Below are 57,671 nucleotides of genomic sequence, written 5' to 3'. Positions count from 1 at the left end.
GCATAAACGCTGCCCATATTTGCATAAACTTCGGCAAATTCTGGCTGAATTTCTAGGGCAGTTTTATAGGAGTTCATCGCTTCCTCCAGACAGTCTGTGAGCTGTAGCAGATTGCCTAATGTTTTGTGAGCGACGGCAAAGTTTGACTGAATCTCAAGTGCTTTTTGACAAGCTAAAAATGCTTGTTCTAAATTTTTTTCCGCTAAATAATCTTCAGCTTGTCGGTGAAAATTGAGAGCTGCTTTTTCTAGGGTGATGGGGGTAGAACGATCGCGCTTTTCCTGCGTCTGGGAGTCCACCTCTGCGATCGCCTCCTCCTTTTCTCCGACTTCATCAACCTCTGACAGCGCAAAGCGAGACGTTGCTTTAGCTTGAAATTTAATAAACCCCAGTCTACGGGCCAAAGCGCGAGCTTCTTCGACTTGGTGTTGATTGTGTTCAAAGACTAAATATTGCCACTCTGCTTGGCCACCGGCGCCAATAAAGGCCTCGACGGATTCCATAATCCGGTTCCAGTTTGTATTGCGACGGTAGAGGTGGTTGGTATCCGCTAATCCATCGATGGCAAAAATAACGCGATCGTCTGGTTGATTCAAAATTTTGGCCAGTTGTCGCCACCAATCAGGGCTGCGTCCGCTACCATTGGTGTACATCCAAAGGTAATTGACTCCCATTTTGTGAAAATACTTTAGCGCCGGGAGAGTGGTATTACTCACCATCGCATCCCCAAAGTTGCCGCACAGGTAAATCCAAGACAACTGAGAGCAGAATTCTTTAGGGAAGATTCTCTTAATATCTGCTATTGTCAATTCTGTCATTGGCAAAATAGGGTTCCCCGTGCGCGGACACTGAGGACAACCGGCATTACATCGGGAGGTAATGTCTAATTGCACTATTTCGATATCTTCGTATCTTAAGAACATTGTCTGCCTCCCCTGATGTTAATAAAGTAAAGTTAGTATAGCAATCCTAAATGATTCAGATAAATTTGTAGGGGTAGTGCTACCCCTACTCCCCGTGCCTACCCCCTATCTATCGGGCAACCACGGGGAGTAGGGGTCGGATTGCCCCTACAATAATTATGAGAATGATTTAGGATTGCTATAGTTCTATTGTGACACAGAGTTGGTCGTGGCTATCAGGATGTAAGATGGAGCTGGGATCTGGAACTCTGGCGATCGCAGTTAGCCTTTGTTTTTGTTAACGAAGAATAGGGTAATGATAATCCTGGCGATCACAGTCGCATACTTTCTTGTAGTATCCGGGGGTGTTGCAGGTGGCTATAGGTTTCGCCTTTTATTGTTATTAAGAGCGATCGCCACGCAATCATTGAATTGATTGATGAGTGTTGTGGCTGTTATTAGCACCTATCGCGCTATTATAATTAGTGAGCTTATTGCTGGATAATTGCCCATGACTAATTCTGTTTCAGTCCCCGCCCAACCTCTAATTGTAGGAGTTACCGGTGCATCGGGACTGATTTATGCGGTGCGAACATTGAAATATTTGTTGGAAGCCGATCGCGCGATCGAACTGGTAGCATCGAAATCTACTTACATGGTTTGGCAAAGCGAACAGAACACTCGAATGCCCGCAGAACCGACGCTACAAGAGGAATTCTGGCGGGAACAAGCAGGAGTCGCCACAATGGGTAAACTTCGGTGTCATCCCTGGCAAGATGTCGGTGCTAATATTGCTAGTGGCTCCTTTCGCACCCAAGGGATGATGATTATTCCCTGTAGCATGAGTACACTAGGCAAGTTGGCGGCTGGCTTGAGCTCGGATTTGCTCGAAAGAGCGGCCGACGTTCAGCTCAAGGAAGGGCGAAAATTGGTACTCGTGCCTCGCGAAACGCCTTTTAGCTTGATTCACCTGCGGAATTTGACTACCTTGGCGGAAGCTGGAGCTAGAATTGTACCAGCGATTCCTGCTTGGTATCACAATCCGCAAACTATTGAAGATTTGGTAGACTTTGTGGTGGCTCGCGCTTTAGACCAGTTGGGGATTGATTGCGTTCCTCTCAAACGCTGGAAGGAAGAAGAAGGGAGTTAGTTGACAGTTGACAGTTGACAGTTGACAGTTGACAGTTGACAGTTGGCAGTTGACAGTTGACAGTTGACAGTTTGTTATTTGTTATTGATGATTTGTTAGCTAAACAGACGGGAATCCCCACACTATACCGCTTCGGTTAGTGTGGGATGAAAGACGCGGTGAGGTGAGGATTCGACCCGCTAAGCAATCTCACAGGCGCAAGCATTGAGAAGTGAGCGGGTGGATGACGAGACAAACAAATTCTTCGACGTGTCAATACTTGGTGGTAAATACTAGCAATTAAGGCTAGAAACCTCTCTTATTTTATGGATAAAACATTCACTCATGCACTTGACATCAAGTAACGTATTCGGGTACATTAACACTAATTGATGCGTAGCGACTGCAATCAAACATTTACTACTCAATGAGAACTTCTTACCAGTATCGATTACGTCCAACAAAGTTGCAAGCCACTGAGATTGACAGATGGCTGTCTCTGCTGTGCGCTCAGTACAACTATTTGTTGGCAGATCGATTTAATTGGTACGAACAAAATCGTTCTCCCATCAATGCGTGTCCGCTAGTTTGCCACTTACCCGAACTGCGGGAAAATCCCGACTATTACAGCCAGAAAAAGACGTTACCTCAACTCAAGAAAACTCATCCTTGGTATGCCGGAGTTTACTCTCAAGTTCTTCAAGATGTAGTTAAGCGAGTTAAGGTAACTTTTGATCGTTTCCTGAAAGGTGATAGCAACGGGAAACGCAGCGGTAGACCTAGATTCAAGCCGCGTAGTCGTTACCGCACGTTCACTTACCCTCAAGTTAAAGACGGCTGCTTGCAAAATAACTTAATTAACTTGCCGATGTTCGGAAAAGTCAAAGTTATTTTGCACCGTTCAATACCTGATGGATTTAAAATCAAAACCGTCTCTGTCACCAAAAAAGCTGATGGTTACTATGCAACTCTCAGCTTGGAAGACTCGACAGTCCCGGAAATTAAACCAGATTTTAATCCTCAAAAAATTGCTGGCATTGATATGGGGTTGAAGGATTTTTTGACAACATCAGAAGGGGAGACGGTGGCGATTCCTCAGCATTACCGCAAAGCTCAAAAACGCCTGCGGACTATTCAGAAGCGAGTCTCGCGCCGTAAAAAAGGTAGCAGCCGGAGACACAAAGCAGTTAAGCAACTGGGGAAGTGTCACAAGAAAGTAGCCGACAAACGTAAAGACTTTCATTTCAAAACTGCTAACAATCTCTTGAAAAAATATGAGGTTGTTGCAGTTGAAGACTTGAATGTCAAGGGACTTGCTCGTACAAGATTGGCTAAATCTGTGTTGGATGCTGGGTGGTCAAGCTTTCTGTCGATTCTAATAAACAAAGCTGTAAATGCTGGTTTGTTGGTGATGACCGTATGTGCTTATAACTCTTCACAAGATTGCTCTAATTGCGGTGAAAAAGTACCTAAAAAGTTGCATGAAAGATGGCACGACTGCCCAAATTGTGGATGTAGTCTTGACCGCGATCACAATGCAGCTATCGTAATCAAAAATAGGGCGGTGGGTCATCCCGTCTTTAAAGCTCAGTTAATGTCCGAAGCAATAGCTGGAGTCGCTGAGAAGCCTACATTATAGCTGTACTCAGCTTAATGTAGGAGTATGTCACTTTTAATTAGCAATTAGCAATTACCTATTACCAATTACCAATATTTTTAATATGCGACCTGTATTTTTGCTAGTAATTGTGGTAGGGCTAACTATTTTTGCCCTGCAAAATGTGGAGCCGGCATTATCGCTGGTGTTTTTGGGAGTTCGATCGCCTGCTTTGCCTTTATCTATCTGGATTTTGCTGAGCATCGTGGTGGGAGCTATCACGTCTTTATTGATTTCTGGTTTGCTCGCTTTTTCAAATTACCTATCTCCAACGGGAGACCGCAGCGGCCGATCCAGTCGCAGCGGTCCCGATACTTTCCCAGAGGACAGGAGAACACCTTACACGCCACCTCCCCCTCCTAGAAAACAGGGAATTGACCCGGATCTGAATAGGGAAAATAGCCAAACTCAAGCTCCTGGTTCCTACCGAACTGAGTACGGCACATCGGCGGGTTACAGAGCCGGGACTTTCCTGCAAGAAACTCCGAACCCGGATGGGGCGAAGAATTACGCTCAACCGGGGACTTATGCAGCGGCAGACGATGAGGATGATTGGGTCTCAGATGGCTCAAAATCCGGCTCTCAAGGGGGTGATGACGATTGGGGGGACGATCGCGATTTTCCCGATCAACCGCAGGTAAATGATGTTCCAGCGGCAAATCCACGGGCTTACGAAGCTCAGCAGGAACCGAAAAGCAAGTCTTGGGCTGGCTCAGTATACTCTTACGGCTATCGAGATCCAAACCAGTCTGGGGTGGGACAAACAGAGTCTGTATACGATGCAGAGTATCGGGTGATCGTTCCCCCCCAAGAGGCGATACCTAAACCCGCTGATGAAACACCAATAAATCCTATGGCAGAAGCAGAGGATGATTGGGGATTGGATGAGGGTGATGAGTTTGATGACGATGATGGCCTCAGTGGCGGATCGATTAACCTGAAAAAATAGAAAAATATCGGAGGATTTGGCAGTGGATGGGTTGAGGGGAGTAAATATCTATCTTGTCGGGATGATGGGTGCGGGGAAAACAACGGTGGGGCGGATTTTGGCAAAAAAATTAAAATACCGTTTTTTTGATACTGATGAACTAATTGTTCGAGTTGCTAATCAGTCAATTGCTGAGATTTTTGAGCGAGAAGGGGAAGAGGCTTTTCGGGAACTAGAAACTAAAGTGCTCGGTGAGTTGTCTGCGTATCAAAATTCGGTCGTGGCTACGGGCGGCGGCATTGTGACGCGATCGATGAATTGGGGTTACTTGCACTACGGTGTAGTGGTTTGGTTGGATGTGCCTGTAGATCAATTGTACGATCGACTGCGTTCGGACACCGCTCGACCCCTACTGCAGGAGGGCGAGATCAAATCTAAGCTGCAAAGCCTTTTGAAAGAGCGAGAGCGTTTCTACACTCAAGCAGATGTCCGAGTCTATGCTGGTGTGGGCGAAAGGCCTGAAGCAGTGGCGACTAGGGCGATCGAGGAAATCCAAAAAGTTATCAAACCAGAAACCGGGCCTGAGCTCAATTGATACATTCAGAAAGCGATTTTCTAAGAAAATAACAGGTTTGTGGGGACTTTTGATACCAGTTCAAAAAAATAATGCAACTATACGCAAGCTCCAAACCACCACATTTATCAGTCATTCCCAAAATCTCAAATCTCAAATCTCAAATCTCAAATCGTAGGACTTCGGTGAAAATACTGGTTTTTGTCTGAGTGTCTCCGTTTAACCACCCAATATTTTGCAATCCACCGGGTTTGACTGGATGCGATGCGTAACTTTTATAAGTATGAGGATGTGGTGATGCGGAGATTTTATACAAGAACTAATGGCAGACTCATCTGATGCGTTAAAGCCGGCTATTGAGTTCTCCCTAAAAATAAAATGGCCCCACCGCTGAAGGGCTGTAGGGCGCAAGGACAGTTAAACGCTAACTTGATTGTCGGGAAATTTAGCATCAATGCTATCCTCCTATGTGACGATTTTACGATCGTCCATTCCCTCATCAACTCTCTCGTATCAAAAAATGTAACCCAGCACCGATCGAATTTAATCTGTCCTATTCTAAAAAAAATACCTCATGCATTCTGACTAGCAGCTCCCTAAAGCTGCTTTTTTATTGGGATGAGTTTTTGGCTGCGGGACTTGCGGGATTTGGGCAATAACATTTTGAGCAACAGTCGCTACAGTTCAATACTGCCCTAGGGGTTTTCAGTTCCACTCCCGGTGTGTCGGTAATTAGTAATTGGGAATTAGTAACGCGCAACGGGGAATCGGAAATTGAGAAGCTTTACCTCACGAGGCTTGAAAACTGCTATGATTACGGCGCGGAACGGGGAATTAATCCGGGGGTGGGGGATTGAAAAAAAATAAGCTGTATTTATTGATGGGCGAGCTGATAGTTTTGGGCTACATATCCGTTGCGAGTTATAGAATTTGGTTGGATGAATTTCCCGTTCCTCATTAAGAGAATACGAGCTTGCCTGTCCTTGACCAAAACTCGATCGCTCCGCCCAACCCCACACCTGTTAAAGAAATGGTAGCTAATACCGCAAAAGCCCGCCAATTCTTCCAACCAGACATTTGAATATCGAGTCTTGCCAAAGCTCCGGCTGAAATCAAGAGTAAACAAGTAGCAAAAAGGTGCAGCCAAGCAAAAACTACCACTGCCACAAAAGCTCCTACAATAATAGAAAGAAAAGCACCGATATCACTCGAAAACCACCGCAAAATTAAGGCTTTTATGTCTCTCAGTGGGAACGACAATGCGACCGCAAACACTAAAATTGAAGCTATGGCTAGAAACCAAGTCAGGTGCGGTGGAACATCAAACTCAGATAATTTCCAGCCAAAAGTGAAATAAGTAACAAAAAGTAGAGTTAGGGAAACCCAAGAGTTTTTTTTCATCCAATGGCACAATTAGGAGAACCAGGCAAAAAAAAGATGATGAGCCCCAGGAGTGTTTACAGGGCCTATAGGTTAGTAGAAATAGCTTGCACCGGACAGGTAGGGATGCACTGCTCGCAAACGATACACCGCGATCGAGCAAAACTAAGTTTAAAGCTTTCTGGGTCAAGGGTCAAGGCTTCTGTCGGACAAACCCCCGTACACAAACCGCAATCAACGCAGATATCTTCGTCTATGAGTATTTCCCGACTGGCTAGGGAAACGCCGATATTTTGCGATCGCATCCAGTCGATCGCCGCTTCTAGCTGGTCGATGTCCCCTGATAACTCTAGCACCAGTTTGCCCACTTGGTTCGGAGCCACCTGAGCGCGGATAATGTTGGCTGCAACATTAAAATCCTTTGCCAGTCGATAGGTGACAGGCATTTGGATCGATCGTTGGGGAAACGTCAGTGTTACCCGTTTTTTCACCCTGCAAGTCCTCGGTAATTTACAAACAATCTTTGTTATCTTCTGTTTTAGCGCACTTGGCCTAATTCTGGCCTCTTCAAAAATTTTTATGAGATTGGTCTGATTATCTCAAAATGTGCTATAATCTGAATCTATTATTTAAAATAAAAACATAGAAATCCAAGCGCAATTTATTTTATGACCCAGAATTCGCCCAACTCAACTGTCGCCCCCGCCGCCAAAAATCCCGAAACAAAAGTCGCCACGCGCCTCAGAAACTTATTGATCGTGTTAGCAGCGATCGTCCTTTCAATATCCATCTTCTTCGGGCTGCAAACCCAAACGCCGTCAAGCAGTCTCACCGACATGGCAAAAGCTTCAACGCCATTAGAAACAGCTTTGGTAAATGGCAAACCGACACTCATGGAATTTTATGCTAATTGGTGCGGTAGCTGTCAGGCAATGGCTAAAGATCTGAGCGAAATCAAACAGAAATACGCCGAACCGATGAATTTTGTGATGCTGAATGTAGACAATGACAAATGGCTGCCAGAAATCACAAAATATCGAGTAGATGGCATTCCGCACTTTGTCTATTTGAACGATAAAGGCAGCGCCGTTGCTGAAACAATGGGCGAAATGCCACGCACTATTATGGAAGCTAACTTAGATGCTTTAATTGCAGGAAAACCTCTGCCACACGTCCAAGCGGCAGGTCAAGTTTCTAATTTTACTCCACCCACAGGGCCTGTGAAAACAAGTAGCTCCGACCCCCGTGCCCACGGATCTCAAGTACAGTAAATGAAGGAAGTTCGGCAACGGATTCTGTAACGGATGTAACGGATGTCAGGAAGAGGGAAGAAGGAATAAAGAAGAGGGAAAAGGGAAGAAGACTTTAGGAACAGGCAAGATGCCTGTTCCACAAGAAAGTTTATTTGTTGTGGAACAGGCATCTTGCCTGTTCCTGATGGCGATAACTTAGAGAGATTCAAAAGCCCCTGGCAATTTCTGCCAATCTGCGTTTTGGGCGATCGACTACCTCTAAAGGAATATTCAAAAAAACATTTTTGACAATTTATTAAAATTTATTATACTACTTGTCAGGTGCGGAGCGTAAATATTCTCTCACTCCCGATACACAATAAAGCCTGACCGAAAACAATTTAGTCGCCAGCCCCGCGATTCATTCCTTTGCAGGCTGACTGACGGGGTAAACTTTTCAATTCTTTAATCTAAAATCTAAAATCTAAAATCGAATGACTCCCGACAAAACCGGATTCAGTATTAGCGCGACAGCCATTCGCCGCCACATCGGCACCCTCATGCTGACACTTGCCATTATAGTCGTGGGCATTTTCTACATAACCCAACTGCCCGTTGACTTGCTGCCCTCCATCACCTATCCCCGCATCAGCGTGCGCTTAGACGCCCCCGGAGTCTCCCCAGAAGTGGCAGTTGACGAAATTACCCGCCCCCTCGAACAAGGACTTTCAGCAACAGAAGGAGTCACGCAAGTTTTCTCCCGCACGCGGGAAGGACAAGTCAGCGTCGATTTATTCTTTAGACCCGGCGGCAATATCGACCAAGCCCTCAACGACGCTACAGCCTCCGTCAACCGCATTCGCAACCGACTTCCTGATACAGTTGAATCGCCAAATCTATTTAAATTTGACCCTTCTCAACAGCCGGTTTACGAATTTGCCCTGACTTCAGACTCACGCCAAGGGGTAGATTTGCGGGTATTTGCCGATGAAGAATTAGCCAGGGAAATAAACGTGATTCCCGGAGTCGCTTCCGTTGACATTTCCGGCGGCGTTCAAGAAGAAATTCAAGTTAATATTGACCTGAATCGGCTGCAAAGTTTAGGAGTTAATCTCAACGACGTTTTTAATGCTTTGCGTTCGCGCAATTTAGACACTTCCGGCGGCCGGCTGCGGCAAGAATCAAACGAACCGCTGACGCGCACAATTGGTCGCTTTAAAACAGCCTCGGAAATCGCCAATCTTTCCTTTCAAGTATCCGGTTCCAACCCGCCAAAACGAGTCTACCTGCGCGATTTTGCCCAAGTCAATGACGGTACAGAAGAACAGCGAGTCAAAGTTTTTCTCAATCAAAAACCAGCCGTTAAAATTAGCATCTTGAAACAGCCGGACGCCAACACGATTACTGTTGTAGACGGAGTGAAAAATCGCATCAAAGAAATGCAGGATTCCGGGTTAATTTCGGCGGACATGACCGTAGTTACTACCTTAGACGAATCCAGATTTATCCGCAATTCCTTAGCCGATGTGGCGAATGCGGGGGTTTCAGGGGCAGTGCTGGCTGCGATCGCAGTTTTGTTCTTTTTAGGTTCCCTGAGACAAACCCTGATTATCTCTCTGACTATTCCCCTGTGTACTCTAGCAGCCATTATTTTAATGCGGCTGTTCGGCTTGTCGCTGAACTTGTTTAGTTTAGGGGGTTTAGCGTTAGGAATTGGTCAGGCGATCGATACCAGCGTAGTTATTTTAGAAAATATTGTAGTCGGTCTAGACAGCAACCCTCATCTGAAAAAAGGCAGAATCAAAGATCGGAAAGAACGCACGATAGAAGAGTCTGTATTGCGGAGTGAAGAAGTAGAATCAGCAATGATTGCCTCCACTGCCGCTAACTTAGTATCAGTGCTGCCATTCCTGCTGATCGGTGGCTTCTTTTCGCTGCTATTTAACGAATTGATTTTGACAATTAGCTTTGCAGTAGCAGCGTCTCTGCTAGTAGCTTTAACTGTAGTGCCGATGCTGACTTCTCGCTTGATGGGAATGTCTTATTCCAGCGGTATCAGTCAGTTCGGGCCGATAAAACATTTCAACCGCGGTTTTGAAAACGGCACGCGGGCCTACGGTTCAATGCTGTCAAAAGTGCTGGGTTTGCGGTTAATTATCATTGCCCTCGCTTTTGTGATTTTAGGCGGCGGCACTTGGGTGATGGCAGGTCAAATCCCCCAAGAAATTTTGCCGAGAGTTAATACAAGTCAAGCCCGATTATTTGCTTTGTTTCCTCCGGGTACTAACTTGGAAACAAATCAAAAAGTGGTTGCCGCCGCCGATAAACTTCTGCTCGCACAGCCAGAAACAGCGTACACTTTAACGACAGCGGGAGGGCTGCTTTTCGGCAACAATACAGTTGAAAATTTGCTCAGGGGAAGCAGCACAATCACGCTAAAACCAGGTACGAATACCATCGCTTTTACGGAAAGAATGACTGAGGAATTCAAGAAACTTGACGTTCCTAAAGGAACTCGTCTGCGGCTAGTTCCAGAATCGATTAGGGGTTTAGTTTTAACTAATTCCCCAGTGCGGGGCGGCGAAATTGATGTGGTGGTTCAGGGGCCAACTGAAGAAGTATTGCAGCAAGCAGGTCGTCAGATATTAAAAGAATTAGATGAGAAGGTAAAATTAGCCCGGTTTCGCCCGGACGGAGACGCGCCGCAGTCAGAAGTGCAAATTCGTCCAGACTGGGAAAAGGCCGCTGTGTACGGGCTGACGGCCCAAGACATTGGGGAGACCATTCAGACAGCAATTGAAGGTGCTGTTCCGACTCAATTGCAGCGGGGAAACCGCTTGGTAGATGTGCGGGTGCAGTTCGATCGCACTTCTGTAAAATCTATTGCTCAACTCGGACAAATTCCCTTATCTGGCGGCAATAATAGCATCGTCCGTTTAAGCGATGTGGCAAATATTACGATCGGCAAAGCACCAGGAGAAATTCAGCGTCTCAACCAGCGACAAGTTTTCTTAGTTGTAGGAAACTTGAATCGGGGCGCAAGTCTCGGCGATGCTGTCCAGCAAGTCGATGCAGTTTTATCAGAAATGAAGTTGCCGCGAGGAGTAAGCATTGTGCCGAGTTCTGCTGCTGAAACTAATCAGCAATTGCAAACTTCTCTAAAACTTTTGGGCGGATTGGCGACTTTTTTAGTGTTTGTAGCGATGGCGGTGCAGTACAATTCCCTGGTTGACCCGCTGGTGATTTTGCTGACAGTGCCACTGGCGTTGGCGGCGGGAGTATTCGGGCTTTATGTGACCAAAACTGCGATCGGTGCGACGGTGATGATCGGTGCAATTTTGCTAGTGGGAATTGTGGTGAATAACGGCATCATTATGATCGAGTTGGCGAACCAAATCCTGGAAGATGAAGGAGTCGATCGCACAACAGCAATTCTCAGGGCGGCACCTCAGCGCTTGCGGCCGATTTTGATGACAACTATTACTACAGTTTTGGGTTTGTTTCCCCTAGCTTTGGGAATTGGAGAAGGTTCGGAGTTTCTGCAACCTTTGGGTGTGGTGGTGTTTTCGGGTTTGTCGCTGGCGACGCTGCTGACGCTGTTTATTATTCCCTGTTTCTATATTTTGCTGCACGATTTCTTCGGGATGTTTGCAGGGAATAAGAAACCGCACGGGGTTGTTATTCCCCTGCAGAAGGCGGGGAGAAAGACTCCGAATTTGTGAAACATAGCGTCAGAAAATACCATAGAACCCCATTCTTACACATACTGTAGGGGCGGGTTCACCCAGAGTTTTAAAGGATACCAAAAGACTCAAAAACCCGCCCCCACCCCGCGCGAAACTCCTGAAGATTGATATTGGTGCAAGATTTGAGTGGGTGGGGGCGGGTTTATTTAACCTGTTTGCAGCCCGCTCGGCTATTGGTGAACCCGCCCCTTGTATCTTAAAAGAGTGAGTCAGGCGATTGCCACGTCATTGATTCGATCATACCGATAATCAGGCGATCGTACCGACAAATGGGCGATCGAGCCGACAAGTGGGCGAGCGAGCCGACCATCAGTCGATCGTACCTTCTTCTTGGTAAATCTAAAGAAACAAGAAAAGTTTCTGACTAAGATGCAAGTTTCAGCAGAAAGTGTTCTTCAAGGACATCAGAAATCGGTGAAGTTGGCCCGCCCCTTAGACTTTCGCAAGTCTGTTGCGTAGATAAGCTCCCATTACTGATGACAGGCGCACACTAAACTGGACAGTATCTTAGGATCTCGGCATGATCGGGAAAGCCTGCATTGACAAGGTTAGTATTCAATTGCCTGTCGGTTCTTTCATAAATTGGAGTATATCTGGAGCCAAAAATGACATCAACAGTCTTAGGTATAGACATCAGTAAAAGAGACTTTCACGTCTCATTACTGAAAGAAGGTCGTGCAACTAAACCCAAAAAATTCACTAACAATATTCAAGGGTTTGAGAGTTTACATAACTGGCTTCAACAACAAAGTGTAGTCGAACTCCATGCTTGCATGGAAGCTACTAGCATTTATGGAGAAGCCTTAGCTGAATTCCTCTATGGGGCTAGCTTTTTTGTTAGTATAGTCAATCCAGCTCGTATTAAAGGATTTGCCAAAAGCGAACTTTTGAGAACTAAAACCGACTCCGTAGATGCAGCACTCATTGCTCGTTTTTGTGCGGCAATGAAACCGTCTTTGTGGACACCTACCGCGCCGGAAGTTAAAGAATTACAAGCCCTGTTGAGACGGCTCGAATCAGTCACAGAAATGGCTACTCAAGAGCAGAACCGTTTGGAAACAGCTACGCCAACTGTTGCCGACCTTACACTGGCACATTTGGAGTACCTAAAAGAACAACAAAAACTAATCAAAAAACTGATTAGTGACCATTTTGACCAGCACCCACATTTAAAACAACAGCGTGACCTCTTGACTTCAATTCCAGGAATTGGTGAACAGACAGCATCCGTATTGTTAGCTGAAATTCGTGATGTTTCCGATTACAATAATGCCCGTCAATTAGCGGCTTATGCGGGTTTAACACCCTGTGAACGGAGTTCTGGGACTTCGGTTAAAGGCAAAACTCGTTTGTCTTGTACCGGAAATGTCCGACTACGAAAGGCGTTGTATTTGCCTGCGGTAGTGGCGATGCGTCACAATCCGTTACTCAAAGCTATGAGTGACCGATTATTGGGTCGTGGGAAGGTCAAAATGCAGGTGATTGGTGCTTTGATGCGGAAATTGGTGCATTTGGCTTTTGGTATTTTAAAGTCCCAAAAGCCTTTCGACCCCAATTATTTACTTGCTACCCCTTGACAGGTCAAGACAGTATCTACAGGTTAATAGAAAATGGTGCAAAATTTTAGTTAAAATAGAGTCTATCAACGCAGTAAACTTAAATATCTTTATGCTGATTTTACCAAAATATGAAAAACAAATTGACTGGTCGTTCTCATATATAAATCAACGCACTGATTCCGAGTGGACGATTGCGACAAGTTGCGATAGCAAAAAAGTCACTTTAGTCGATCGCAACTTGTCGCCAAAATACGAATACCAGCTTCCCGACGAAATTAGCTGTTTAGCCATTAGTCCCAAAGGCGATTTGCTGGCAGCAATTATGGCAAATGGCAATCATTTAGCAATTATGACAGCAGAAAACCAGCTAGTTTTTGAAGAACAGCTACCTAACCCTCCTGTTAAGTTTTCGTATAACAAAAATGGATTTCAGGACTGCTGGTTTGATGCAGACGGCGTGCGTTTTTGGTGCATGAAATTAATTGAAGGCGGGGAAGTCGAGATTCAAATTCGCGATACCAATTCGTGGCAAATTCAACGACAACTTTTGCTCGAAGACCCTTTTTGCTGGAGTTCCTTCTCGTTTCACCCGCACCCCGAAAATCAAATTTTAGCTCTTTGGGCTGCCGCAGGTCAGGACGGACAGCAAATCTACTGGCTTTATGACGATGGTACGGAAATTCACGCCGTGGAGGTTCCATGTCCCGATGACACAGGGCCTCCAGAATTTCATCCTGCTGGTGGCGAATTTGTGGTTGTACACGATTGCGATCGACAAATCAGCAGATTCAGTTTTCCTGAGTGCAATCTACTTGGAATATGCGAATGCCCTTGTCCTGATTCGGATGACAGGTTTAGCTACTCTACCTACCTATCAGACGATCGCCTTCTAATTAACACTGGTAATGGGAGAATGTATCTAATCGATATTGAAAAAATGGAAATGTTAGATGAACTGATTTTAAGCGGTCATGAACCGCGTCCTTCTCAAGAACTTTATCCTAATCTCAAGGATGTTGAAGAAGGACTTTGCAGCGACTTGGACCGCTTTTATCGATTTGATTCAGATAGTATTCTTTCCGTTCACTCACAACTGCCGAGTCAAGAAGCTGACTCTACACAGAAGACATTAGTTATCTTTGGGGGAAAAGAGCTGTTTGGTTCCTTGACGGAGGTACAACAATCCGCACCCTACAGTCAATTATTCATTCAATCTTTAGGCATTTCTTAAGGATTTTCAATACAAAACGCTTTTTGTGCCGTGTTAGCTTTTGACTCGCTTTCCCGCAGTCCGACAGGGGTTGAAACCCCTGCCTCATAGCGAAAGTCGGTTAAAACCGACTGTAGATTTTGACGGGAAGTGCGAGGGATTTTAGTCCTCTTTGAGAGGACTTTAGCTATGAGACAGGGAATTCATTCCCTGTCGGACTGTCGGTTAAAACTGAGATATTGCACCATTCTCAATTAGACGTAGGGGCGGGTTCGCCAACAGCCTTAAAGCTTGCAAATAGGTTCTATAAACCCGCCCGACCCCACGAAAAATCCTCTTATTGATATTGCTGCAAGATGTCGGTTAAAACCGACTGTAGATTTTGACGGGAAGTGCGATCGATTTTAGTCCTCTTTGAGAGGACTTTTGCTATGAGACAGGGAATTCATTCCCTGTCGGAATGTCGGACTTACCAACAATACCGCTACTGCATCTGATGTGAAGTTGACGCGGCAATAATTAGTGGGTAAGGTGCGTCAGTAAAAATTCTATGACTCCCAAAAGAAATTCCCGACTGACGCACCCTACGAGAATTAGTGTGTTTGACATCCGAAAGTCTTTGTGTTACACTTGTACTACATAACAAACTTGCAAAACCAACTTAAACAAAAATGCCCTACGAAAAATTAGACATATCAGCCCCAAAACCAGTATTATCTTGGGCAAATCACGCCCTGGGCGAAAAAGAAACCAAGATGACCGCAAACGTAGCATCTTTGCCCTTTGTATTCAAACACGTCGCACTAATGCCCGACGTACATTTAGGAAAAGGTGCTTTAGTCGGTTCAGTAATTGCCACAAAAGAAGCGATTATTCCGGCGGCTGTGGGCGTCGATGTGGGTTGCGGTATGTCTGCGATAAAAATGCCATTCAAAGCTCACAAATTAGAAGGCAAACTCAAACAAATTCGCCTCGATATCGAAGCCGCAATCCCTGTGGGATTTTCGGAAAACAAAGAAGTAGAAACAACTGTCACCAACTGGCAAGGATGGGGCGAGTTTAAGGAACTTCATCAAGGTGTGCAGCACCAAAACAATAAAGCCTTAAAACAAATGGGTTCCCTCGGCGGCGGTAATCATTTTATTGAGGTTTGCGTTGATACTGAAAACTTTGTTTGGCTGATGCTGCATTCCGGTTCTCGCGGCATTGGAAATTTGCTCGCACAGCAGCATATAGAGACGGCTAAAGATTTAGCTAAACTGGCAGAAATTAATCTGGCTGACAAAGATTTGGCTTATTTTGTAGCGGGTACGCGGGAGTTTGCCGCTTACTGGCACGATTTGCAGTGGGCGCAAGATTATGCTCGTTTTAATCGCGATGTAATGATGAATCGGTTTAAGCGAATTGTGGAAAAGCACGTCGCGGGTGGCAAATCTGTTAAGCCGTTATTAGAGGTGAATTGCCACCACAATTACGCGGAAAAAGAGGTGCATTTTGGCGAAGATGTGTATGTTACTCGCAAGGGTGCCGTGCGCGCGGATGTTGAGGATTACGGGATTATTCCGGGTTCGATGGGGGCGAAGTCTTTCATTGTTAAAGGGAAGGGAAATGCTGAAAGTTACTGTAGTTGCAGTCACGGTGCGGGGCGCTTGATGTCTCGCACTCAAGCGAAGAATGTATTCACTCTCGATGATTTGGTGCGGCAGACTGAGGGGGTTGAGTGCCGGAAAGATGAGCAATTTTTAGATGAAATTCCGGGGGCTTATAAGCCGATTGATGAGGTGATGAGTCAGCAGTCGGATTTGGTGGAAGTTGTGGCGACTTTGAAGCAGGTGGTTTGTGTCAAGGGGTGACAGAAACTGGTTTATTCTTTTATATGTTGCACCATTCTCAATTAGCCTTTTATGAACAGGCAAGATGCCTGTTCCACAAAGAGTAGATTTTCTTGTGGGGAGTAGGGGTTGCGCTTCTAGCCCACCCAAAAAAGGATTATTGAGAATGGTGCAATATCTCAGTTTATTTGTACTTCACTTAGCTAAAAATTGCTGTATAGGAAGAAGGGGGAAATTGAGCTTAACTCGATTTCCCCCTCTTGACAAACGCTTTGTTTTCTGAAGCTTTTTCTCTAACACACCATGTGTCTCGACTCAATTTCTAGCAAGCGCAGCAGTGTTTCATCGCCCTTGGCTTTGGCTGCTTCCTTTCTACGATCGAGAATATTGCAAAGATTCGCCCGGTGCACTTGCGCCACTTCCATAACTGTTGGGTAAGATTTAACCGCCCCTGGGGCGTTAGCTGCTGCGACATTCCCATCGCCAGCTTGAGCATCTCGCTTTTTGGTATAGTGTGGGCCGCCGTATTTTTTGGGGTTGGGAATGTGTCTCGGATACCGATAGTTCCAGTTTTGCCCCCGGTATTTGCCCGCGACTTCGCCTTCGACCATATCAACTGTCGGAATGTCGTACTCGTAGTTTGAACCGCGATAAGTGAGTTTCATATTTTTTGATCCTTATATTTATGGAGATAAAAAGGGCAGTCAGGTCAGGGTTGGTTTTCTTGGCTAAAACTTTTTTAGTTTCTGTATTCAATTATACGGTTTTTTGAGATGAATCGGTTGTGTTTACAAAAATTAATATTTGGAGGGGGGAGACGGCAAGAAAAAACCCGCCGCAGCGGGTTTAATCGAGTTTTTGACTAATTCGAGCAGCACCCGGAGCGAAACTGCTTCGCTTGGGCAGAACTAGCCAACTGTCACCTGATCGGTTTGCACGCCTGCGGCACCTTCTTCAGCAGAGGCGATCGCCACCAACTTGTCGAGAATTTCCTGACTGGGAACTTGACCTTTGAGAACAACCGTGCCACTGAGCTGAGCCACATAAACAGTCTCGATATCAGCAACTTCTGGATCGCTGTCAAAAGCTAAAGCCACCCGCTTCGCCAGGCCGCTTTCGTCAAAATTTCCGTCTGGGCCGACTTTAGCAGGAGCGATGGATTGCGCTTGTGCTGCTTGCTGTACTACTTGTGCCATCGGTTCAGCCTGGGGTGCAGGCTTTTCGAGTCCGAACAGTCTTTTAAACCAACCCATAGTATTTGAGTCTCCTGAAAATACACTTTTTCCAAGATAGCTCTAGAATTCCAAAAGACTCGTAATTGTTGCAAAACTCAGCGAAATTTATCAAAATGTTTTCCGGTAGACTTTCACAATCTCAAATCTCCCATGATATGCAGATGTTGATTTTGCTATTTTATGTATAGGACGATCGCTACGCCTTGGATTGCAGGCCAGTAGTCGAAATAGTTCCCACTTTTACCTTGAACAAACTGCACAGCGCGCCGGAATACATTCCCGGTTTGTTTAACTACCCAGGACATCTTGTGCTGGTCATCGAAGTGCGATCGCTGATACAGGCACTTTGCCCTGCGCTTAATTGAGGGTAGTCCTGCATATACGCTGTAAATCTAATTCTTAACTTTTTATATCATTTCTGGTTACACTCATACATGATGTTGACGGTTGACAGTGAAAAGTCAACAGTCAACAGTGAACAGTCAACAGTGAACTCGAATTGACTATTCCGATGCTAACGGATTTGATATTAGATAATATTGTTCTGCTTCCGACCAATTCAGTTTAAGCAACGAATCATCTCCCCATGTCAGCTTGAGACTCGGCTTAATTGCTTCCACGCCCAAAGCGCTAATAATCTGCGCTGCGACAGCTTTCGCCAATAGTGGCGGTACAGAATTTCCGACTTGGCGAAAACCGTGCCATTTTGTGACGTGAAATCTAAACCAGTCAGGATAGGAATGCAGTCGCGCAGCTTCTCTGACTGTAATGCACCGAGGGGCGATCGGGTGAATCGGTCTCGGAGAAGTATAAGCCCCCCTGGCCCTGTCGGTTCCGGCCCTGAGAGTGTTGCAAACTCCGTCGGGGTGAAGCTTGTAAAAACGGCTGATCGGCTCTTTTTCGCCGCGTTTGGCCGCCTGAAACCTTTCTATACATTCCTGAGAATGTTTAGTTCGTAAACTAGAAGAGAGGATTTGTCTATCGTACTCGCGATCGTAGGAATAATCATCATCCAAACCATCGATTCCGCGCATTATACTCGCATAAGCGCTGCTCTTTCCGTACTCCGCGATTACCCAATCTCGGTGCAGCAAATCGCTGTACTTTTCCACATCCGGCAAATCTCCAATCGCATCCCAAACTGTCGGGACAGCAGGTAAATTAATTTTTTTATAGCGTTTAGGAATTTTAACTTTCGGCAGTATAGTAGTTTGCTGAGGGTATTTGGGTAGCTCATAACCTTCTTTGCACCCAATCAAAAACAATCGTTTGCGAGCTTGCGGCACTCCATAGTGAACAGCGTTGAGAACTTGATAATTTTCTTCTACTTTATAGCCACGTTTCAGAAAAGAGCTAATTAAAACATTCAGGAGTTCTTTGTGTTCTCCTGATGCAATTCCCGGCACATTTTCCATTACAAAAAACTTGGGTTTTAGCTCCAAAACTAAGCGCTGAAAGTGAAAAATTAGAGAATTTCGCGGGTCGTCTACCTCGCGCTTGCCCATCATGGAGAATCCTTGACAGGGCGAACCGCTGATTACTACGTCTATTTCGCGCCGCCCGATCGCCGATTTTTTCCTAATTTCTGATCCCGTAAGCTGTGTGACATCTTTGCACAGAATAGAACACAGCGGGAAATTAAACTCGTGTGTGGCGCAGTGAATAGGGTCAATTTCGACTGATGCAAGTACATCAAAACCTGCTTGTTCAAAGCCCAGGGTCATGCCGCCCGCGCCTGCAAATAAATCAACAGCGATCGGTCGCTTTTTCCGATTGCTTGGCATAACATTTCAATAACAAAGTTGCTTTAATTTGCTGTATTTAATTTAACATTTTTCATTATTTCCGCAGCGGCCCGATCGCACACACCCACATCTCCGAGACTTTCGCGCATTTCCCGATAACCTGCCAAAGTTTGCTGGCGTCGATCGGCATTTTGCAGCAATTCCAGTGCGTGATTCACTATATTTTCCGCAGTCGCCTCGTCTTGCAGCAACTCCGGGACGATCGGCTTCATTTGCACCAAATTGGGCGGAGACATAAAAGGAATCGAAAATTTCAGCACGTGGCGAGCAATAACCGCCGTAATCGGACTGACGCGGTAGGCAACAACTTGCGGAACGTCGAGCAAAGCTAGCTCCAGATTAACAGTACCAGATTTAGCGATCGCCAGATCGGCAGCAGCCAAGATTTCCAGAGTTTGATTTTCTAACAAAGTAGCCCGCAAACCGTAATTCTCGATCGCCTGTTCAATTTTGCTGCGAAAAGCTTTGTTAGCCAGCGGAATCCAAAAATGAACTTCCGGCAATTTAGCTTGAATAATTTGAGCTGCCTCAAATATAACCGGCATCAGGTACTTGAGTTCTTGGTGTCTGGAAGCGGGAATTAGGGCGATCGACACCTGTTCCGGCCCAATTCCCAAAGTTTTGCGGGCAACTTCCCGGCTGGGCGCAGATTGCATTCTATCCACCAAAGGATGACCAACCCAACTCACTTCGGCTCCTTTTTTTTGATAATAACAAGCTTCTTCGGGGAAAATTGCCAAAAGTTGGTCGCAAATATTGACAATCAGCTCAGTATTGCGAGGAGAAATCGACCAAACCCATTCTTGAGGTGCGATGTACCAAACCACCGGCAAATCAGGCAAATAGCGGCGGATGTAGCTGCCAATACCGAGATTTGGAGTCAAATAATCAATCAATACAACAGCATCGGGGCGAAAGTTTTTGAGATATTGTTTAGCTTTTTGCTGAACTTTAATCGTGGGCCAAATATACGGCACGGATTCTATAAGGCCCATAGAACCAATGCCCACAGTATCGCCTAAAATAGTAGCACCCGCTTCCGCCATACGAGGGCCACCCAATGCGGTTATTTCTAGATCAAAACCAGCCGCGACAGCGTGACGTTTTAAGGCTGCAACTAACAAAGCTCCTTGCAAATCGCCCGAAACCTCACCAGTGCTGATAAAAATTTTCATATTCTGACTTTATACAGGTGAGATGTTGGCTAATAACTCGGTAACAGCATCATATTGATCGGGCATATTAGCACAGCGTAGCAGTAATTCTAAGTCTAGATCGGGAAGGAATGTACTCCTGGCAATCTGCTCATAATTTTCACCTGTTAAGTAATAGAGAGATAACTGACTATTTTCCCAAAACCAGACTTCCCGAACGCCCAATCTTTTGTAGAGTTCTAGAGTATTTATCCCGCCACTGGTAATTACCACTTCAATAGCAATATCTGGGACTATTTTTTGGGTTCCTATATCATAGGAATCATCCGGCTCTTTTCTACCGCCTAATTCTCTGTTACCTAGAGTCGGGCCGCCCTTGCCGTAAAATCGAATCCCGTTTGCTCTCATATATGCCTCTAGGAGCATACAGAGAGTTTTCTTGATTATTTCGTGTTCGGGCGAGACAGTCATAATTTGCAGTATTTTATCGAGATAGAAAAATTTCACACCTCTGACATCTTTAAAAGCTGCTTCTATCGCTTCAAATTGCTCCCAACTAACATCTGAGAACCTGATGCAGCCATCTTGTTCTGTTTCAGGGGATGTAGATTTGACTGAAGTATATACATTCATAGGGCAACAGTCGCTTAGTTCATAGGTTTATTCTACCTCATTCACTTTTTGCCAGGAATCAAACCGCGCCGCCCTTTGGTTATAGACTGCTGCACAAATCTCCGCAGGTGCTGCAAGTGGGCGTTTTCTGGCAACAAATCCAACTGTTCCAAAGCTTGATTGAGAGTGTAGCCAGAATGATATAGAATACGAAAAGTTTTCTTCAAAACTAGCAAATCTTCTGCAGTAAAACCAGCGCGATCGAGGCCTATTTTGTTGATGGCTCGCACTCTCGAAGGATTCCCCTCGACTAGCATATAAGGAGGTACGTCTCGATCGATCCTGCTCAAGCCGCCCACCATAGACAAGCGGCCGATGTGGACAAACTGGTGAACGCCCAAAACACCGCTCAATCGGGCTTGAGACTCGATTTTAACGTGTCCGGCTAAGGCTACAGCATTGGCGATAATTACTCGATCGGCGATCGCGCAATTGTGTCCCACATGAACATAAGCCATCAATAGATTATGATTGCCAATAGTCGTGCTTTCCCCGGCTCCAGTAGCGCGGTTGATTGTCACATATTCCCGAATTTGATTGCTGTCGCCAATTTTCACCCTAGTCGGAGAACCCTCGTATTTCAAATCTTGAGGTTCCAAACCTATCGCCGCACCGGGGAAAATTTGATTGCGAGCACCTATTTCTGTTAGCCCGTCGATAATTGCATGGGCGCCAATCTTAGTCTCCGGCCCGATTTTCACTCTTTCCCCAATTACAGCATAAGCTCCCACTTCTACAGTCGGGTGAAGTTCAGCACCGGGATGAATCACAGCAGTTGGGTGAATCAAAGTAAGCATTTTTCAGTTGTCAGTTGTCAGTTGGCTGTTGTCTGTTGTCTGTTGTCTGTTAGCTGTTGTCTGTGATTAGCTACTGATTAGTCCTTACCAATGCTTTTCGGCCCTGAGCAGGGCATCGGCCTGCGCTGGCCAATGCTCAATTTAATCTACCATCGAAAACGTCAATTCTCCTTCACAAACTTTTTGTCCGTCTACTTCAGCCAGAGCCTGCATTTTTGCGAAGCGACGGCGTTTTACCCACAGCAATTCTACAGTCATCAGCAACTGATCGCCCGGTACAACCTGACGACGGAACTTGACTTCATCAATTCCGGTAAACATCCACAATCCTTGCTTGATGTCTGGCAACTGAGCCAGAACAATACCGCCAACTTGAGCCATAGCTTCGACAATTAATACTCCAGGCATAATTGGTCGTCCGGGAAAATGCCCTTGAAAATGCGGTTCGTTGAAAGTCACATTTTTAATTCCTACAGCCTTCTCGGACGGCACGTAATCAACAATCTTGTCAACCAGTGCAAAAGGATAGCGATGAGGCAATAATTTATGAATTTCTTCGAGAGTAAAAGTAGATTTAACCGCTGGAGAATCATCACCGTTCTCGGTGGGAAGGGATTCAGAATTAGCAGTATTGAGGGTGTTAACTTCAGTCAGCGTAGACATTACTTGAAGACTTTTGAGTGTGGTATTGCAGAAGGCAGAAGGAAGAATAAAGATGCAATCTTAACAGATCACCTGTTTTTTCCTAACTTTTATCTAGGGTAGCTAGAGCTTCCGATTTCAGGGCTTGGGCGAGTTGGACGTGCAGGTTGTGACTGGCTTTGTAAGCCAAGTAGTGAGCTTTTGGCCAAGTTCCTAGCAGACTGAGGTCGCCTACTAAGTCTAAGATTTTATGGCGCACCGGTTCGTTGACAAATCTCAAGGGCGGGTTGAGCCAGCCGGATCGATCGCAAACTAGGGCGTTCTCTAGGGTACCACCTTTGATCAAACCTGCTTGTCGCAATTGGTCAACTTGGCGAGCAAGTCCAAAAGTGCGGGCTGGGGCGATCGCCGTCGCAAAACTTTCTGCCTCTGGCGACCAACTGTACCATTGATTGCCGATCGCCTGTTCCTCAAAATCAATTCCGTAACTAAATCGAGTTTCGGCTGAGGGTAAAGCCGCTGCAAAAGCATCCCCGTGGCGCACCCAAATTGGCTGTTCTAGGACGAAGGAGGAAGTGGGGGCTTGCTTCGATTCTTGAGGAACTAAGCCGGTATGGGCGATCGCCTCTACCCAAACCAGAGCCGAACCGTCCAGCAGCGGCACTTCCGGCCCCTCAACCTCTATTCGAGCATTATCCGCTCCCATCCCCGCCAAAGCCGCTAATAGATGCTCTACAGTGCGAATTTGAGCATCGATACCTGCCAGTTCCGTTGAAAGTGCAGTCTGACAAACCGCCTCAATTTTTGCAGGAATTATCGGAGTACCAGGCAAGTCAACTCTGACAAAATAGCGGCCTTTCCCAACCTCCGCAGGCAAAACTCGGACGCGAGTTTGTTCGCCGCTGTGCAAACCGATTCCCGACAGTTCAAATTCAGATTTTAGGGTGTGAATAGTCATTTGGAATAAGGAAAAAGGAAGAAGGAAGTTAACCGTAGTTAACTCCTTAACCACATCCTAAGATGTGCTTAATGCCCTCGACTACAGCCACCACCGCTGCGATATCTAAAATTGCCTGGAAGGGCAATATTATCGACTCGAAGCTAGCTCCAATTGCAAGACCTGCTAGAACCTTTGCTGCTACGATTGAAATAGCTGGCAAGTTAGCTGTAGCAGCAAAGGCTAAAAGTCCCCCATTAGAGCAATAATTGCGATTAACTCCGGCTGTCCGACAGTACGACAAGAGCTAGTTTCTGCTATTTGAGTAAATTGCAATAACAGCATCGGAAAAAATGGAGTCATATTGGGCTGGTGGTAAGGTTCTCTACGATTGTAACAGCCGCAACAGCGTCACAGTAGTTAACCCGTAGGGTGCGCCGGGCCGCGCACCTTAGATATGATTCGTAGGGTGGACCCAGACGCAGCTTAGCAATTACCAATTAGCAATTACCAATTAGCAATTACCCATTAGTAATTACCTCTTACTCCTAACTAATGACTAATGACTGCTGACTAATGACTCTTCGTTAATTAGAATCGCTCACCAATCCCAAAGTGAATTTGATTGTCGCCAGTGTCGTTGATACCGTAATCGATCCGGATCGGCCCTAAAGGAGATTGAACCCGCACGCCGAACCCGTAACCGTAACCGCTACCGGGCTTTTCGCGGATACCGGCCGGGTCCCCCGGGACATCTTTGCCCGTGCCCAAGTCAGTGCCAGCATCCAAGAATAGTGCTCCGCCGATAAACGAAATAATCGGGAAACGGTACTCAACGCTGGCTTCTAGGAAGCTGCGCCCGGCTCCCATGTCGCCTTCGTCGTATCCGCGCACCGAGTTGGCGCCGCCCAAGGCAAAGGCTTCGTATGGAGGCAAATCTCCGAATACGGTGCCGCCCCTAAAACTGAATGCCAGGGTTTGAGGGCCGGCGGTAAAGTTAGTGTACTTGACTGGTAGGTACAAGCTGTAGCTGGCCCGCAGGCGGTTTAAGAGGATGCTGCCGGAACCTACAGGAATCGATTGTTCCATCCCAAATCTGAGCAGGGAACCGCTAGTGGGGCGGAGGGGGTCGTTGCGCCGATCGCGCACTGCACCTGCTTGGAATGTTGTCAAGTCGTCTGAGCCAGAATTGCTAAAACTCAACTGGTTGCCGAGTTCGTCCTCGGATTCGCGCCTGCCTTTGCGATCGGTAATTGAGACTCGCTGGTACTGCAAGCCGACTGAAGCAGTCCACTCCGAATCGGCAAAAGGATTGGCCGACAGGGGACGGGTGAAATTGATGCCGGCCCCGGTGCGATTGATGCGGGGTCGATCCTCGTTGGGCAATCTGACTTCCCGTTCGCCGCCGTCAAAAATCACGCTGATCGATCGTCTTCTAAACGCATTAATCGTATAAGAAGTCCGGTAAGGATCGCCCGCAATCCAGGGATCTGTAAAACTCAGGTCAAACAGATTTTGGCGTTCCCCGATTTGCACCTCAGCGCCCAACTTTTGGTTCCTACCTCTGAAGTTTTGCTGCTGGTAACTCACCGTACCGAACAAACCCGTCGCGGAACTCAAACCCGCACCCGCGGCTAGAGAACCGGTATTTTTCTCAATGACGTTGACAATTACCCTTGCCTTGCGGGGGTCAGTCGTTCCCGGTTCCAAGGCAAGTCGCACGTCTTCAAAAATTCCCAAACCAAACACCCGTCTCAAATCCCTTTCCGCCTTGGTGCGGTTAAAGATGTCTCCGGGCTTGAGTTCTACTTCGCGGGTGATGACAAACTGACGGGTGTTGCCTCCGATCGGCTGACCCGTGGCATCTGTTGCCTCTCCCTCCTTGTTCAGGAAGCGGACATCAACGGATTCGATCTGGCCTTCTGCCACTACCAGGGTGACAGTGCCGTCGTCTGCTACTTGCGGGGCATCAGTGATTTGCCCCAAAACATAGCCGTTCTCTTGATACCACGCATTAATTTTTTTCACTCCCTCTTCAAAGCGGCGGAGGTTGAGAATTTTGCCGTATTGATCGCGGAAGCTTTCGTCAATTACGCTTTGGGGCAGCACTTGCTGACCGGTGATTGTCACTCCCCGCAATACCGGATTTGGCTGCACAATAAAAGTCACCCGGACGCCCAACGGGGTGTCTTCCGGTACTGCCCGCACGTTTCTAAAAAAGCCCGTGGCAAAAATGGCGTTGATGTCTTGTTGCAGTTGGCTGCGGTTGGTCGTGCGTCCCGGTTGGGTGCTGATGACTCGGTAAATTTCGCTTTCCAGGTCTTCCGTCGCCCCGGTGACTGTAACTTCTGCAACTAGCACTTGCGGTTCTGCCGCCCCAGCGGGTGCGGGCGTTTGTCTGGGCTGCGGTGCTGGGCCAGGGGGCAATGGGGGAACGGTGTCGGTGGGCGGTCTGGTCGGGGCCGGTCTGGTCGGGGCCGGTCTGGGGGTAACTTGGGCGTTTTGAGCGATCGCCCCTGATTCCTCTGGTTTCCCTAGCTCTGCTGCGATCCAGGCGGGCGTTACAGCCGCTTCCTTGGGGGGGAGCGGGGTGCCGAGTTGCGCGTCTGGCAGGGCGTTTTGGCTGCTAGAGGCGGGGGAGGGGTTGGATGCTAGCTGGGGTTGGAGTTGAAGGAGCGGAGGTGAAACCGGGGAGGGCGGGTCTGTGACTAGGTTTGGGGGCTCCTCGCCTTGTCCTCTGTCAGGGGCCGTAGCTATTGTTAGGGCTTCCCCTTTGCCGGTTTTAGCGGCTTTGCGGTTTTGAGGAGGGTTTTGGGTTAATTCTGGAATGGGGCGATCGGGTAATTCGATCGACGGGGCGGGCCGGGCGGCAGCCAAAGCTTCCTCTGCAGATTCAGAGTAGGATGTTTGGCCGTTTGCAGAATTTGATAACCCGAATGTTGCTGAGGCAGTAAAAACTGCCACCAATACAGCAGATAAACGCATTTTTGTTCACTTTTTTGGGCAATTCACACACCACATTAGTCATTATTCATTAGTCATTAGTCATTAGTTATATAAGTCGGTGGAATTTCGCGCTGACCGCTAATTGATGACTGTTGACCGCTGAGCTGACATCAAAGGCACAAGGGTGACAAACTGTGCAATTGTAGCGCATTGTTAAAGCCTCTAGACTTTCTGAGCTAGAACCCGTTGGAGAACTTGCTGGTAAGCGGTTTCCACCGATCCCAAGTCCCGGCGGAATCGGTCTTTGTCCATAACACGGGCGTCGGGGTCGGTTTCTGCGTTGTCCCAGAGGCGGCAGGTGTCGGGACTGATTTCGTCGGCGAGGAGCAGATTTTGATGTTGGTCGATACCGAATTCTAGTTTGAAGTCTACTAGGGTGATGCCGCACTCGGTGAAAAATTCTTTGAGTATTTCGTTAATTTCGCGGGCGGCTATTTCTAGTTGGTCTACTTGTTCGGGGGTGGCTAGCTGCATTAACTGGAGCCGGTCGCGGGTCAGCAGCGGGTCTCCCAAATCGTCGTTTTTGTAATAAAACTCCACCAGCGGGGGATTGACTATTGTGCCGAGGGCGAGCCCGGTCTGCTTGCAAAGACTGCCGGCGGCAATGTTTCTGACTACGACTTCCAATGGCAAGATTTGGACGCGACAGACTCGCATTTGGTTGGGGGCCGGCGTGTCGATGAAGTGGGTGGGAATGCCTTTGGCTTCTAGCATCCGAAACAGGTGGGCGGATACGGCGCAGTTGATTTCGCCTTTGCCGACGATGCTGCCCCGTTTCTGGGCGTTAAAGGCTGTGGCGTCGTCTTTGAAGTGGGTCAGCAAAATTTCGCTGTCTTCGGTGGAGTAGAGGATTTTGGCTTTGCCTTCGTAGAGTTTGCGATCGGCTGACATGGCGATTAATAATAAGGTAGATGAGTTTTAGATTTTACCGTAGCTCGATCGGGCGTTATTGGCGAGTTTTTGGATCTCGGCTGCGCCCCTGAGAGCATGAGGGGCGAGTACACCTGCCGGTAGATACCGTCATCGGCCCCGGAATAAATGATTCTTGACCAAAAAAATGGGATACAAGCCTCCCCCTTCTAGGGGGACTTTCGGCTCGGAATCTCTCAGCGAGGTTTTTGCATTAAACAGCACTGCATTTATTCAGGTCGGCTCTACAATGGCTGTATGTTAAATCTAACCTACGAGTACAAGCTCATTCCTACCGATACGCAACGCCAGACTTTCGACCAGTGGCTCAATATTTGCCGCAAGGTCTACAACTTTGCATTGCGAGAACGAAAAGATTGGGTTAATTCTCGTAAGTGTGATATCAACTCGTGCAGCATGAAGCAGGAATACATGATCCCTGCTGATGCACCGCGTCCAACCTTTGCGGGCCAATGCAAATCATTAGCCCAAGCAAAGAAGTTAATTCCTGAGTTGAAATTGCCTCACACCCATGTCTTGCAGCAGGCGTTGCGCCAACTAGAAGCAGCGTTTGTGGCAATGTGGGAACGAGGACACGGTTTTCCTAGATTCAAAAAGCGGATGCGCTCCGTAGTGTTCCCTCAATTGAATCTAGAATCCGTTAAACAGTTTGATGGTGCCGATTGGGTCAACCTACCCAAGATTGGGTTAGTTAAAATGCACCTGGATCGTCCAATCCCTCAAGGGTTTGAGGTTAAGCAAATTCGCGTTGTTAAGAGGGCTTCTGGCTCCTCGGCCATGCTCAGTTTGCAATGTGATATCAAAGTACCTCAAGCCTCACCTTCAGGACATGGATTAGGGATTGATTTAGGGTTAAAACATTTTTTGGCAACTTCTGATGGTGAATTGATTGATAGACCTAGATTCTTTGTGGATGGACAACGCAAGCTGAAATTGCTGCAACGTCAACAATCGCGCAAGAAAAAAGGCTCTAGAAAGTTTCGTCAAATTCATCACCAAATAGCGAAGCACCACGAATACATCTCGAACAGTCGCTCATACTTTCATTTCAAGACTGCACATCATTTATGCAACGCAGCCCAAACAGTATTTGCTGAGGATTTGAACCTCAAAGCAATGTCAGCCGGAATGTGTGCCAAGCACACGCTTGATGCAGGGTTTGGTCAGTTCTTGAATATCTTGAGCCATGTTTGCTTTAAGCGAGGTGCGTACTTCGCGTCTGTAAACCCGAACGGAACAAGTCAAACTTGTCCAAGATGTCAAACCCATACAGGCAAAAAAGAACTATCCGAACGGGTACATAAATGTCAAACCTGTGGCTATGAAACGAATCGAGATGTTGCAGCCGCGCAAGTGGTGTTGCAGCGTGGATATACAGCGGTTGGGCAAAACGAGCGTGAATTTTGGGGAGGGGAAGCTACATGAGTAGTCCCAATGAACCAAGAATCCTCGTGCCTTCAGGCCGAGGAGTTGTCAAAAAGGACAATAGAGATTAAACCTGCTGGGTTCGCGATCCGTGCTGGCTAAACCTCCCCAACGAGACTGGCGCTTAAAAAACATCTATAAAATGGCTGATTTATGCAAGACAAAAAAATTCATATTCTCTTGGTAGAAGATGATGAGGTTGATGTGATGAACGTCCGGCGAGCTTTCAAAAAAAATAACATCGTCAACCCCCTCTACATTGCTGCCAATGGATTAGAAGCTCTGGCAATATTACGTGGAGAAGGAAAAATAGACCCTCCAATGCCTCAAGCGCGCCGGTTGATTTTGCTGGACTTGAATATGCCGAGAATGAGCGGGATCGAGTTTTTGCAAGAATTGCGACTGGATGAATGTTTGAGGTCAATTCCGGTAATCGTCCTCACAACTTCTAATGAAGATAGAGATAAAGTAAAAGCTTATAATTTGAATGTAGCGGGCTATATTCTTAAACCTGTGACTTTTTCTAACTTCGTGGAAGTGATGGCTACCCTCAACAGATACTGGATGCTGAGCGAAATTCCCTAAACCAGGGAAAATTTAATAAAAAAATTTTCAAGGGGGGTTTGTGATTTTTCAGCGATGCAGTTGTTTTAATTCCGTTTTCTCGACAGCAGCTTTTTCGGAGTAATCCACAATTCGGTTTTTATGGACAAAATTCTCACAATTCTGATAGTTGATGACGATGCAGTTGATCGAATGGCGATCAAAAGATCGCTCAAGTCCGCTGGTGTTTCGGCAGAAGTTACTGAAGCAGAAGACTGCGCGGATGCCCTGGCCCAACTCTCGGTCAGCAAAAATTCTACTCAGGCTACCGCGAAACTCTCCAAACAAAATAAATCTCAACCTTTAAGCGAGGTTGAGGAGACAGAAAATGGGCTGCTATTAAATCAAATATTTGAGTGCAAATTTGACTGCGTATTGCTCGACTACGGATTGCCCGACGGAGACGGGCTGAGTTTGGTAAAAAATCTACGAGAAGCAGGGCTGAAAGTTCCCTTAATTGTGCTCACAGGTCAAGGCGACGAACAAATTGCTGTGGAATTGATGAAGGCTGGAGCTTCTGATTATATTGCTAAAAATAAGCTTTCTCCCGATAGTTTGTCTCGCAGCGTGTACAATGCCATGCGCGTTTACCGCGCCGAATCAAAGGCGTTTGATGCCAGTCAAAAACTTAAGGAAAGTGAGGAACGGTACAGGTTAGTTTTAGAGGGAGTGAACGACGGAATTTGGGATTGGGATTTAAGTAAAAATGAGGTTTATTGGAACGATCGCCTTTTGGAAATTATCGGTTTGTCGCGAAAGCAATTTGGCAGGACTATGGAAGCTCTATACAACCGCTTGCACCCCGATGACAAGGAGGGAATCGTCGCGGCGATCGCCGCTCACTTGGAACAAGAAATAGACTATAATGTAGAATTCCGGCTGCTACACTCGAACGGTGTTTACCGCTACTGCACTTCTCAGGGAAAAGCTCAGCGGAATTCCCAAGGAAAACCGCTGCGGATGGCCGGTATGATTAGCGACATTACTCAGCGCAAACAGGCGGAAGATGCTCTGGAAAGGGAACGGCTGCAACTGAGACAAATTATTAATTGCGTGCCTGTAGCAATGGCGATGTTCGATACACAAATGCGCTATATGGCTAATTCTAAAAAATGGGTTAGTCAATTTGATTTGGAGTTGCCGTCCCTGAATAATCTCAGCCATTACGAATTGTTTCCAGATACCCCCAATCGCTGGAAAGTAATGTATCAAGAAGTGCTCAAAGGCAAGGTAGTTTCTGTGAGCGAAGATGCCTGGGAACGATCGGACGGCTCTGTTCTGTACCTGCGGTGGGCTGCTCACCCTTGGTACGATCCAGACGAGAAAGTCGGGGGAATTGTGATGGTTGCCGACAAGATTAATGAGTTGGTGGAAGCGCGGGAAACTGCCTTAGAAGCGAGCCGGGTGAAGTCGCAATTCTTGGCGAACATGAGTCACGAAATTCGCACTCCGATGAATGGGGTTTTGGCAATGGCTCAATTGCTGCTGCGCGCTCCTCTGGAACAGAAACAGCGGGACTGTGCTCAGACGATTTACCGCAGTGCTGAACATTTGCTGACTGTTATTAATGATATCCTCGATTTCTCTAAGATTGAAGCTGGAGAAATGCGGCTGGAAAAGTCTAATTTTGATTTGGATAGTTGCGTTGAGTCGGTGATAGAAATTATAGCGCATTTGGCCGAAGAAAAAGGTATTGAATTGAATATTTTAGTTGACAGCTCAGTGCCGAGAAAGTTGGTGGGCGACTCGGGCAGATTGAAGCAAGTTTTGCTGAATTTGACGGGTAATGCCATAAAATTTACCGATCGCGGTCAAGTTCTAGTTCACGTAACTGTGAAACAGGGCAACCGACAGGCAGACGGTAGACAAGAAGCAAGATTGCTATTTTCCGTGCGGGATACTGGCATTGGAATTTCGGCCGAAGGGCAAACAAAGCTGTTCCAATCTTTTTCTCAGGTAGACGATTCTCCGACTAGACCTTACGGCGGCACGGGTTTGGGTTTGGCTATTTGTAAGCAGTTAGTGGAGATGATGGGAGGGGACATTGGAGTTCGCAGTTTGCTAGGTAGCGGTGCTACTTTTTGGTTTACTGTACCTTTGGAAAAACAGTTGCCAGTTGAGCCTCCCGATCCCGAACTTGCGGGCAAGAAGCTGTTAGTAGTATCGGAAAGCGCTTTGAGGAGGGCAGCGGTGCGATCGCTCGCTCAAAGTTGGGGTGCCCGCTGCGATGAGGCAGAAACTGCTACTGAGGCTTTGACTTGGTTGAACAAGGCCCAGGGCGCGATTTCTCAGAATTCGGGGGAGAGGGAAAAAAGCTGGGATTTGGTGCTTGTGGACTTGCAAATGCCTGAGTTGGATGCGGAGGAATTTGCTAGGAAAGTGCGATCGACCTCGAAAGTTGGCTCCTTAATCGCCATGACTGCTTTGCGAGAACAGCCCAAAGCTGAATCACTTTGCAGTCAGGGTTTTAACGGATATTTGATCGAGCCCGTGCGGCCAAGCCGCCTGCTTGAGGCAATGCTTGCGTCGGTTAAGGGAACTGGAGAGTTTGGGAGGCTGGAGGCTGCTAATACTTGCAAATTGCCAGCAGTTAATTCTCAATATGTTACTCCCAATTCGCTGTCATCGCTGAGAATTTTGGTGGCGGAAGACCACCCGATCAATCAACAAGTTCTGGTCGAACAGTTGGCAGTTTTAGGCTATCAGGCTGACTGCGTGGTCAACGGTCAAGAAGCGCTGGATTGGCTGGCAAAAAAAAGCTATGATTTAGTGCTGATGGACTGTCAAATGCCGGTACTTGACGGTTACAAAGCGACGCAAAAATTGAGGGAAATAGAAGGAAGCGATCGGCATACTTTTGTGATGGCTTTAACTGCTCATGCTATGCCGGGGGAACGAGAAAAGTGTCTGGCGGCGGGGATGGACGATTATCTCAGCAAACCTGTAGATTTAGATGCTTTGGCGGCGGCTCTGAAAAAGTATGAAGCCCTAAATGTTCAGGGTGAAAATAAGTATGGAGTAAAAAGTATTAACTCTGAAAATAAATCTCAATTAGCAACAAATTATACAGAACTTGTGGAAAAAGCGCAGGTTGTGGCTCTGCCGACACCAAGGGCGATCGCACATCAAACTTGGGAACATAGAGACTGCGACGGGCTGTTCGACAAGAGCAGATTAGAGCAACTCGGACGAGTTAATATTAAATTGCCAGAGCGACTTTTGCAAGCTTTTGTGGCAGACGCCCAAGCGGACATGGCTGCTGCCAAACTAGCTCTAGAAGCTAAAGATTGGCAAGCTGTGGAATATCAAGCCCACCGTCTCAAAGGAACTTCGGCTAATGTGGGAGTTGCTCTGATGTCGGATTTGGCCGCACAATTGGAGCATCAAGCGCGAGGCTTTCAATCTGAACCACCAGAGAGGGAATTGTTAAATATTGAGAGGATTGAGAACATATTAGTGAGTTTGTCCAGTCATTTAGCCCGGGTTCAAGAATTTGTGGAAACTCGAATGTTCGGTTAATATGTCAGTCGATCGTAGTCGATCGTAGTCGATCGTAGTCGGCGATTGAAATCGCGCCTACACAAACGAAGTCCGCCTACGCGGACTAAGAAATAAATTGTTTCTTTCTTCACTCCGTGTCCTCTGCGTTCTCTGCGGTTAATTTAAAAAACAATTAATTTAGCTATGAATTACGATCCCAGTACAAACACTATTTTAGATAGCGATTCATTAGAAAATGATGAAAAACGGCTCACGCCTTTGATGACATTTGCTCAAGAAGTTTTATTGTACGAAAACGAGGCTATCTCTGAGCAAGATTCTGTAAATGCTGTGCCGTACTTACCCGACGAAATCAATAATTCTTGTGTAGACAATTTGGTGGCAAAAGTCGCTCGGTGCTGTCGGGAAAGCAAGGTGGGGAAAAAATTACCTACGGCTTTTTACGTTCACGTTTCGGCTTTGCAGACACTCAACCCTGTCATCGGAATCTACGAAAATTGTGCCAGACGCACTCTCGAAAATATTGATGAAGCGAATTTAGTTAAATTTTCACTCCATCAACCTAAAATATCTTATCTTTTTTACCCGGATTTCGATACAGATGCTCATCCTGCTTTGCAAACCAGCATCCAAATTAATCTAGCAACAGGGGAAGTGAAATATTTCGATTACAGCAACAGCGAAAATCCTCCAGTTTTGCACCGTAAGGAAACTTTTGTAGCTGCGGATTATCCCAATTACGAAAAGTTTGCGAGGCTGACTCGCAGCGAGGAAAAGTGGGGGCTGCTTGACAATACTAGCGTTATCGGCACTCGCGAGGGTTGGCTCAAATATTTGGGATATTGCGGTGTAGAAATCCAAGATCATACTGTTGTCGAGCGTTTGAAACAGGAGAATAGTGAGCTATCAATTCCTAAGATCGAGCGACACAAAGCTGCAATGGTACGCAATTCGCTTTCTAAACCTCTGCGTCTGGTTTTAGAAGCTGATTTAGCGAGGGACGGGGCGACTTTTTTTGATTACGGTTGCGGTTTCGGCGGGGATGTTAAATATATTGCACAAGAGGGTTATGCTATTTCTGGTTGGGACCCATACTATCAGCCGGATACTCCGCGAATTTGTGCTGATATTGTGAATATTGGTTATGTGATTAATGTGATTGAATCTTTGGCGGAACGGCGAGAAGCTTTGCTGAATGCTTGGGAATTAACTAAGAATTTATTAGTTGTAGCGGCTCAAGTTTTGATTGACGATCGCCAACAAGGTCAAATTGCTTACGGGGATGGGGTGATTACTTCTCGGAATACTTTTCAGAAGTATTACGAACAAGAAGAGTTGAAGGTTTATATTGATCAAGTTTTGAGTGTTGATGCGATTCCTGTGGCTTTGGGGATTTATTTTGTGTTTCGGGATGCGGCGGAGGGTGAAAGTTTTCGTGCTTCTCGGTTTCGATCGCACTTATCGACTCCCAGAGTGCGATCGAAAGTTAAGCGGTTTGAGGATTATGCGGAAATGTTGGCTCCTTTGATGGCTTTTGTGAGCGATCGGGGCCGCCTTCCTGTTAAAGGCGAACTAGCGGAAGAATCGGCGATTAAGGAGGAATTTCACAGTTTTAATCGCGCTTGGAGGGTGATTTTGCAAGCAACGGATGCGGATGATTGGGAGAAAATCGCCGACAAGCGCCGCCAAGATTTGCTGGTGTATCTGGCTCTGAACGGTTTGGGCGATAGACCTTCAATGCGCCGACTCCCGGCTCAAATCCGCAACGACATCAAAGGTTTGTTTGACAATTATCAAAAAGCTTGCACTTTGGCAGATTTAATGCTATATAGTCTGAGCAAACCTGATATTGTTGCGGATTGCTGCGAAGATAGTGCGATCGGCTACAAACAGCATGGTTCCCTTTCTGTTCACGTCTCTGCATTAGAAGAACTAGATCCTTTGCTCAGGCTCTACGAAGGCTGCGCCAACCGCACAATTGGCAGACTTGACGGCGCGACAATTATCAAATTTTACGCTCGCAGACCTCAGATTTCCTATCTATTTTATCCCGATTTTGACACTAACCCGCATCCAGCCCTTCACACTTCTATGCACATAGATTTGCGCGACCTTTCTGTGAGCTATCAAGACTATTCTGATGTGTACAATCCGCCAATTTTAGTGAGAAAAGAAGCTTTTGTTACTGAGAGTTATCCCCATTATGACAAGTTTGCGAAACTCACCCGCCAAGAAGAAAAGTTAGGTATTCTCGATCGTGGCGTAGTTAAGAAACATCGGGAATGGATGAAGTGTTTGGAGGAAAATTGCGTTAAAATTAAGGATCATAAGTTGTTTTGGCGATCGAATGCTGACCCAGAAAAATTGAAAATGCTGCAAAAAGCTGCCTCGGAACGTCAGGCGCGAAAGATTGAGGTTAATGCAGGAAAGAGTGAAGGAACCACAGAGGGCACAGAGAGCACAGAGGAAGGGAAAGAAGAGGAATAGTCATGGAAACAGAGAAAGTTTCTGCCTAACTACCCAAAGTTGGGATTTTAGACATAAAATTTCTGCTTTTGACCCCATGACGGGAAGGGAGTAGTTCCCAAAATCTCAAAATATTGATAGACTTAATCAAAGATATCTTGTTCTGTTTAAAAGGTAGAGCCATGACAAATCAAGAGTTTTTAGGTGAATTTTTATCTCTGCCGGCTGAAGCACAGAGTCAAGTGGTAAGTTTGATCGCCTTTTTAAAACAAAAGTACATATATGATGAACCTGTCTCTTCGTCAGTAAATGTTGATTTAATGAACGATCCATTTATTGGAATGTGGCGAGATCGTCAAGACTTAGGTAGCACTACCTGGGTACGTAATCTCCGAGAAAACGAGTGGTAAAAAGCACATGGCTAGTTCAACTATCATAGATACCGACATAATCATCGATGTTGGTCGTGGTATTCCTGATGCAGTTAATTGTTTGCAAGGACTAAAATAAAGTTCTCGATTACCAATTAGCATAATCACACAAATGGAGCTAATTGTTGGTTGCGCTAACAAGGTAGAGTTACAGACTCTAGAAAAATTTATCCAGCAGTTTGACGTGATTAGAATTGACCAGTCTATCTCAGATAAGGCGGTTGACTTGTTACGGTTGTATCGGCTAAGTCACGGCTTACTAATTGCCGATGGCTTGATCGCAGCTACAGCAATAGTATGGGAGTACCCTTTCATCACTAAGAACCAACGAGATTATCGATTCATTCAAAACTTAAATTTATTGCCATATCCGTAGCAATCAGAAAGCCTAACAATGCGTTGGAGTCGAGTATCGGTATTGGTTTACTTGATGGACGAATTGTAGTTGTTGTCTACACGGAGCTTGATGAGGAAACAGTTCGTATTATCTCCAGGGCGAAAGTCACTGTCTTATGAACGCAGACGCTATGAACAATACCTCACAAACCGACTGGGCGAGAATCGACGCAATGAGCAATGAAGATATCGATACTTCCGATAGTCCACCACTATCGGAGGAGTTCTTTACTAGAGCGCAATTACGAATGCCTCAGTCGGCTATTACTATGCAAGTTCAAGTCGATCCTGAAACATTTGCTTGGTTTCAGGCACAAGGAGAAACTGCCAGCAAATGTCTGTAGCACTTAGGATTTATGCAGATGCACACAAAACCTATCCTGCATTCGTAGCAAAGCCAGCATAGCGACAGCTATAATTATGGTTGGGTTTCATTACCTTCCGACAAAGAATTAGGCTTCTTGCTACAATGTTTTGATACAGTTCAAGTCAGGTAGAATATGTCCCTAATGTAATGAGCGCCCCAGCAAAATTCCAAGCAACCTCTCCTCCTTTCCGTTGGGATGAAGCGGGAGGTATCCGTATAGGTTCGAGTCGAGTCACCCTAGATAGCATACTTGCTTCATACCACAATGGCTCCACTCCCGAAGAAATCGCTATTCAGTATTCAGTTGTTCGCTTAGAAGACATATACAGTACCATTGCTTACTATCTAAACCATCGTCAGGAAATTGACAGTTATTTGGAACAGCGCAGCCAACAATCTCAGCAACTGAGACAAGAACTTTCTCGACAACACAACTTAGTTGATCTGAGACAACGTTTGCTTACTCGTTATCAGTCAAAAGGGGAGTCGATACCAAGTGCGCCTTCTAACTGATGAAAATTTTAATGGAGCCATATTGCGTGGGCTGGTGAGACGTTTGCCTGAATTAGATATTGTTCGTGTCCAAGATGTAGGGCTGATTCACACTGACGATCCAGATATTTTAGAATGGGCGGCTAATGAAGGACGCATCTTACTTACCCCTGATGTGGCCACTATTACGATGTATGCCTACGAGCAGTCAATCAAGGACTACCTATGCTGGGAGTTATTGAGGTTATTGCAACAGCACCCATTGGTAAGATCATTGATGATTTAGAACTATTTATTTGTTGGAGTCAGCCTGATGAATATGAAGGTCGAATTCTTTTCATCCCTTTCCCTTGATATACTTAACCTGCTTATGATGTATATTAATATTAGAAGTACCTCTAACAATCAACTGCGGAGTGGTAAATGAGTCAAAATATTTATCGATTTCAGGGTGATGACCCGGATATAAATCTTGCTAGCAAGAAGGCACGCGAATCATTTAAATATTTTTGGCGTGAGTTGTCATGGGAAAGGCGGCGGATAATTCCTGGGCTGGATATAAGTGCAGTAAAACTTGGATTTCCGACGGGAAAGGTGACGGATTCTGCACCATCAGTTGAACATATGTGGGTGGAGAATGTTAATTTTGATGGTCTGAAAGTTAGTGGAGATTTATTAAACGATCCGAGATGGATAGATGGAATTGGATCGGGCGACCAGATTGTGATGGGCTTCAACGATATCAATGATTGGATATATTCTATTGATGGGATGGTTTATGGTGCATATACTGTTAATGCAATACGGCTTACAATGAATAGCGATCGAAGGCGTGTGCATGATGATGCTTGGGGTTTGGAATTCGGCGATCCGAGAGAAATCCGAATTGTTCCCGATAGCTATTTAAATCAAGAATCAAGAAATAAGGATGAATATGAAATCGGCGAGCATCCAATGAGTGAGAATATGGCTGCAAAAATTGATTCTGCATTAAGTGAAAATCCTACCATTGTAAATCAAATTGATGAAAATGGCTGGACTATGCTGCAATGTGAGGCATTGGCTGGCAACTTAACTCCTGTTAAATTATTATTAAAGTATGGCGCTGATAAAATGATTAAGAATCCTGATGGGTTGACGGCGATTGACTTGGCGGAAGTGATGAAATGGAATAAAATTACTGATTTTCTAAGATAATCGGTGGGGCTTATAATAGGGAATTGTTTACCGGGTACAAGAGCCGCAACTTATTTCAGCACGTAAAGCAACTCGTCAGGAGAGGGCAGAGTATGAAGGTTGAAGCATTAAAGCAGCGATTAAACCGCAACCGTCCAATGACTAGCGTGACGATTCGTATGCCCGAAGATGTTGTGGAAGATTTAAAAAAAGTTGCACCATTGTTGGGTTTTTCGGGTTATCAGCCATTAATTCGTGCTTATATCGGTCAAGGTTTGCGCGTTGATTTAGAACGATTTGAGAGCGAGACAGTAACAGCCTTAGTAGCAAGTTTGAAGCGTCGAGGTGTCAGCGATGCAGTGATTGATGAGGCATTAAAGGAAGTCGTTCGTGCTGAGTCCTGTTAATTGTGTCTAGCCAGCAGCATCTCATATCCAACCCGTTGACATCGGAATTATTCATCTCTCTCTTCTGCAGACTCTGCGCCCTCTGCGCCCTCTGCGGTTAAATCATTCCCATACAATCGGAATTGATACCATTACAAAAGTCACTGTCTCATAAACGCAGACGCAACCATCCTACTTTTGACAAAGCAGTTCGCCTCGGACAAGAATGGCGTAAGTCTGCTGAATAGCTCAATACCTGCACGCGAGCCAAAAACCCGGTTTCTGCGTGAATATCTCAAGGGATTATCCACGATTTTTCCTAGAAACCGGGTTTTTTAGGTTGATAGTGCGTAAGTCCTGTTAAGCAAACTTAATCTTCAAATAATCATCCTCCATCTTCGCCCCCGAAGGTTGCAGTGCCGCTAAAGCTTGCGGCAACACCAAATTACGGCGGTGATTCCCAATCCGAACATTCAACTCATCTCCCGTTTTGGTCAACTGGATCTGATCCTTAGCAATTCCGGGCAAATACAGTTCAAGACTATATTGATTGTTTTCCTGCACGATCTTAATCGTATTTTCTTTGTAATAAACTTGACTTGGATCTTCGTCTTTGTAAAGCGTTTCTTTCAACCGTTCCAAAGCTGGCAAACCGCACATTTCTTCGGAATAAAGTGGCACCTCCTTAACTGGCAGCGGCATGAAATCTGAGTGAATTTCCTGACGGTACTGTTCCTGGCTTTCTTTCCACCGTTTAAAAAATGGGTCAGTTACTTCTGCGGGAATAATCCGGTTAGCTACTACTAAATCTGTGGCTACATTGTACAAACTCAAATAGGCATGAGCCCGCAGAGACTCTTTAATTACCATTTTTTCTGGATTGGTAACTAACCTTACCGAAGTCACAGTATTGTCAGTTAAAACCTTTTCCAAAGCTTCGATTTGCTCGTAAAATTCGTAAGGTGCATCCATCACCTCTTTGTCTGGTAAAGAAAAACCCGCAATTGGTCTAAAAATAGGTTCAACTAAAGGTCTAAGGGCAGCAGATATACCTTGCAGCGGCTTGTAAAATTTTCTCATGTACCAGCCACCAACTTCCGGCAAACTTAGCAGTCTTAATGCTGTGCCAGTCGGAGCAGAATCGATAATTAAAACATCAAATTCGCCTTCGTCGTAATGCCGCTTCATTCGCACTAAACCGAAGATTTCATCCATTCCTGGCAAGATGGCTAATTCTTCAGCTTGCACCCCTTCGAGCCCCTGCGCTCGCAACACTTGAGTAATGTAGCGCTTAACTGCTCCCCAATTGCCTTCTAATTCCCTGAGAGCGTCTAATTCTGCTCCCCACAAATTCGGTTTCACCAGCCGTGAATCGTGTCCGAGTTCCATGTCAAAGCTGTCGGCTAAGGAGTGAGCGGGATCTGTACTCAGCACTAGGGTTTTGTATCCCAATTCGGCACAGCGCAGCCCTGTCGCAGCGGCTACGGAGGTTTTGCCGACGCCGCCTTTTCCAGTCATTAATATTAAGCGCATTGATTGTTTAGCTCGCCTGAAAGTAGTTTACTCCTATATTGTAACGTTATGTAACGGGAATTAATTTTGTGGGGAATTAATTTGGGCGATCGCGCCGCACTTGACACAGTGCATTTCCTGTGATGCACTAAATTTGTACAATGTCAATAGATGGTTGAGTTGAGAGGGCGATCGCACTTAATTTGTAGGTCTTCAAAAAGGGCGATCGCACTTAATACTTATTCAATAAAAGGCGACATGATATAATATCAATTAGCAACTCAATTTCCACCAATTTTAAAATAAAAGTATTCGCCCATGCAACTCGAAGACTATTTTGACTTTCAGCGGCCCGATGATATTCGGATCAAAGGAACGCGAATCGGCATTGAAACCATCCTCTATGATTTCATTCATCGCGCTCGCACTCCCGAACAAATTACTCAAACTTATCCATCTCTTAACTTGGAACAAGTTTATGCTACTATCCTTTACTATCTGCATAATAAAGAGACCGTTAGTAACTACATTGCTGATTGGTTGGAGTGGAGTCATCAGCAACTTAAAGAACAAGAGCTTAACCCGTCTCCCTCTGCTATCCGCCTGAGAAAACTAAGAGCAGAAAGAGAGGTTGTTAAGAAAGCATAATGCCTTTAAAATATTTGCTGGATGAAAATGTAGATCCGATCTACAAAGTGGGATTAAGTCAAATTGAGTCCGATCTAATCGTTTGGGCTGTGGGTGAACCTCACTGTCCCCCTAGAGGTACTTTAGATCCCGAAATTTTATTTTGGTGCGAGGAGTATAATTTTATATTGGTGACGAATAACCGTAAATCTATGCCTGTCCACTTAATCGATCGCATCAACGAAGGTCGTCATATACCAGGCATTTTTATTCTCAATGTTAAGTTAACTATAGGGCAGAATGTTGATGAGTTAATTTTTTTAGCACAGGTATCTTTTGAAGGTGAATATCAAGACCAAATTATTCATTTGCCTCATAGTTATGTTTTAGGCTCGCCATAGTAGATTGCCCTAAAGCATAAGACTTGAGAAACCGGGTTTCTTAAAGATATCTGGTTTTAGCCAACAGTTTCTAAGCAGAAACCCGGTTTCTTTGATAGTGCGTAAGTCTTAATTTATTTAGACTTGGGATGATCTTGACACACTTTTAACTTTTCTTTTTCCTCTGGACGAGTAACGAAATAATCCTTTAACCAATCGCACCCTGTCGCTAATAGTTCATCTAAGTTCTGATTGCGCCAAATCATCACTTTTCTACCGCCAGTGGCTATATATTTCCCATCTGGGCTAAATTGGATTAACCCTTGACCTTGTTCGGGTACTGTATATTTAGCAATTAGTTTTCCGGCTATACTCCAGATGCTTAATTCATTGGGATAACCTAAAAAAGCAATTTGCTGACTATCTGGGCTAAAAGTCAAGGCATTAGCAGATTGTTGTAATTTAATTTGATTAATTAATTTGCCAGAAAAGTCCCATATCTTGATTGAATAATCTGCACCAGTTGTTACTATTAATTTGCTGTCTGGACTAAAATAGGCATCCATAATACTTGCTTGATTATCTAAGTTAATAAGTTTATTGCTATTTATATTCCTTAAGTCTAATTCTTTTCCTGCCCTATCCCAGGTTGCCAGATATTTACTATCAGGACTAAATTTTGCGGTGTTTCCTAGCGTGAGATCGGTTGTATCAAAAAATCTAAATTTTTCACGAACAATGTTTTTTTCTTCTATCTTATCATTGCGGCATTTTACTTTGATTTTGACAGTAGTACCCGCTTCCCCCTTAAGAAAATCATAAGCTTTCCATGCTTTATGTTTGAAATCAGACACTTGATGACCATTTATCTCTAAAATTATATCACCAATCCTTAAGCCAGCTTTCATGGCTGTGGAATTTTGCCAAACATCAAGTATTTTTACTCCGTAAGCACGTTTTAAACCTTCCGTAAATGTTTCTTCTACAGAATGATCCAAGTAAATCGCTATCATTGAATGTTCTTTGCCATTAGCTGAGAATTTATTATTAACATCTAACGGATTGAGTAAATTTCCAGAAGCATCCCAAAGTTTACCCATACCTGATGTGATAGTAAGAATATATTGACCATTTGGACTAACTACTACTCGCCCAATTACTTCAGGTAGAGAATCATACTTTAATTGCTTGACTTCTTGGGTCGATAAATTCCATAGACGGAGAGGATAAGATGACTCTCCATTTGATTTACCCAAATTATCAAAATTAAATCCTTGTGTGATTATTTTGCTGCCATCAAAACTAAAGCCATAATTCCTATCGCCTAGATACTCTCCAAAAGAAAACGCTTGTAATACTCTTTCTTCATTGCCCACGGTAGTTTTAATTTCTGAAATCAACTTTCCTATTAAATCGTATTTTTGTACGCCTTCTTTGGTAATAAAAATAATATGTTTTCCGTCAGGAGATGGGACAACGAAAGTATCTCCAACGTCAAGTGTCTTAATCTCTTTCTGTTGCCAGTCCCAAATATCAAACGCCTGATTATATAAATCTTGAATTAAAAGCTTTTGACCATCTGCACTAAATTGTAATTTTATCATTGTCTGAAAATTAGTGCCATTTAGACCTACATTTTCATAATTCTTAGGCAGTTCTGTAACATAATTTTTAACTGTACTAAATAATTTGAGTCCTTCAGTCCCTGAAACAAAAATTGTTTGACCATCACGACTATAGCTTAAGCTGAAACCAAACAGTGCGCTTATTGTCTGTTGGTTAATTAGTTTTCCTGATTCAGTATCATACAATTTGATCGCTCCTTCGCCCGGCATAACTGTAGCAACTTGTTGACCATTAGGACTAAAACTAACATCACAATTGGCACCAACAAATCCTGAAAATTTGAAATCTGCAATTTTTTTCCCTGATATATTCCAAAGTCTAGTTACAAAAATCATTGTTTGAGATGAATCAATATCTACTCCTAAAGTTATAAATTTCTGTCCATCAGGACTCATCGAGATTTTAATAATTTGATTAGTATTAGCTTTGAATTCTCGGATTTTTTGTAGCATTTTTAAGCTCCAAAATTGCACCATTCCAACAGCATTACCTATAGCAACTTCTTGACCATTAGCAGTAAAATCTAGACTTTGTATAGTCCCACCGCCATTGATTGAAAACTCTTTGGTCTTCTGACCTGATAAATCAAAAAACTTTACTTCTGTACCCATTTTTGATGCCACAACAATGTACTGATTATCTGGAGTAAACTTAACTATATTAGCTCCTATATAGGAAGTTTTTGTCTTAACTATTTGTTTGCCAGATAAATCCAAGATATATAATGTCTCCTTATCATTAACAGTAGCAATATATTTGCCATTAGGACTCATTGCTAAATCCTGAACACCTTCATTTTCTGGCTCATCCCATTCAGCGACTTTTTGACCTGATAAATTCCAGATAATGACCTTACCATTCTTAGCACTTAATGAAATAACTTTTTGTCCATCAGGAGTAACACTCACCTTGTTAATGGTGACATTATTACTTTTAAACTCATTTTTTTCTCGAATATTGCTCGTAATAGTCTGTAAAGCTAATAAGGGGCTAGTCGTTGGATAATTTGCTAATGGTTCACCATCTTTTACTAATTGTTTAAGCTTATATCCGGCTTCCAATGCGATCTTTAAAGCATTGATTCCACCTTCTCCCGCCTGAAATTGACTGATAGCTAAGTTGCCCAAATTATCACTTTCTCGAATCAGGCTTTGTCGTTCCCGCTCTGCTTGCTCCTGCTCCCGTAAAAGTTGCCCTTGTAAAATAAACTCCTGCACATCAGAACGTAATTGCTCTCCCCGTTTCCCTAGCCAATCTAATGCCACATCTAAAGGTAAACCTCGCAATAAAATATCATTGCTTTTATCACAATTTAACCACTGTTGTACTAATCCCTGAATCTGTACTTCCCAAATTCTAAACTGCCTTTCGTCTGTCATCCATGTAACTAACTCTGGCCAATTTTCAATTAATGCCTCATGAATAATTTCTACAGTTTCTACTTGGGTTTCTCGATCCAGATTAGTCACTACTAGCCGCTCATTTGCTAATTTCTGCACCACACCCCAATTCTTGGCAAAATCATTACGAGTCGCTAAACAGCGCGTATCCTCGTTTCGTTGCCCAGGTTGCACCAGCCTAATAAAAATCCATTTAGCTTGCTCTCGCTCCTCTTCATTCAATCCTAAATAAACCCGATCGGCATATTGACTTAAAGCAGTTTTCACGCTGCCAATATCGTTATAAACTTTATAAGAGAGAATGCGCTGATGTTGTTTTTTCCATAACTCAGTCAAAGCAAATTGCAATAAAGGTAAAGCCTCTGGCGCACGATCTATATCGTTGATAATTTTCTGGACTAAACCATCTTCATATTTCACCGATCGCTTTTCTGCGGGAAACTCTATAGCCTCACTCAATTCATCATCATTCATCGGTAATAATAGCTTAATACGATCCTGCAATTTTTCACCAAAAGGACGATAATTTGAGGCTGTTCCTAAAAAATCGGCTCGCAATGTAATTACTAAATTAAATGCGGGAGCGCGATCGATCGCATCTAATAAACTATCTAAAAAAGGCTGGCTCTCGGAATAGAGAGTATATAACTCTTCAAATTGATCGATAATTAAAACCACTCGACGAGATGACTGTTGCGCGATATTTGTTAAATATTGAGTTAAATTATGTTTCGATGATTTTAACTCAATATCCATATCTATTTCGTTGAACTTATTAGCAGGTTCTCCGGTTTCTGTAGTCCGATTAATTGCTGTAAGTACAAAGGCGATCGCAGCAGCTAACGAAGCAAAACAATCATTACCAGGACGTATTTTTAAAATTTGATAATTGAGTTTTCTTAATTCCGGAATTAAGCCTGCTAATACCACTGATGATTTACCACTACCAGACGCACCCACTACCGCAGTCAATTTTTGACGCTTCACTAAGTTAAATAATTCTTGGGTAAAAGATTTACGACCAAAGAAAAATTCTCGATCAGTTTCTTGGAAAGCAGCCAAACCCTGATAAGGATTAGGGGGAATTACTAAATCAAACCAATGTAAAGGATTTGCTACTGGATTTTGACAAATTACAGGTAAAGCGCTAATTCCTGGATATTGCGTCTTTTCTAAGGGAAGTAATCTATCCTTAGTTAATCTCATCGCCTCATACAAAGATACTCCCTTCATAAATTCCTCAAAGAAATATCCTAAAAATATCGGTGCTACAGGTGCGGGTAAAAGTTCCCGCATGACAATAACTTGGGATAAATATAACTTTTCCCCTTCCCCTAATTGATAGGCTAAACCCAAACCATCACAAGAATTAAAAATGACTAATTTTAATCCTCGTTCAATGGCTTGATTAAAATGACCTCTAAGATTGCTAATTGTTAACTTTTCCGTATCACTTAAAGCAAATTCCCCGATTGTGCCATGCTCAGTCTTGCTATGACCATTAAAAATTATAATATCCCAATATTCTCTCCATAAGCCTTCATCTAATTCAGCTAAATTAGTCACAATTCTAATCTCAATATTAGCTTTAGCTAACCTCTGAATTTCGCCTTGAATATTGGCATCTTTACCAAGAATTGTCAAAATTCTAATTTTATTACTTGGGAGATTAATCTTAACATCTCTTTTCTGAAAATTCGGCGAAATTAATCCAATTTCTGTTCGCAAAAATTCTTTTAATAAATCCCATTTCGTCCAAGGCATTTTTCGCAGATATTCATCATTATTCTCAATTAAAATTCGATGATCTGCATTTTTTGATTGACCTAAATCCTGCCTTAAAGTTTCTATGATATTGCTAAATTCTAGTAAATTTAACCAGCGATTAAAATTTTTAATTAACTGATTTTCACAAGATACACAAGCATTATAATCTGTTTGTTTTTGGTTCTCGGTCTGCTGGATATCAGGATTAGTAATAACAGCCCGTCCCTTGATGACAAAAGTGGCAGGGCCATTATCTGTTGATGACTGGCCAACTACTTCAAGATAGTTATGATAACTGCTTAAATACTTTCCATAAGCCTCTTTCCAGCTTTCATAAAGTATGATTAAATCTGGTGCGGGCGGTAGCTTACCATCCGCACCAGCAATCATATTAAGGCTAGGGGAATCACCGGGCCAAATTTTCAGATTAACGGTAAAACCTTGGCCAAAATCACCCTGAAAATTAAGAATACAGAGACTCATAACTTTTCTAGTCATAAGAATATTTTGCTAGGATAGCAGAGATTTTGCCTTGGCAAAAATTCAGTAACAAATTTTGAATTATTGTTACATTTTTTTACACCACAAAATCTTCCGTAATCTCAGCTTCACCCAAAACCAAATTTACCACCAACTCATCCCCCGGCTCCGCCTCAAATTCATACTGAATATATTGATCGGCACTGCGGCTGGTGATCTCTTTAAAAATTTCCCCTTCTACCAAAAGAATTAATTGGAGATCGGGGGGTAAATGAGGTATATCGGCAGTTGGAAAAACCTTCAAATTAACAATCACCCGCTCCGCATCTTCACGGGTTAAACTCACCAGAAGAATCACTGTATGAGTGATTAAATCTATTTGTAAGTTAATCCGTTTAGCGCGTTTTACTGGTTCAGAAAAATAAGCAGGTCTTAATTGTTGCGGAGTGAGTAATTCTTCTACAGTTTGCCATCCTGCGGTAAAAGTATTCTGAAACCATTGAGTTAAATTGACCTGATTAGGGATCATAGTTATACTTTTTGAGCTTTCATCTTGTTCAATCTGTGAACAAGTGTCAATATCTAAAACAGTAACTTCTAATATTTTCTCTAATTCTCCCGATTCTTGAAGTTGCAATAAAGCATCAATAATTTCGTAATTGCCTTCAAATTTTATAACTGTATTGCCATCTTCATAATCATATTGATAATTGGGAATATTCATCATCTTTCTCCTTTTTAGTGGTAGAATAAAATATAACTTTGTTGGTCTACTATTCTTTAGTAAGGGACTTAATCAGTTGAGATAATAATTGTTCTACTTCTTCTTTATTTTTTATGCCCGGAATTTTTATGGTAATATCGGCGGGTGTCTGACCAAGACTGTCAGATATGAGTGCCAATCTGTATTTTTGCTTTTCTAAATACAGTCTTACCTGCGCCCAATTAGTGATTTTTTTTCCAATTATAACTGATACATAACGATAAATCGTTCGGGACAAAGTTGGTGTTACATTAGCAATATAAAACCTTTTTGATATATTTTCTGTGTCCATTCCATATAAAAGTAAAAATAAATAGCATTTTTCATGGTCGTCAAGTTCTTTTTTATCACGGATATCTGGTTGTTGATTATATTGTTCATGCCAAGATTGCCAATCAGCTTTTGATTCTGAAATGGCTAAAATGATGCTTTTAGCCATTTCAATATCTTCTAAAATTTTTTCGATATCCCACTCTTTTTCTACAAAAGCACATTCTTTACAAAAATCTTTAGGCTTTGACACTGAAGATTGTACTAAAGATTCTCCAGGTTTTGAATTTAAAGGGCATTTTTTTTGAGCCATCAAAAAATATCCTCACTAATTTTTAATCATTTAATGATGACTACTGATCTAACTTTTACCAAGCAACCATAGTTGCAAAATCTCAACCTTAGTTGCTGAATTTTCAGAAGACTTATAGCCATCCTCTATCGTAAAAATTGAATCAGAAAGGGTTCGGGTTCACCGAACCTAGAAAACTACATAAGTTAGAGGTGAGCTATCACTCTTGATTCTACCAGAGTCTCTATACCAGCACAAGTCCCTCCCCCGACGACAATCGTGGCGTTGGGTGTTGGCGACGTATTTCACGTCAGACCTCAGTCCTATTTTACTACCGGACGGGTCTAATAATTTAAGTGACACCCACCGAGCGAGCTTTGAAAAAATTTCTGAAACCAACAAAAGGAGACATTTTCTATGTGGAACTGGATGAAAAATTTATGGACCAGTGCAAAGCACTTAGTAGCCGCAATCTTTTGGGCTTTCATGGAATGGATTCTCTTCTTAATTGAAGTAGCTTATATTGCTTTCATAACGTCTGTGATATTGACGTACTTTCCATACGCTTACCTGCTTCACTTCATGTTTTATGTGCTTGATGGTGTGGCAGTTGTGGAAATATTTAACCCTCGTGAGTCCCAAGGAAGATCGAAAATTCTCAAGTTTGAAAAAGCACCTTCTGGAGTTCCTATACCAAGCAAAGAACAGGCTGACGTATTGATTGCCAGGAGAGGCTAAATGACTGTTTTTTAAGTTCACCCATCTACTAATTGTAAGGAGATAAAAATCATGCCACGCGCTAATCAAAGTCAGAATCCACGCACCAGTAAAAGTCAGAAGATTTTTCTGACCGTTACCTTAGAATCAGCCCACCGTGATAGCAAATTAAAACAAATTCAAATCATCGGTGTCCCCGGTCAAAATCAAAATGGTCAGTACATCCTCACTGAGGCAATGTCCTGCTTTTTTGATGATACGATAGGCCGTCCGATCTTTGCTGCTAGTCGGCAGATTACTAACCTAGATTCGCAAAAGCTTACAATCTGGCTATATCCAACAGATGAAGATTCTCTGGGATATCAAGTTCCAACAATTGATGACCGAGACTTAGAGATTAAATCAAACATTCCTGAATCCAACCTGAAATTAATCTATGTCTTAGACAATGATTTGAAGGGGAATGAATATCGACGGTGGAAGAAAACATCTGAGGATATTTTTACACCGCTATTCAGGAAGTTTGTTGCTCCCCCTCAGTTACCCAGTTCTTTTTCCTTTAACCCCTTTGGTTCTGTCATAGAATCTTTGGATTCTCGCATAGATCCTTACGCAAAGATGAAGCGAGAACTCTTTTTCGATGCCTTAATCATTCAAGTTGATTAATGCAAACATTTGTCCAAAAAGTAGGGACATAGCAGTGCTGTGTTCCTACTATCCAAACTACAAACAAACAAAAAACTATGCCAAGACCTGACAAGCTCAATGGATTTCTGAAGGCTACTGCTAAACTTCATGCTCTTAATGGGAAAAGCCATTCTAGCCAAGTCCCCGAAGAAAAAGAGCCTGAAACTCTTAATAAATCTTCAGAGCCACCTATATATCTGACAGCTTTCTTGAGAACGCCAAAATATTCCCTAGAGAGTTTTATATTCCCTACAGAAAAAGCTCAACAGCAAGTTAAGAGAGTTTTGGCTGAGATTACACATCATGACCTCATTTACAATATTTGGGGTATGGGTGAAAAACATCCAACAGATGTGGGACTGTCAATCAATTGCTATGGACTTCCCGGCACGGGAAAAAGTATGCTACTTGAAGTGATGGCTCATAGCTTAGGGCTAAAAGTTTTGGAAGTCCCCTCAACCGCATCTAAATTTGTAGGTGTCTCTGAGGAAATCATTCAGGAAATCTTTGCCTTTGCGACAACTCACAACGCATTTATAGTTTGGAATGAAGCGGACAGAGATTTTGGTAAACGGCTAGAGCAAGTGAGTCAATCAGCCGATGCAGGCATTAATTCTGCTCGCAGTATTTTGCTTGATCAACTCTCTTCTTATAAGGGTGTTATTGGCTTAACTACCAATTTAGTGCATAACTATGATTCAGCTTTTGTTAGTCGGATTCGTTTCGAGATTCAGCTTGATTTACCTGACGTAGAAGCACGGGCTAAAATTTGGCAAGCTCAGATTCCGAATCAGTTGCCTCTTGATGATTCAGTAAACTTTACGCAACTAGCTGCACAGTTTGATGAGATTTCAGGACGGGATATTAAGAAAGCTGTTTTGAATGGTGTAGCAAGTGCCGCAAGTGAAGAAAAATCAGACATTGAGAAGCGCGTTACCCAGTCTCACTTTATAGAGGCTATGGAGGAAGTAATTGCAGGCAAAAAAGCTGCTGACAAGGGAACTGAAATTAACACCTGTCACGGGGAATGTTGAGCTACCACCTCAACCATCCATTGAATCTAAACCGCCAGCCTCTGCGGCCCAGGAGCAGTCTCAACCTCCAGAATTTACAACATAAACGTTGTTCCAGTAGCTGCACAAGTGGTTGCTGTCGGGGCCTTGATTTGTTTGCTGTACTTTAAATTTTAGTAGCAAGCATATTTTCAATTCTGTTGTCTTCTCCCATTTCTAAGAATCAGGACTTACGTTTATGGGGCTAGAAACCGGGTTTCTTCCTTCTCCTAGAAACCGGGTTTCTTTGCGTAAGTCCTGAGAGTTGAAAAAGCTCGGCGAAATACCACTGTTGATATCGACCTGTTATGGGTCGATTTTTTATTGCTAAAAAAACAAAGCATAATCGTCAAACATTAGGTTTCACAGGAAACACCAATTGTTTGAGCACATCCAAGCGCGAACAGTCCCAATAATCGATGTGAGAAACAATTAAACCGTCGCTGTTGACTTTAAGTTCACTTCTACCGGCGATCGCCATTTTAGGTTTCCAAGGTAGCGGTGCGAGCCAGCTCAGAGTCCAGCGAGTGTCTATAGTATCTCCCGACTGCGAAATCCCGTGCAAATCGAGATTTACATCCTGAAAAAAAGTCCCCATAAACCCGATCATTTTGCGGTAGCGATCGACTCCTGTAAATCGATTCACCGGATCTTCAAAATAAACATCTTTTGCATAGATGCTGTAAGTCTGATTATCGGGAAATCTTTGATAATCGTCTTTGAGAATTTCCAGAATGTCCATTTCGAGCGATCGTTATTCTTGTATTATTAGAATATAACTTTAACACAATAGATTTAAAATCCGCAATTTTCGTCCAAATTGTGATAGTATATCAGGTTATTTACTACCTTGCCAACTTTCAACTTAACATTACAACTATGATTGACCTCTACACTTTTACTACCCCGAACGGTCGCAAAGTCTCGATCATGCTCGAAGAAATAGGTTTACCCTACAACGTGCACGTCATCGATATCACAAAAAACGACCAATTTAGCCCAGAATTCATCGCAATCAACCCCAACAGCAAAATTCCGGCGATAGTCGATCGAGATAACGCCATCACCGTCTTCGAGTCCGGCGCTATTCTGATCTATCTTGCCGAAAAAAGCGGCAGATTTCTGCCCACAGACAAACAAAAATACTTTCAAGTTATGGAATGGCTGATGTTTCAAATGGCCAGCGTCGGCCCGATGTTTGGTCAGCTAAACCACTTCAAACGCTTTGCACCCGAACAAATTCCCTATGCGATTGGGCGCTACGAAAAAGAAACCTTGCGCCTCTACGGAGTATTAGACACTCAACTAGCAAAATATGAATACATTTGCGGCGACTATTCTATTGCCGACATTGCTACCTATCCCTGGGTTGCTATTTACGAATTTCAAGGATTAACCCTCGACAACCACCCCCACCTCAAACGTTGGGTAGAAACCTTGCAGAAGCGTCCCGCCGTTGAGCGCGGAATGGCAGTTGGCGTAAGTCCTAACTGAGAATTAAACTTGATGAGCGGTCACAAGCTATTTGACTGTAGCTCAAAATCCGGTTTGACACTGCCATGACTTGCTAACCATTGATAAACTTGCAGCATCTGCTGAGCTTTAACATCCCAGGAATAGTGATTCATGGCGTAATTGTGGGCTGCAATGCCCATGCGTGCAACACGAGGGCGATCGGCGACAAGCTGTTCGAGTTCTGCGGTAAAATTTTTTACCAGTGTGTCAAAATTACTTATAGGAACTTTAATCCCCCGATCGGGCTCTACCAGCGCACCGGGTCCGCCGTAGTCAACTACAACACAAGCCATACCGCAGGCCATTGCCTCAACCACAACGCCAGCCCCCAGTTCGCGAATCGAGGGAAAAGCAAAAATCTCAGCTTGGCGCATCAATTCTCCCACTTCAGGTTGGGTTTTTTGACCTAAAAGTTTAACGCAGTTGCCTAAATTGTGTTCTGCGATTAATTGTTCTAGTCTAGGACGTTCGGGTCCGTCGCCAACAATCGCTAATTTATGCTGCTGCAAAATCGAACTGTTAGCGAAAGCGCGAATGACAACTTCTGGCAATTTATAGGGAACTAGCCTGCCGGCAAACAGTACCGTCACTTGTTCGCTGCTAGAGCGTTGGGGCAGCTTAAACAATTCGGGATCGATGCCAACTTCGGCATAATTAATTGTCTTCGCTCTCGCTGAGGCTGGCAAATCTACGATCGTGTGATCGAATGCCGCCAGAATTCCTGCTGAACGTTCATAAGTAGAGCGGTAAAAAGGCATTAACCTGTAAGCATTTCGCACATAGCTCAACCACTCACGTTCCCGCTTCAACTCTGTTGTGAAAGCTTTCGGCCAAGGCAGCCCGCCGTTGAGAGGCCCAAGCAAAAAAGGAATAGGACTCCAAGCTGCCATAGGACTTGGCTGCGTGGGCGACATCGGGGTAATCCGGTGAACGACATCGAAATGCCCGCTTTGCAACTCTTGCTTGTAGCGCTGCCATACTTCCCACTCAAAGGCGAGATAGCTGAAATAACCTAGCGCTGTCCTAATAGTCCAGGATTTTTCTGAGCCACCGGTTAGTAAATTAGCTAGATTTTGAATGGGAACCGCAACATTTTCTGTATCTAGATAAACGACTTTAGCCTTACCCATCCCGACTTTATCGATATTGGGTTTATTCCGAATTTGAGTAACAACCGTAGCCTCAACATAATGGCTTATTGCACGCGCAAATTTATATCCAACCACGGGTAAAGAAGGCCACTCAGGATTGCAAACATCCGCCAGAATCAAAACCCGCATCGTATCAGTTTGCTCTTTGTTTTTCATAAAAACTCCAGTATCTGTACAATTTGTCATAATAATTATTCGCGAGATTGGTTTAGGAGAACTTCCCTGCGCTTGCCCCCTTGCTTGCCTACCCTAACTAATTATTCGCTCATGAGTGAGAATTGCTCTGGGACTCAAGAACTTTATAACACCGCTATCCCTATCTTGGCAAGTGTACCAATACATAGAAGATCGCGGTGTTGTTTTAAAGATACTGGTGATTCAGGATTGGAATGATTCTCTGACCTGCTTCCAGCACTCAATTGTTGGCGCACCGAGGAACTCAATCGGCGAAATGCTTAATAATCGCCTCAGCAAACTCCGAACACTTCAACTCAGGCACCGGCGGCTCCATCAACCTCGCCAAATCATAAGTAACTTCACCGTTAGAAATTGCCGCTCCCAAACCCTTCTTAATCAAGTCTGCTGCTTCCTGCCATCCCATGTATTCTAACATCATCACCCCGGACAAAATCAGGGAACCGGGATTGACTTTATCCAAACCAGCGTGTTTCGGTGCAGTGCCGTGAGTCGCCTCAAAAACTGCACATTCATCACCAATATTCGCACCGGGGCCCATGCCCAATCCACCGACAATAGCGGCGGCCGCATCGGACAAATAATCCCCATTCAGATTCATGGTAGCCAAAATCGAATACTCGGCCGGTCGGGTTTGAATTTGTTGGAAAATACTGTCAGCAATTCGGTCGTTGACCATGATTTTTTCTTTCCACTGGCCGCTGCCGTGACTGTCCCAAATTGCAAACAGAACGTCGGCTACTTCTTGACGAATTTTGGCTTGTTTTTCTGGGGTCAAAGCATCGTATCCTGGGTCTATTTGGCGAGCATTATCTTCTAAGCTAATGTCGGGATTTTTTTCTTTGTTGCCCAGAATCCAAGACTCTCTTTCCGTTACGCACTGTTCGCGAAATTCGGTGGTTGCTAATTCATAACCCCAATCTCGGAAAGCTCCTTCGGTATATTTCATGATGTTGCCTTTGTGCACCAAAGTCACTTGCTGCTTATCTTTCGGCAACCGTAAAGCGTGGGTAATGGCCCGCCGTACTAAACGCTGAGAACCTGTTTTGCTAATGGGTTTAATTCCGATGCCAGAATCGAGGCGAATTTGTTTTTTGCCATGTTCGGGTGTTGCGGGAATTAACTCATTATTGAGATATTCAATCAATTTCTTGCCGATTTCGCTGCCTTTGGCCCATTCAATTCCGAGGTAAATATCTTCTGTATTTTCCCGGTAAATAATTACATCTAGGAGTTCAGGGGTTTTGTGTAGCGATGGTGTTCCAGCATAATATTTGCAGGGCCGCACGCAGGCGTAAAGGTCAAAGATTTGCCGCAAAGCTACGTTTAGCGATCGAATGCCGCCCCCGATTGGGGTTGTCAGTGGCCCTTTGATGGCGACTCCGTATTCTTTGATGGCGTCTAAGGAATCCTGGGGCAGATATTGGTAAGTACCGTAGACATCGCAGGCTTCGTCGCCTACATAGATTTTAAACCAGTTGATTTTTCGATCGCCACCGTAAGCCTTTTCTACCGCAGCATCCATGACTTTCTGGGATGCAGGCCACAAGTCAACGCCCGTACCGTCGCCGCGAATGAAGGGAATAATTGGGTCATGGGGGACGATCGGCGAACCATCTTTGAAAGTAATTTTAGAACCAGTTGTCGGGGCTACAATCTTTTCGTACATATCTTAACAGCGCGGATAGGAATGTTCCCTATTTTGCCACGATTATCTGCCTAAACCTCCACCAATCCTAAATATTTGTATAAATTTAAGTGGGATTTTTGGGCGATCGGCTGCCCGTCACTGTGACTTTTGGGCGATCGCCAATTTCAACCTCAATTTAAAAAAGTAGCAAAGATAGCAGAAGTTTCTCTCAAATCTCCCTCTCTATCTTTCAGCGCTACGGTTGAGAAGATGCTGGAAACAAGTCAGTGGATTTTAGATTTTAGATTTTAGATTTTTAGATTTACTCCACACATGAATCTGGGAGGTTGAACCTTAGTCTAAAATTTTGAACGCCTCGCGACTTTTGTCGGAAAGTTGTATGCGTTTTTGGGTGGGGTCAAAATGGTGATTGTAGCCGCCGATGAACGCAAATAAACGCCGATTATTTTCACAACTTTTGCCTTTATTTGCGATATTTTTCCTTCTGCATATTCTTTTTGACTACCCACAAAATACACCAAATGACAATAATCACCACAACTATTTTGGAAACCGGGCCCAGATATTCCTCTACAAGTGTATAATTTTCCCCTAGTTTATATCCGGCAAAAGTCAGGAAACTTACCCATAAAAGAGTGCCACCTGTTGAGTATAGTAAAAAAGGAATTAAAGGCATATTATTGATGCCAGCGGGCAGGGAAATTAGGGTGCGAACTCCCGGTACGAGGCGACACAAAAACACGGCTTTGTTGCCGTGTCTGTTAAACCATCTATTTGCTTTGTCAATATCGGCACCCGATACTGTGATCCACTTGCCGTATTTGTCGGCTAAATTCCTCAAGCGTTCTTCGCTCAATAATTTACCCGCATAGTACCAGGGAAACGCCCCCAGAATTGTACCGATTACTCCTGCTGCGATCGCCGGCGCTAACTCCATATCATCACCCTTTGAGGCCGTGAATCCTGCCAGCGGCATAATCAATTCTGAGGGTATGGGGGGGAAAAGATTTTCTAAAAACATCAACAGGCCAATCCCGAGATAGCTCATCGACTGCATTGTGTTAGTGATCCATTCAACCATTTTGATTTAATAATTGGTAATAGGTACTTTGTATTTTGCTCGTTTTTGATCGTTCCCCGGCTGTGCCTGGGAACGCATATAAGCGAGGCTCTGCCTCAACTCCCCATGAGGGAGGCAGAGCCTCCTTGTATTCATTCCCCGGCACAGCCTGGGAACGATAAACGATGATTAAGTGCCCGAAGTCCAAGAGTTTGTGTACTCAATTTGTTCGGCAGTCAAGGTATCAATGTGAATACCCATTGCTTCCAATTTGAGACGGGCAATTTCTTTGTCAACTTCTACGGGTATTGAGTGAATACCCGGCTCTAGTTTGCCTTTGTTCGTAACTAGATATTCGCAGGCTAAAGCTTGGTTAGCAAAGCTCATATCCATCACGGCGCTGGGGTGTCCTTCGGCTGCTGCCAAGTTGATCAAACGGCCTTCGCCCAACACAATAATCGACTTGCCATTATTGAGGTGATATTCTTGAGTGAAAGACCGGACTGTTTTCACGTCGGTGCTTTTTGCGCCGAGGGATTTGAGGTCAATTTCAATGTCGAAGTGACCGGAATTGCAAACAATTGCGCCGTCTTTCATTGTGTCGAAATGTTCGGCACGAATGACGTGTTTGTTGCCGGTAACGGTAATGAATATATCTCCGACTGTTGCTGCTTCGTCCATCGGCATGACGCGGAAACCGTCCATCACTGCTTCGATCGCCCGAATCGGATCGATTTCGGTGACAATTACGTTAGCACCCATGCCGCGGGCGCGCAGTGCCGTGCCTTTGCCGCACCAACCGTAACCTGCAACCACAATATTTTTACCGGCTAACAAAATATTGGTAGCGCGGATGATGCCGTCTAGGGTAGATTGACCGGTACCGTAGCGGTTGTCAAAGAAGTGCTTGGTGTCGGCGTCGTTGACGTTCATTGCGGGGAAAGTCAGCACGCCGTCTTTCAACATGGCCCGCAGGCGCACGATGCCTGTGGTAGTTTCTTCGGTAGTTCCGATTAAGTCGGCAATTTGGTTCGGGCGGTGCTGGATTAGTGCCGCTACCACGTCGCTGCCGTCGTCGATGATAATATTGGGGCGGTGGTCTAGGGCTGTGTAGACGTGACGTTCGTAGGTAGCCGCGTCTTCTCCTTTGAGGGCGAAGACGGAAATGCCGTAGTCTTCAACTAAGCAAGCCGCTACGTCATCTTGAGTGCTCAAGGGGTTGCTGGCGATCAGTACGGCGTCGCCACCGCCGAGTTTGATGGCGATTGCCAAATGAGCGGTTTCTGTGGTTACGTGGCAGCAAGCAGCCAAGCGAATGCCAGCAAAAGGCTTTTCTTTAGCGAAGCGTTCTTGAATTTGCCGCAAAACGGGCATTTCCCGGCCGGCCCACTCGATGCGTTGCTTTCCCAAGGGGGCGAGGGACAAGTCTTTGACTTCGTGTTTAATCTTGACGGATGTAGCAACCATGTATGTTATTTCTCAGAAATCATCAAACTTTGTTAGTTTTAGCAGATTAAGTCATCGGCGGGCAAGTGCTGTGATTTTACTCGATCGGGGTCGGCGAGGCTAATCTTAAATTTTGATTGTGTTTTATTGACACTCAAGCGGGCTGAAGCCGCTGAGATTCTGCGGACAGAGCAGCTTTAGGTAACACCCAAAGTTTTACTCTCGCTACGGTGGTCAAACACCGTCTACACAGTCGGTCAAGTTTTACACCTAACTTACTGGCTACTTTTCTTAGAATGTTGGCAGCCCCATTTATATCTGCATTGATTACAGTTCCATCAGCAGAGCGATACAAACCACGTTTAATTCGTTTTCCCGATGCTTTCCACCCAGGCAGTTTTTCGCCGTATCTGGGTAGGGAGTCTCCATCAAGAAAATTAAAGTCGGCGACACTCTCACGAGCGCCGCCGCTCTCCAAAACCGTGCGTGAAAATTTCTCTTCACACGGCT

At 44.5% G+C, this 57,671-nt stretch carries 50 protein-coding genes and 1 pseudogene (1 of these 51 running past the window's edge); 28 read left to right on the top strand and 23 right to left on the bottom strand.

Annotation, left to right across the window (positions count from 1 at the left end):
- Positions 1-923, bottom strand: the 5' portion of a protein-coding gene (locus QUB35_RS11655) for a tetratricopeptide repeat protein (RefSeq protein ID WP_333142074.1). It extends 634 nt beyond the left edge of the window; only the first 923 of its 1,557 coding nucleotides appear in the window; it begins with the start codon at positions 921-923; the stop codon falls past the left edge of the window.
- Positions 924-1,413: 490 nt separating this feature from the next.
- Here QUB35_RS11655 and QUB35_RS11650 point away from each other — a divergent pair, with 490 nt between their 5' ends.
- The 4 genes from QUB35_RS11650 to QUB35_RS11635 all read left to right on the top strand — a co-directional run bounded on the left by QUB35_RS11650 (position 1,414) and on the right by QUB35_RS11635 (position 5,211).
- Complete coding sequence (locus QUB35_RS11650; RefSeq protein ID WP_333142073.1) at positions 1,414-2,052, top strand: flavin prenyltransferase UbiX; 639 nt, start codon at positions 1,414-1,416, stop codon at positions 2,050-2,052.
- A 406-nt stretch (positions 2,053-2,458) separates the two neighbouring features.
- The gene (locus tag QUB35_RS11645) at positions 2,459-3,670 is read left to right on the top strand and encodes a transposase (protein WP_333142072.1); all 1,212 of its coding nucleotides are present in this window, start codon (positions 2,459-2,461) and stop codon (positions 3,668-3,670) included.
- A gap of 82 nt (positions 3,671-3,752) precedes the next feature.
- Positions 3,753-4,637, top strand: coding sequence for a LapA family protein (locus tag QUB35_RS11640; protein WP_333142071.1), 885 nt, complete (start codon positions 3,753-3,755; stop codon positions 4,635-4,637).
- Positions 4,638-4,659: 22 nt separating this feature from the next.
- Complete coding sequence (locus QUB35_RS11635) at positions 4,660-5,211, top strand: shikimate kinase (protein ID WP_333142070.1); 552 nt, start codon at positions 4,660-4,662, stop codon at positions 5,209-5,211.
- Between the two features lie 936 nt (positions 5,212-6,147).
- On the opposite strand, the gene QUB35_RS11630 is transcribed toward QUB35_RS11635, so the two are convergent.
- Positions 6,148-6,591: a hypothetical protein gene (locus QUB35_RS11630; RefSeq protein ID WP_333142069.1), complete on the bottom strand. Its 444-nt coding sequence runs from the start codon at positions 6,589-6,591 to the stop codon at positions 6,148-6,150.
- A gap of 65 nt (positions 6,592-6,656) precedes the next feature.
- Positions 6,657-7,061, bottom strand: a complete 405-nt coding sequence (locus QUB35_RS11625; protein ID WP_190741019.1) for an NIL domain-containing protein — start codon at positions 7,059-7,061, stop codon at positions 6,657-6,659.
- A 177-nt stretch (positions 7,062-7,238) separates the two neighbouring features.
- Between QUB35_RS11625 and QUB35_RS11620 the strand changes: the two genes are divergently transcribed.
- From QUB35_RS11620 to QUB35_RS11600, 5 genes are all read left to right on the top strand, one after another.
- Complete coding sequence (locus tag QUB35_RS11620) at positions 7,239-7,841, top strand: thioredoxin family protein (RefSeq protein ID WP_333142068.1); 603 nt, start codon at positions 7,239-7,241, stop codon at positions 7,839-7,841.
- A gap of 455 nt (positions 7,842-8,296) precedes the next feature.
- Positions 8,297-11,524, top strand: coding sequence for an efflux RND transporter permease subunit (locus QUB35_RS11615; protein ID WP_333142067.1), 3,228 nt, complete (start codon positions 8,297-8,299; stop codon positions 11,522-11,524).
- A 629-nt stretch (positions 11,525-12,153) separates the two neighbouring features.
- Positions 12,154-13,125: a transposase gene (locus tag QUB35_RS11610; protein ID WP_333142066.1), complete on the top strand. Its 972-nt coding sequence runs from the start codon at positions 12,154-12,156 to the stop codon at positions 13,123-13,125.
- 91 nt (positions 13,126-13,216) lie between these two features.
- On the top strand, positions 13,217-14,338 hold the full coding sequence (locus QUB35_RS11605) for a hypothetical protein (RefSeq protein WP_333142065.1): 1,122 nt from the start codon (positions 13,217-13,219) through the stop codon (positions 14,336-14,338).
- A 650-nt stretch (positions 14,339-14,988) separates the two neighbouring features.
- On the top strand, positions 14,989-16,170 hold the full coding sequence (locus QUB35_RS11600) for an RtcB family protein (RefSeq protein WP_333142064.1): 1,182 nt from the start codon (positions 14,989-14,991) through the stop codon (positions 16,168-16,170).
- Between the two features lie 272 nt (positions 16,171-16,442).
- Here QUB35_RS11600 and QUB35_RS11595 read toward each other — a convergent pair whose 3' ends face one another.
- Both QUB35_RS11595 and QUB35_RS11590 read right to left on the bottom strand, forming a co-directional pair.
- Positions 16,443-16,814, bottom strand: a complete 372-nt coding sequence (locus tag QUB35_RS11595) for a DUF4278 domain-containing protein (protein WP_333142063.1) — start codon at positions 16,812-16,814, stop codon at positions 16,443-16,445.
- A gap of 243 nt (positions 16,815-17,057) precedes the next feature.
- Positions 17,058-17,402, bottom strand: a complete 345-nt coding sequence (locus tag QUB35_RS11590) for a BON domain-containing protein (RefSeq protein WP_333142062.1) — start codon at positions 17,400-17,402, stop codon at positions 17,058-17,060.
- A gap of 185 nt (positions 17,403-17,587) precedes the next feature.
- Between QUB35_RS11590 and QUB35_RS39120 the strand changes: the two genes are divergently transcribed.
- Positions 17,588-17,749, top strand: coding sequence for a hypothetical protein (locus QUB35_RS39120; protein WP_445252025.1), 162 nt, complete (start codon positions 17,588-17,590; stop codon positions 17,747-17,749).
- A 138-nt stretch (positions 17,750-17,887) separates the two neighbouring features.
- Here the strand turns inward: QUB35_RS39120 and QUB35_RS11585 are convergent, their stop codons facing one another.
- The 6 genes from QUB35_RS11585 to lpxC all read right to left on the bottom strand — a co-directional run bounded on the left by QUB35_RS11585 (position 17,888) and on the right by lpxC (position 23,412).
- Positions 17,888-19,168 carry a DNA cytosine methyltransferase gene (locus QUB35_RS11585; protein ID WP_333142061.1) on the bottom strand — a complete coding sequence of 427 codons (1,281 nt, stop codon included), beginning with the start codon at positions 19,166-19,168 and terminating at the stop codon, positions 17,888-17,890.
- A gap of 23 nt (positions 19,169-19,191) precedes the next feature.
- Positions 19,192-20,364, bottom strand: coding sequence for a lipid-A-disaccharide synthase (lpxB, locus tag QUB35_RS11580; RefSeq protein WP_333142060.1), 1,173 nt, complete (start codon positions 20,362-20,364; stop codon positions 19,192-19,194).
- Between the two features lie 9 nt (positions 20,365-20,373).
- On the bottom strand, positions 20,374-20,976 hold the full coding sequence (locus tag QUB35_RS11575; protein WP_333142059.1) for a Uma2 family endonuclease: 603 nt from the start codon (positions 20,974-20,976) through the stop codon (positions 20,374-20,376).
- A 41-nt stretch (positions 20,977-21,017) separates the two neighbouring features.
- On the bottom strand, positions 21,018-21,812 hold the full coding sequence (lpxA, locus tag QUB35_RS11570; protein WP_333142058.1) for an acyl-ACP--UDP-N-acetylglucosamine O-acyltransferase: 795 nt from the start codon (positions 21,810-21,812) through the stop codon (positions 21,018-21,020).
- Between the two features lie 141 nt (positions 21,813-21,953).
- Positions 21,954-22,475, bottom strand: coding sequence for a 3-hydroxyacyl-ACP dehydratase FabZ (gene fabZ / locus QUB35_RS11565; RefSeq protein WP_333142057.1), 522 nt, complete (start codon positions 22,473-22,475; stop codon positions 21,954-21,956).
- Between the two features lie 82 nt (positions 22,476-22,557).
- Positions 22,558-23,412 carry a UDP-3-O-acyl-N-acetylglucosamine deacetylase gene (lpxC, locus tag QUB35_RS11560; RefSeq protein WP_333142056.1) on the bottom strand — a complete coding sequence of 285 codons (855 nt, stop codon included), beginning with the start codon at positions 23,410-23,412 and terminating at the stop codon, positions 22,558-22,560.
- Between the two features lie 71 nt (positions 23,413-23,483).
- On the opposite strand from lpxC, the gene QUB35_RS11555 reads away from it, so the two are divergent.
- A complete protein-coding gene (locus tag QUB35_RS11555) occupies positions 23,484-23,660 on the top strand; it encodes a hypothetical protein (protein ID WP_333142055.1) in 177 nt (58 codons plus the stop codon).
- A gap of 322 nt (positions 23,661-23,982) precedes the next feature.
- On the opposite strand, the gene QUB35_RS11550 is transcribed toward QUB35_RS11555, so the two are convergent.
- Positions 23,983-26,376: a BamA/TamA family outer membrane protein gene (locus QUB35_RS11550; RefSeq protein ID WP_333142054.1), complete on the bottom strand. Its 2,394-nt coding sequence runs from the start codon at positions 26,374-26,376 to the stop codon at positions 23,983-23,985.
- A gap of 183 nt (positions 26,377-26,559) precedes the next feature.
- Positions 26,560-27,288 carry a phosphoribosylaminoimidazolesuccinocarboxamide synthase gene (gene purC / locus QUB35_RS11545; protein ID WP_333142053.1) on the bottom strand — a complete coding sequence of 243 codons (729 nt, stop codon included), beginning with the start codon at positions 27,286-27,288 and terminating at the stop codon, positions 26,560-26,562.
- 276 nt (positions 27,289-27,564) lie between these two features.
- Here purC and QUB35_RS11540 point away from each other — a divergent pair, with 276 nt between their 5' ends.
- The 11 genes from QUB35_RS11540 (at position 27,565) to QUB35_RS11490 (ending at position 38,591) form a co-directional block, all read left to right on the top strand.
- Entirely contained in the window at positions 27,565-28,752 is a 1,188-nt protein-coding gene (locus tag QUB35_RS11540; RefSeq protein WP_333142052.1) for a transposase, read from the top strand.
- Positions 28,753-28,905: 153 nt separating this feature from the next.
- Positions 28,906-29,337, top strand: coding sequence for a response regulator (locus QUB35_RS11535; RefSeq protein ID WP_333076249.1), 432 nt, complete (start codon positions 28,906-28,908; stop codon positions 29,335-29,337).
- Between the two features lie 120 nt (positions 29,338-29,457).
- Positions 29,458-32,874 carry a response regulator gene (locus QUB35_RS11530; protein WP_333142051.1) on the top strand — a complete coding sequence of 1,139 codons (3,417 nt, stop codon included), beginning with the start codon at positions 29,458-29,460 and terminating at the stop codon, positions 32,872-32,874.
- A gap of 165 nt (positions 32,875-33,039) precedes the next feature.
- Entirely contained in the window at positions 33,040-35,343 is a 2,304-nt protein-coding gene (locus tag QUB35_RS11525) for a DNA phosphorothioation-associated putative methyltransferase (protein ID WP_333142050.1), read from the top strand.
- Positions 35,344-35,504: 161 nt separating this feature from the next.
- Entirely contained in the window at positions 35,505-35,732 is a 228-nt protein-coding gene (locus QUB35_RS11520) for a hypothetical protein (protein ID WP_333142049.1), read from the top strand.
- Between the two features lie 115 nt (positions 35,733-35,847).
- Positions 35,848-36,129, top strand: coding sequence for a type II toxin-antitoxin system VapC family toxin (locus QUB35_RS11515; protein WP_333142095.1), 282 nt, complete (start codon positions 35,848-35,850; stop codon positions 36,127-36,129).
- Positions 36,130-36,280: 151 nt separating this feature from the next.
- A complete protein-coding gene (locus QUB35_RS11510; protein ID WP_333142048.1) occupies positions 36,281-36,493 on the top strand; it encodes a hypothetical protein in 213 nt (70 codons plus the stop codon).
- Positions 36,494-36,663: 170 nt separating this feature from the next.
- The gene (locus QUB35_RS11505; RefSeq protein WP_333053176.1) at positions 36,664-37,029 is read left to right on the top strand and encodes a DUF433 domain-containing protein; all 366 of its coding nucleotides are present in this window, start codon (positions 36,664-36,666) and stop codon (positions 37,027-37,029) included.
- Positions 37,013-37,294, top strand: coding sequence for a DUF5615 family PIN-like protein (locus tag QUB35_RS11500; protein ID WP_333142047.1), 282 nt, complete (start codon positions 37,013-37,015; stop codon positions 37,292-37,294). Before QUB35_RS11505 ends, QUB35_RS11500 begins: the two co-directional genes overlap by 17 nt.
- Positions 37,295-37,431: 137 nt before the next feature.
- Positions 37,432-38,205: a DUF2314 domain-containing protein gene (locus QUB35_RS11495; RefSeq protein ID WP_190741039.1), complete on the top strand. Its 774-nt coding sequence runs from the start codon at positions 37,432-37,434 to the stop codon at positions 38,203-38,205.
- 92 nt (positions 38,206-38,297) lie between these two features.
- Positions 38,298-38,591 (top strand): hypothetical protein, encoded by a 294-nt coding sequence (locus QUB35_RS11490; RefSeq protein ID WP_333142046.1) that lies wholly within the window; start codon positions 38,298-38,300, stop codon positions 38,589-38,591.
- Positions 38,592-38,930: 339 nt separating this feature from the next.
- Here the strand turns inward: QUB35_RS11490 and QUB35_RS11485 are convergent, their stop codons facing one another.
- A complete protein-coding gene (locus QUB35_RS11485) occupies positions 38,931-40,103 on the bottom strand; it encodes a TRC40/GET3/ArsA family transport-energizing ATPase (RefSeq protein ID WP_333053180.1) in 1,173 nt (390 codons plus the stop codon).
- Positions 40,104-40,400: 297 nt separating this feature from the next.
- On the opposite strand from QUB35_RS11485, the gene QUB35_RS11480 reads away from it, so the two are divergent.
- Together QUB35_RS11480 and QUB35_RS11475 are read left to right on the top strand one after the other, a co-directional pair.
- Positions 40,401-40,730: a DUF433 domain-containing protein gene (locus QUB35_RS11480; protein ID WP_333142045.1), complete on the top strand. Its 330-nt coding sequence runs from the start codon at positions 40,401-40,403 to the stop codon at positions 40,728-40,730.
- Positions 40,730-41,110, top strand: a complete 381-nt coding sequence (locus tag QUB35_RS11475) for a hypothetical protein (RefSeq protein WP_333142044.1) — start codon at positions 40,730-40,732, stop codon at positions 41,108-41,110. Before QUB35_RS11480 ends, QUB35_RS11475 begins: the two co-directional genes overlap by 1 nt.
- Positions 41,111-41,223: 113 nt before the next feature.
- Here the strand turns inward: QUB35_RS11475 and QUB35_RS11470 are convergent, their stop codons facing one another.
- The 3 genes from QUB35_RS11470 to QUB35_RS11460 form a co-directional block, all read right to left on the bottom strand.
- The gene (locus QUB35_RS11470) at positions 41,224-46,380 is read right to left on the bottom strand and encodes an nSTAND1 domain-containing NTPase (protein WP_333142043.1); all 5,157 of its coding nucleotides are present in this window, start codon (positions 46,378-46,380) and stop codon (positions 41,224-41,226) included.
- Between the two features lie 79 nt (positions 46,381-46,459).
- Entirely contained in the window at positions 46,460-47,086 is a 627-nt protein-coding gene (locus QUB35_RS11465; RefSeq protein ID WP_333142042.1) for a DUF1822 family protein, read from the bottom strand.
- 49 nt (positions 47,087-47,135) lie between these two features.
- A complete protein-coding gene (locus tag QUB35_RS11460) occupies positions 47,136-47,708 on the bottom strand; it encodes a hypothetical protein (RefSeq protein WP_333142041.1) in 573 nt (190 codons plus the stop codon).
- A 396-nt stretch (positions 47,709-48,104) separates the two neighbouring features.
- Between QUB35_RS11460 and QUB35_RS11455 the strand changes: the two genes are divergently transcribed.
- From QUB35_RS11455 to QUB35_RS11445, 3 genes are all read left to right on the top strand, one after another.
- Positions 48,105-48,425 carry a hypothetical protein gene (locus QUB35_RS11455; protein WP_333142040.1) on the top strand — a complete coding sequence of 107 codons (321 nt, stop codon included), beginning with the start codon at positions 48,105-48,107 and terminating at the stop codon, positions 48,423-48,425.
- 51 nt (positions 48,426-48,476) lie between these two features.
- The gene (locus QUB35_RS11450) at positions 48,477-49,070 is read left to right on the top strand and encodes a hypothetical protein (protein WP_333142039.1); all 594 of its coding nucleotides are present in this window, start codon (positions 48,477-48,479) and stop codon (positions 49,068-49,070) included.
- 77 nt (positions 49,071-49,147) lie between these two features.
- A complete protein-coding gene (locus QUB35_RS11445) occupies positions 49,148-50,125 on the top strand; it encodes an ATP-binding protein (protein WP_333142038.1) in 978 nt (325 codons plus the stop codon).
- A gap of 367 nt (positions 50,126-50,492) precedes the next feature.
- Here QUB35_RS11445 and QUB35_RS11440 read toward each other — a convergent pair whose 3' ends face one another.
- A complete protein-coding gene (locus QUB35_RS11440; RefSeq protein WP_333142037.1) occupies positions 50,493-50,885 on the bottom strand; it encodes a DUF2358 domain-containing protein in 393 nt (130 codons plus the stop codon).
- A 137-nt stretch (positions 50,886-51,022) separates the two neighbouring features.
- Here QUB35_RS11440 and QUB35_RS11435 point away from each other — a divergent pair, with 137 nt between their 5' ends.
- Complete coding sequence (locus QUB35_RS11435; RefSeq protein WP_333142036.1) at positions 51,023-51,637, top strand: glutathione S-transferase N-terminal domain-containing protein; 615 nt, start codon at positions 51,023-51,025, stop codon at positions 51,635-51,637.
- A gap of 20 nt (positions 51,638-51,657) precedes the next feature.
- On the opposite strand, the gene QUB35_RS11430 is transcribed toward QUB35_RS11435, so the two are convergent.
- The 5 genes and pseudogenes from QUB35_RS11430 to QUB35_RS11410 all read right to left on the bottom strand — a co-directional run.
- The gene (locus tag QUB35_RS11430) at positions 51,658-52,995 is read right to left on the bottom strand and encodes a glycosyltransferase family 4 protein (protein WP_333142035.1); all 1,338 of its coding nucleotides are present in this window, start codon (positions 52,993-52,995) and stop codon (positions 51,658-51,660) included.
- 253 nt (positions 52,996-53,248) lie between these two features.
- Positions 53,249-54,673 carry an NADP-dependent isocitrate dehydrogenase gene (locus QUB35_RS11425; protein ID WP_333142034.1) on the bottom strand — a complete coding sequence of 475 codons (1,425 nt, stop codon included), beginning with the start codon at positions 54,671-54,673 and terminating at the stop codon, positions 53,249-53,251.
- Positions 54,674-55,118: 445 nt separating this feature from the next.
- The gene (locus QUB35_RS11420) at positions 55,119-55,736 is read right to left on the bottom strand and encodes a DedA family protein (protein WP_333142033.1); all 618 of its coding nucleotides are present in this window, start codon (positions 55,734-55,736) and stop codon (positions 55,119-55,121) included.
- Between the two features lie 168 nt (positions 55,737-55,904).
- Positions 55,905-57,182 carry an adenosylhomocysteinase gene (ahcY, locus tag QUB35_RS11415; protein ID WP_333142032.1) on the bottom strand — a complete coding sequence of 426 codons (1,278 nt, stop codon included), beginning with the start codon at positions 57,180-57,182 and terminating at the stop codon, positions 55,905-55,907.
- A gap of 133 nt (positions 57,183-57,315) precedes the next feature.
- Positions 57,316-57,671: pseudogene (locus tag QUB35_RS11410) on the bottom strand (hypothetical protein); the annotation flags it as partial.

The sequence above is a fragment of the Microcoleus sp. B13-B6 genome (assembly GCF_036705405.1).
GTDB lineage: Bacteria > Cyanobacteriota > Cyanobacteriia > Cyanobacteriales > Microcoleaceae > Microcoleus.
The sequence above is the reverse complement of the archived record's forward strand: the minus strand, read 5'-3'. Positions and strand labels throughout refer to the sequence as shown.

Bases quoted from the DNA above. Each gene is read 5' to 3' on its own strand.
- QUB35_RS11620 (WP_333142068.1), top strand. From the start codon at position 7,239: ATGACCCAGAATTCGCCCAACTCAACTGTCGCCCCCGCCGCCAAAAAT.
- QUB35_RS11645 (WP_333142072.1), top strand. From the start codon at position 2,459: ATGAGAACTTCTTACCAGTATCGATTACGTCCAACAAAGTTGCAAGCC.
- QUB35_RS11450 (WP_333142039.1), top strand. From the start codon at position 48,477: ATGCCACGCGCTAATCAAAGTCAGAATCCACGCACCAGTAAAAGTCAG.
- QUB35_RS11435 (WP_333142036.1), top strand. From the start codon at position 51,023: ATGATTGACCTCTACACTTTTACTACCCCGAACGGTCGCAAAGTCTCG.
- QUB35_RS11485 (WP_333053180.1), bottom strand. From the start codon at position 40,103: ATGCGCTTAATATTAATGACTGGAAAAGGCGGCGTCGGCAAAACCTCC.
- QUB35_RS11540 (WP_333142052.1), top strand. From the start codon at position 27,565: ATGTTAAATCTAACCTACGAGTACAAGCTCATTCCTACCGATACGCAA.
- QUB35_RS11520 (WP_333142049.1), top strand. From the start codon at position 35,505: ATGACAAATCAAGAGTTTTTAGGTGAATTTTTATCTCTGCCGGCTGAA.
- QUB35_RS11430 (WP_333142035.1), bottom strand. From the start codon at position 52,995: ATGACAAATTGTACAGATACTGGAGTTTTTATGAAAAACAAAGAGCAA.
- QUB35_RS11465 (WP_333142042.1), bottom strand. From the start codon at position 47,086: ATGAATATTCCCAATTATCAATATGATTATGAAGATGGCAATACAGTT.
- QUB35_RS11425 (WP_333142034.1), bottom strand. From the start codon at position 54,673: ATGTACGAAAAGATTGTAGCCCCGACAACTGGTTCTAAAATTACTTTC.
- lpxC (WP_333142056.1), bottom strand. From the start codon at position 23,412: ATGACTATTCACACCCTAAAATCTGAATTTGAACTGTCGGGAATCGGT.
- QUB35_RS11585 (WP_333142061.1), bottom strand. From the start codon at position 19,168: ATGCCAAGCAATCGGAAAAAGCGACCGATCGCTGTTGATTTATTTGCA.
- QUB35_RS11530 (WP_333142051.1), top strand. From the start codon at position 29,458: ATGGACAAAATTCTCACAATTCTGATAGTTGATGACGATGCAGTTGAT.
- QUB35_RS11445 (WP_333142038.1), top strand. From the start codon at position 49,148: ATGCCAAGACCTGACAAGCTCAATGGATTTCTGAAGGCTACTGCTAAA.
- QUB35_RS11550 (WP_333142054.1), bottom strand. From the start codon at position 26,376: ATGCGTTTATCTGCTGTATTGGTGGCAGTTTTTACTGCCTCAGCAACA.
- QUB35_RS11615 (WP_333142067.1), top strand. From the start codon at position 8,297: ATGACTCCCGACAAAACCGGATTCAGTATTAGCGCGACAGCCATTCGC.
- QUB35_RS11505 (WP_333053176.1), top strand. From the start codon at position 36,664: ATGAGCGCCCCAGCAAAATTCCAAGCAACCTCTCCTCCTTTCCGTTGG.
- QUB35_RS11610 (WP_333142066.1), top strand. From the start codon at position 12,154: ATGACATCAACAGTCTTAGGTATAGACATCAGTAAAAGAGACTTTCAC.
- QUB35_RS11575 (WP_333142059.1), bottom strand. From the start codon at position 20,976: ATGAATGTATATACTTCAGTCAAATCTACATCCCCTGAAACAGAACAA.
- QUB35_RS11470 (WP_333142043.1), bottom strand. From the start codon at position 46,380: ATGACTAGAAAAGTTATGAGTCTCTGTATTCTTAATTTTCAGGGTGAT.
- QUB35_RS11640 (WP_333142071.1), top strand. From the start codon at position 3,753: ATGCGACCTGTATTTTTGCTAGTAATTGTGGTAGGGCTAACTATTTTT.
- QUB35_RS11490 (WP_333142046.1), top strand. From the start codon at position 38,298: ATGAAGGTTGAAGCATTAAAGCAGCGATTAAACCGCAACCGTCCAATG.
- QUB35_RS11535 (WP_333076249.1), top strand. From the start codon at position 28,906: ATGCAAGACAAAAAAATTCATATTCTCTTGGTAGAAGATGATGAGGTT.
- QUB35_RS11630 (WP_333142069.1), bottom strand. From the start codon at position 6,591: ATGAAAAAAAACTCTTGGGTTTCCCTAACTCTACTTTTTGTTACTTAT.
- QUB35_RS11600 (WP_333142064.1), top strand. From the start codon at position 14,989: ATGCCCTACGAAAAATTAGACATATCAGCCCCAAAACCAGTATTATCT.
- QUB35_RS11455 (WP_333142040.1), top strand. From the start codon at position 48,105: ATGTGGAACTGGATGAAAAATTTATGGACCAGTGCAAAGCACTTAGTA.
- QUB35_RS11650 (WP_333142073.1), top strand. From the start codon at position 1,414: ATGACTAATTCTGTTTCAGTCCCCGCCCAACCTCTAATTGTAGGAGTT.
- ahcY (WP_333142032.1), bottom strand. From the start codon at position 57,182: ATGGTTGCTACATCCGTCAAGATTAAACACGAAGTCAAAGACTTGTCC.
- QUB35_RS11460 (WP_333142041.1), bottom strand. From the start codon at position 47,708: ATGGCTCAAAAAAAATGCCCTTTAAATTCAAAACCTGGAGAATCTTTA.
- QUB35_RS11595 (WP_333142063.1), bottom strand. From the start codon at position 16,814: ATGAAACTCACTTATCGCGGTTCAAACTACGAGTACGACATTCCGACA.
- QUB35_RS11590 (WP_333142062.1), bottom strand. From the start codon at position 17,402: ATGGGTTGGTTTAAAAGACTGTTCGGACTCGAAAAGCCTGCACCCCAG.
- QUB35_RS11475 (WP_333142044.1), top strand. From the start codon at position 40,730: ATGCCTTTAAAATATTTGCTGGATGAAAATGTAGATCCGATCTACAAA.
- QUB35_RS11495 (WP_190741039.1), top strand. From the start codon at position 37,432: ATGAGTCAAAATATTTATCGATTTCAGGGTGATGACCCGGATATAAAT.
- QUB35_RS11525 (WP_333142050.1), top strand. From the start codon at position 33,040: ATGAATTACGATCCCAGTACAAACACTATTTTAGATAGCGATTCATTA.
- lpxB (WP_333142060.1), bottom strand. From the start codon at position 20,364: ATGAAAATTTTTATCAGCACTGGTGAGGTTTCGGGCGATTTGCAAGGA.
- QUB35_RS11440 (WP_333142037.1), bottom strand. From the start codon at position 50,885: ATGGACATTCTGGAAATTCTCAAAGACGATTATCAAAGATTTCCCGAT.
- QUB35_RS11420 (WP_333142033.1), bottom strand. From the start codon at position 55,736: ATGGTTGAATGGATCACTAACACAATGCAGTCGATGAGCTATCTCGGG.
- lpxA (WP_333142058.1), bottom strand. From the start codon at position 21,812: ATGCTTACTTTGATTCACCCAACTGCTGTGATTCATCCCGGTGCTGAA.
- fabZ (WP_333142057.1), bottom strand. From the start codon at position 22,475: ATGTCTACGCTGACTGAAGTTAACACCCTCAATACTGCTAATTCTGAA.
- QUB35_RS11605 (WP_333142065.1), top strand. From the start codon at position 13,217: ATGCTGATTTTACCAAAATATGAAAAACAAATTGACTGGTCGTTCTCA.
- QUB35_RS11555 (WP_333142055.1), top strand. From the start codon at position 23,484: ATGCCCTCGACTACAGCCACCACCGCTGCGATATCTAAAATTGCCTGG.
- purC (WP_333142053.1), bottom strand. From the start codon at position 27,288: ATGTCAGCCGATCGCAAACTCTACGAAGGCAAAGCCAAAATCCTCTAC.
- QUB35_RS11510 (WP_333142048.1), top strand. From the start codon at position 36,281: ATGAACAATACCTCACAAACCGACTGGGCGAGAATCGACGCAATGAGC.
- QUB35_RS11480 (WP_333142045.1), top strand. From the start codon at position 40,401: ATGCAACTCGAAGACTATTTTGACTTTCAGCGGCCCGATGATATTCGG.